The organism is Enterococcus pseudoavium NBRC 100491 (genome assembly GCF_001544295.1).
GTDB lineage: Bacteria > Bacillota > Bacilli > Lactobacillales > Enterococcaceae > Enterococcus_A > Enterococcus_A pseudoavium.
This window is the reverse complement of record NZ_BCQF01000003.1, coordinates 57,518-115,188: the sequence shown is the minus strand read 5'-3', so window position 1 is coordinate 115,188 and position 57,671 is coordinate 57,518. Positions and strand designations below refer to the sequence as shown.

Genomic DNA, 57,671 nt, shown 5'->3' with positions numbered 1-57,671 from the left:
GTTACAATCTATACTAGCCATTTTGTGGGCTAAATCAACTACTAGAGGGCCATAGCCAGAGATAAAATAACGTTAACGAAAAAAACTCTGACTTATTCGAAAATTTTTAGGAAAATTCTTTGAAATTTTCTTTCTCTGGTGGTAACATACGATAGTATTTTGAGGAGCATCGCTAAGCAACCACGGCTGAAGCGAGTCGTTGAGAAGAGAGGTGAATTGGATTGAATGAAGAATCTTGGGTTTTCCATATTGGTCCCATATGGTTTGATGGTACGGTAACAACAATGATTATTTTGTCTTGTATAATCGTCTTTTTCCTTGTTTTTGCATTTACACGCAACCTATCATTGAAACCCAAAGGAAAGCAAAACGCAATGGAGTGGGTTATTGACTTTACTACTAACATTGTTGGCGACAACATGCCGCGTAAGGAAGTCAGAAATTTTAGTTTGTTCTCATTTACATTGTTTTTATTCATTTTTGTAGCGAACCAAATTGGACTGATTACAAAAATCGTAAGCGGTAATGATGTGACTTATTGGAAAAGTCCAACCGCAGACCCCTTTGTAACAATGGGATTGGCATTGCTCGTATTAGTCCTAGCTAATTATCTAGGAACTGAAAAATTAGGTTTTGGCGGGTACGTCAAAAACTCTTTCTTCACCCCGACCGGATTATTTCCAATCAAATTGATGGAAGAGTTCACCAACGTTATTACTTTGGGGTTACGGCTTTACGGGAATATTTATGCCGGTGAAGTATTGCTTTCGCTGATCGCAAGTATGGTGACAAGTAATGGCTGGTGGACATTGCCATTCGCTGTTCCGCTTGAAATGATTTGGATCGCATTCTCACTATTTATCGGTAGTATCCAAGCATTTGTTTTCACTACTCTATCTATGGTTTATATCAGCCATAAAATTGAGGTAGAATAAAAAATTTAACACACTTTTAGGAGGAAATTTATTATGAACTTTATCGGTGCAGGAATCGCAATCATGGGAGCCGCAATTGGTGCTGGCTATGGTAACGGACAAGTAATCTCAAAAGCAATTGAATCAATGGCGCGTCAACCAGAAATGTCAGGACAAATTCGTTCAACAATGTTTATCGGTGTTGGTTTGATCGAAGCTGTGCCAATTCTTGGTGTAGTATTAGGTATGTTGATGGTTTTCCAATAAAAATCAGGACTTTTTTGTTGAGTCTTATCCCAGTGATAAGCACTGAAACCATTTAATGGTTCGGAAATGAAGAGGACGAACAGAAAGGAAGACCGAGTATGCTGAATCTAGTTATTGCTGAGGCTGTCAATACAACGCTCGGTAATTTACTTGTCGTTACGTTATCATTCGTGATACTAATGGCACTGTTAAAAAAATTCGCGTGGGGTGCCGTACAAGACATCCTGAAAAAACGTGAAGATAAGATCGCCAATGATCTAGATTCTGCCGAACAATCTCGGATTAAAGCAGCTGAGTTGGAAAAAGAACGTGAGACTCAGTTAGCAAGTTCCCGTAGTGATGCGGCAGATATCATTAAAAATGCGAAGGAAAGCGGCGAGTTAAGTCGCCAAAATATCATCAAAGACACAAAAGAAGAAGTTTCTCGTCTAAAAGATCGCGCCAATGCAGAGATCAAAGACGAACGCGAAAATGCGTTGACTTCTGTCAAGGATGATGTAGCGACACTTTCCCTCCAAATCGCAGAAAAAATCTTGAGCAAAGAGCTTTCGCAAGATGCTCATCAAGATTTGATTAACGACTATATGACTAAACTAGGTAACACGAAGCATGAAGCTTGATAAATACACAGTTGGTAAACGATATGGCAAAGCGTTGTTTGAATTGGCGATCGAAAACAATGCGGCTGAAGATGTTTATCAAGAGTTGTTGAAAATTCGGGAAATTTGTAAAGAAATTCCTGATTTAGGAAATATTCTAACCGATGTTCGTTTAGCAAGTGCTGAAAAGCAAGCCATCATGGATGCTTTTATCGGTGGCTTTGAGGGCATGGTTAAGAATTTTCTACTAGTTGTTTTTGAATACAATCGTAGCGATGATCTACCATTCATGATTGATGAATTCGAACGTCGCTATGATGAATTAAATAAAATCGCACACGGCACAGTTACAACAGCTGTACCGCTCTCTGAAGAAAAGAAACACGAGCTTGAAGCAAAAGTCGCTGATGTTTTTGGCTACCAGAAGGCCACGTTAACCCCGATAGTTGATCAATCAATTCTCGGCGGTGTCATTGTTGAAGCCGATCATCAAGTGATCGACGGCAGCCTCGCCAGCCAATTAAATGGTCTACGAGCAGCACTTAGTAAAAAGTAGAGAAGAAGAGGTGAAATGAATGGCCATCAAAGCAGAAGAAATCAGTGCTTTAATTAAAGAACAGATTCAAAATTATGATAACAAACTGTCGGTTGAAGAAATCGGAACAGTTACTTACGTTGGGGACGGGATTGCCCGTGCTCACGGTTTAGAAAATGCAATGAGTGGAGAACTTTTAGAGTTTTCAAACGGCTCTTACGGTATGGCACAAAACTTGGAAAGCAATGATGTCGGTATCATCGTTCTGGGTGAATTTGAGTCCATTCGTGAAGGAGATAAAGTCAAACGTACCGGTAAAATCATGGAAGTGCCAGTCGGTGAAAACATGATCGGTCGTGTTGTAAATCCACTGGGTCAACCTATTGATGGTATGGGACCAATCGAAACAACGAATACGCGTCCAGTTGAAGCTATGGCTCCTGGCGTTATGCAACGTAAATCAGTCTCAGAACCAATGCAAACTGGCTTAAAAGCGATTGATGCATTAGTTCCAATTGGCCGCGGTCAACGGGAATTAGTTATCGGTGACCGTAAAACAGGTAAAACATCGATTGCGATTGATACAATCATCAACCAAAAAGGTCAAGATATGATCTGTATTTATGTTGCTATTGGGCAAAAAGAATCAACCGTTCGTTCGCAAGTGGAAACACTGCGTAAATACGGTGCAATGGATTACACGATTATCGTAACAGCCGGTGCTTCTCAACCCGCACCATTATTGTACATTGCTCCTTACGCTGGAACAGCGATGGGTGAAGAATTTATGTACAATGGCAAACACGTTTTAGTTATTTTTGATGATTTATCAAAACAAGCGGTTGCTTATCGTGAACTTTCATTACTATTACGTCGTCCGCCAGGTCGTGAAGCGTACCCAGGGGATGTCTTTTATTTGCACTCACGTCTATTGGAACGTGCAGCTAAACTTTCGGATGAATTAGGCGGCGGTTCATTAACGGCCTTACCATTTGTTGAAACGCAAGCCGGCGATATTTCTGCCTATATTCCAACCAATGTAATCTCAATTACAGATGGACAAATCTTCTTAGAAAGTGATTTGTTCTATGCTGGAATTCGTCCAGCCGTTGATGCGGGTCTATCTGTATCACGGGTTGGTGGTTCTGCACAAATCAAGGCAATGAAAAAAGTTGCCGGGACCTTACGTTTGGACCTTGCCAGCTATCGTGAGTTAGAAGCCTTCACTCAGTTTGGTTCCGATTTAGATGCAGCAACCCAAGCAAAATTAAATCGTGGCCGTCGGACAGTCGAAGTATTGAAACAAAAATTGCATGATCCACTACCAGTTGAAAAACAAGTAGTCATTCTTTATGCTTTGACTCATGGTGTACTAGACAGTATTCCTGTAAATAGCATTTTGGATTTTGAAGCCCAATTATTCGAATATTTGGAAAACAACCACGCTGATTTATTTGCGACGATTCGTGATACGAAGGATCTTCCTGATACAGATAAATTAGATGCAGGTATCCAAGAATTTAAAGATATTTTTGACGCTTCTTTAGCTAACCAAGAAAAAGCATAATCGAGGTGAAAAAAAATCATGGCATCCTTAAATGAAATCAAAACACGGATTGCATCGACGAAAAAGACAAGTCAAATCACCAACGCTATGCAAATGGTATCCGCAGCTAAATTAACAAAGTCGGAAGCATATTCAGCTAAGTTTCAAATTTATGCTTCTAAAGTTCGGGAAGTATTGACCCATTTAACGGCAAGTGAATTAACTGAATTAGCTAATTCAGGTCGTGAATTAGGCGGAATCAACTATCACAGTATGTTGTTGAATCGTCCGGTTAAAAAAACTGGGTATATTGTGATTACTTCAGATGGTGGTTTGGTGGGCGGTTATAACAGCTCGATTTTAAAACAAACGATGACGATGCTTGAAGATGATCATGATTCTGCTGATGAATATGTTTTATTAGCCATTGGTGGAACCGGAGCGGATTTTTTCAAAGCTCGCGGCGTTAAATTGGCTTATGAATTACGCAATTTATCGGATCAACCAAGCTTTGATGAAGTTCGAAAAATCGTTTCAATGACGACCAGCATGTATGAAAATCAAGTCTTCGATGAACTATACGTATGTTATAACCATCACGTCAATTCATTATCTAGTCAATTTCGAGTAGAAAAAATGCTGCCGATCTCTGATTTAGATCCAAGTGAAGCACAGACTTATCGTGAAGAATATTTGTTTGAACCTTCAAAAGAAGCCATTTTAGATCAATTATTGCCGCAGTATGCAGAAAGCTTGATTTACGGCGCAATTGTGGACGCTAAAACAGCGGAACATGCGGCTGGAATGACGGCTATGAAGACGGCAACAGATAATGCCAGTGCGATTATTGGAGATTTAACGATTTCATATAACCGGGCCCGTCAAGCGGCGATCACCCAAGAGATTACTGAAATTGTCGGCGGGGCTTCCGCATTAGAATAATTTCGAGATTGGAGGAAAAAACATGAGTTCAGGCAAGATTGTTCAAGTTATTGGTCCCGTTGTCGACGTGGAATTTTCTTTAGATCAATCCTTACCAGACATCAACAATGCGTTGATTGTTTATAAAAAAGATAAAACAAAAGTTGTGCTTGAAGCTACTTTGGAACTTGGTGATGGTGTTATCCGCACAATCGCTATGGAATCTACAGATGGATTGCAACGGGGGATGGAAGTTGTCGATACCGGCAAACCAATCTCTGTTCCTGTAGGTAAAGAAACATTAGGTCGTGTGTTTAACGTATTAGGTGAAACGATCGACAAAGAAGCACCTTTTCCAGAAGATGTAGAAAAGAGCGGTATTCACAAAAAGGCCCCCGCTTTTGAAGACCTTAGCACCAGTAATGAGATTTTAGAAACTGGGATCAAGGTTATCGACTTATTAGCCCCTTACTTAAAAGGTGGTAAAGTTGGACTATTCGGTGGTGCCGGTGTTGGTAAAACCGTCTTAATTCAAGAACTGATTCATAATATCGCCCAAGAACACGGTGGGATTTCTGTCTTTACCGGGGTTGGGGAACGGACTCGTGAAGGGAACGACCTTTATTATGAAATGAAAGAATCCGGCGTTATTGAAAAAACAGCGATGGTCTTCGGACAAATGAATGAGCCACCAGGTGCGCGGATGCGCGTTGCCTTGACTGGTTTGACATTAGCTGAATATTTCCGTGATGAAGAAGGTCAAGATGTGTTGCTATTTATCGATAACATTTTCCGCTTCACACAAGCCGGATCAGAAGTTTCGGCGCTATTAGGTCGGATGCCATCTGCCGTTGGTTATCAACCAACCTTGGCAACAGAAATGGGTCAATTACAAGAACGAATCACTTCAACGAAAAAAGGCTCAATTACATCGATTCAAGCAATCTATGTTCCAGCTGATGACTATACTGACCCAGCGCCAGCGACAGCTTTCGCCCATTTGGATGCAACGACTAACTTGGAACGTAAATTAACGGAACAAGGGATTTATCCAGCCGTTGACCCACTGGCTTCATCGTCAAGTGCTTTGGCTCCTGAAATCGTTGGTGAAGAACATTACCGAGTGGCAACAGAAGTTCAACGTGTTTTACAACGTTACCGTGAATTGCAAGATATCATCGCGATTTTAGGGATGGATGAATTGTCCGATCAAGAAAAAGTGATCGTATCACGTGCTCGTCGGATTCAATTCTTCTTGTCACAAAACTTTAACGTGGCTGAACAGTTTACTGGTCTACCAGGTTCATATGTGCCTATTGAAAAAACAGTTGAAGGCTTTAAAGAAATCCTTGAAGGAAAATACGATGACCTTCCTGAAGAAGCATTCCGTAGTGTAGGTCCAATCGAAGACGTAGTAGAAAAAGCGAAAACTTTAGGCTACTAGAAAGAGGTGCCCGATGGAACAAGAAAAAAACAAAGTTCTGCAAGTGAACGTTGTTACTCCAGATGGTAACGTCTATGATCATAATGCAACCATCGTCGTGGCTAAAACCGTTGCTGGTGAACTTGGGATTTTACCTAATCATGCGCCAATCATTGCACCTCTTGCAATCGATGAAGTTCGTATCCGTCGAACAGATGCTGATACGCATGTTGACTGGATTGCAGTCAACGGTGGGATCATAGAAGTTCGGGATAATGTATTGACGATCATCGCTGATACAGCCGAACGGGAACGCGATATCGACGTCTCTCGTGCTGAAAGAGCTAAACAACGTGCGGAAGCGTGGATAGTAGAAGCACGTGAAAAGCAAGACAGCGACCAATTAAGCCGGGCCGAAGTTGCATTGCACCGTGCCATGAATCGAATTAAAGTTTCAAAACATCGTTAAAAATTAAAAAAGAGGTGTGACAAATTTTGTCACACCTCTTTTTCTGTATTATTACAGGAGTAGCTTTTCCCAATAGAGTCCATGAAGCTGATTACTTTTGTTAAGAATCAAAGAAAGTTCACTATCTTGTTCAATTTTTTTATTTGTTGTGATAATAAAGAACTAAGCGATGTTTTTAAATGATACATTTAATTTCAACATTTCGTTTCTCTTTTTGTTTTTTTTGATGAAAAATGGCTAATAAAATTTTAAAAGAACTTTTTATAAAAAATAACTACTGTCAGATGAGTAAAAAAGTAAGATTAAGTTTTTTAAAAGATTTTGTACAGTTCTTTGGTGAGACAAAATGTTCTTCTTTATACTGAACTATGCTATAATCGTACTGTTGATTTTTGTGAGAGGAAATGAATTATGCAAGTATTTGGAATTGACGCAATCGTTAGAATAGTCTCACATTTTTCCTTTATCTATATGGCTTTTTGGGCCTTGCGGTCATTGCGAATAGAGAATCTATTCAAAGCCTTAAAGGAAACACAGGTTCGAATTGCAATTTTAATGGTGGCAATCGCCATCGGTTTTACTTGCAGTACATTTTTTTTAGAAATCATTCTTTTGTGTAAGAATATATTTTTGACATTTAACTAAGGTACATATACGAGGAAATCGATTAGCTTTTTTGGAGGGAATACAATGGAAGAGATCATCGTTCGTGGTGGCAAACAACTAAACGGAACCGTACATATTGAAGGCGCAAAAAATGCCGTTTTACCTATTTTAGCAGCAACTTTATTGGCAGAGGAAGGGACATCGACATTGACTAATGTTCCAATTTTGTCTGATGTTTTTACTATGAATCAAGTGATTCGTCATTTGAATACAGATGTTGCGTTCAATGAAGAGACGAAAGAAATTACAGTGAATGCGACGCGTCAATTAAACGTGGAAGCACCTTATGAATACGTAAGCAAAATGCGTGCATCAATCGTGGTCATGGGTCCTTTATTAGCCCGTAACGGTCATGCCAAAGTGGCAATGCCAGGTGGCTGTGCGATTGGTAAACGTCCAATTGATTTACATCTGAAAGGATTCCAAGCGCTGGGTGCGAAGATTATTCAGAAAAATGGGTACATTGAAGCCATCGCTGATGAATTGATCGGTGATACGATCTATTTGGACTTCCCAAGTGTTGGGGCGACTCAAAATATTATGATGGCAGCAGTCAAAGCAAAAGGGACAACTGTTATCGAAAACGTTGCTCGGGAGCCGGAAATCGTTGATTTAGCGAATTTCTTAAATAAAATGGGTGCCAGCATTTATGGTGCAGGGACAGAAACGATGCGAATCGAAGGTGTAGAACATCTGCACGCGGTTTCACATCCAATCGTTCAAGACCGGATTGAAGCCGGCACATTTATGGTTGCTGCTGCAATGACTGAAGGCAATGTTTTGATTGAAGGGGCAATCCCTGAACATAATCGTCCATTGATTTCTAAGTTGACTGAAATGGGTGTGAAATTCACTGAAGAAAATGATGGCCTACGCGTTATCGGACCTAAAACGTTAAAAGCGACGGATATTAAAACGATGCCGCATCCTGGGTTCCCAACAGATATGCAAGCGCAAATGACAGCCATTCAATTGGTTGCTGAAGGGGTCAGTACAACTACCGAAACAGTTTTTGAAAATCGTTTCCAACATTTAGAAGAAATGCGCAGAATGAATGCGCAAGTCAAAATCGATAATAATGTTGCTTTGATTAAAGGCTCTACAGAATTGCAAGGGGCTGAAGTTTACGCAACTGATTTACGTGCCGCTGCTGCGTTAGTTTTAGCGGGCTTACGTGCTGAGGGTATCACGCGTGTCCGTAATTTGAAATATTTAGATCGTGGATACTATCAATTCCATAAAAAACTGCAACAATTAGGGGCAGATGTCGAACGAGTTGGTAGCGAGAGTAAGAAGGCCGCTGACGTAGCAACTGTCTTAGCATAAGAGGTGGATTTATGAGTTCAAGCGAACATATTTTACGTAACCTGATTCGGATCGTGGCTATTTTACTTGCCGGTGTTTTATTATTCATCGTTGGTAGTATGATTGGTTATGGCGCGATGGGTGGCGGCAATCCTTTTAAAGTGCTGATGCCAGATGTTTGGCGTCATATTCTAGAGTTTGTTCATTAATAAATAGAACTGTGCAGAACGATAAGGACTGTGAGAGAAGTGGCAACTTCCAGAAATAAACGGCATCTGCGAAAAAAACTGCTTAAATTTTTTGAGATTTTGGCCTATTTATGAAGAAGCTCCTGCTGGAAGATTGTTTATTCAAAAGAAAGGCTGTGACAAGAATTTTGTCACAGTCTCTTTTTCACTTGGGCGTACTAACTGGCCTCGGCTGAATTTAGAGGTAGGGTTAGCTTCATTTGTTTTACTTGATAGTATTGAAGAGGCAACTGGAAAAAATATCAAACTGAGGTGAGAAAATGGGGGTTATAAGTAAAGGGTTAATCGGCTTGGTTCGGGGCTATCAACGCTGGATCTCACCGTTGTTTCCACCGTCATGTCGTTATTACCCAACTTGTTCGAGTTATATGATTAAAGCGATTCAAGTTCATGGAGCTTTGAAAGGCTTTTTAATGGGAACAGCCCGGATCTTACGTTGTCATCCTTTTGCTAAGGCTGGTTTGGATTATGTGCCAGTAAAATTTTCGTTGCGGAAAAACTTAGTGGATCGAGAGGAGCCTAATTACGGGACAGAAAAATAGAGTTGCGTAATTTTTAGACGATCGAAGAAAAGTCTGTTTTAAATAGTTCAGAAGTGGAAAAAATCAATAGTTGTGAAGTGAGATTGTGGATACAAGATACTCCTGCTAAAAGTTTTTGCGTTTTTGTCGTGTGAAAAGCTAAGTTGGTGAAAAAGCAACGATTGTCTATTTATAAAAATCGTCGGAAATTATTTATATAAACAGTTATTTTAAATCTATCTCTTTAGCAGTTGAACTGTTAAAGAGATTTTTTTTTAGTTATTTGAGTAAGTAGTATAAGGGTTGTAAGCGCTATAAATTGTTTGAGTATTGCTGAATTATTAAAATATTCAGAAAATTTAATTGACAGTGAGAGTTTTTTCCTATATATTCTTTATTATCTTAACAAATTATCATTATTTTATTAGGGGGTAACAGGATGAAAAAAAGAACAGTAGTTGCATTGGCAGCAGGATTGTTTTTATTCGGCGCATGTGGGTCGCCTAAAGCAAATGATAGCAGTAGCGGGGAAGATGCTAAAACGATTAAAATCGGTGGGAACTTCGAGTTATCAGGTGCCGTGGCTGCCTATGGTGAAGCTGAAAATGAAGGCGTAAAATTAGCTGTTGAAGAAATTAATAAAGATGGCGGGATTGACGGCAAGAAAATTGAATACATTTCAAAAGACAATAAATCTGATAACAACGAAGCGGCTTCAGTCGCGGCGAATTTGACAACTAAAGATGGTGTGGTAGCGATCGTTGGACCGGCGACTTCTGGTGCAACTAAGGCAACGCTACCTAATTTAGCTAAAGCAAAAGTTCCAGCTGTAACTCCTTCTGGAACAGACGATGCGATTACAGTTCAAAAAGGTAAAGTACAAGATTATATCTATCGTTCATGTTTCCAAGATAGCTTCCAAGGAATCGTTTTAGCTAAATATGCAGACGATAACTTAAAAGCTGACAAGGCAGTCATTTTGGGGGATAACTCCAGTGATTATGCGAATGGCTTGAAAAAGGCATTTAAAGATACCTATAAAGGAAAAATCGTAGCAGAGGAAAACTTTACTGCTGGCGACAAAGATTTCCAAGCGATGTTGACTAAAATCAAAGACAAAGATTTTAATGTCATCTATATTCCAGGTTATTACACAGAAGCCGGCTTGATTATCAAGCAAGCACGTGAAATGGGGATTGAACAACCAATCATTGGCGCAGATGGATTTGGTGATGAAAAATTAATCGAAACAGCTGGCGCAAGCAATGTTAAGAATGTTTATTATACTGGTCACTTCTCAACGAAAGCACCGGCAACGGACAAAGTTGAGCCATTTGTAAAAGCTTTTGAAGAAAAATACAACAAGCAGCCATCATCATTTAACGCATTGGCTTATGATTCTGTTTATATGATCAAACAAGCGATTGAAGATGAAGGGAAAGCAACGCCGGAAGCAATTAATGAAGGTCTTGCGAACTTAAAAGACTTTGAAGGCGTAACGGGTAAGATCACGATGGACAAAGATCACAATCCAGTGAAATCAGCGGTTGTACTTGGTCTAACAGATGGGAAAGAAACTTCTGCTGAAACCGTCAATCCATAATTAGTCGGGAAAAAGCAGGCAAGGGGGGTGTGCCAAGCGTAGTTGGTACACTCCCTTTTAAGAATCAAGGTCAAAGTTTTGAGGCCACTCTATTTTTTAGAAAAGTGATGTGATAAAGATGGAAGTATTTATTCAGCAAATCGTCAACGGACTTTTCCTTGGAAGTGTCTATGCATTGATGGCACTGGGTTACACAATGGTTTACGGAATTATTAAGTTGATCAACTTCGCTCATGGTGAAATCTACATGATCGGTTCATTTATTGGCTATTTTTTGATCAACCAATTTAATATGGGATTTTTCCCGGCACTTATTTTGTCAATGGCAGGTAGTGCAATTTTGGGTGTTGTGATTGAATTTTTAGCTTATCGACCGTTAAGAAATTCAACTCGAATTGCTGCGTTGATTACAGCAATCGGGGTCTCATATTTATTGCAAAATACGATGATTTATTTTTTCAGTTCGACGACTAGACCTTTTCCACAAGTCATCAAAATGCAGGTCTTTAAAATCGGTTTTCTGAGTGTCTCAAATATCCAGTTATTGATTTTAGGCTTGTCGCTCTTCTTGATGATTACTTTGAATTTAATTGTTCAAAAAACTAAAATGGGAAAAGCGATGCGTGCGGTTAGTGTGGATACCGATGCTGCCCAATTGATGGGGATTGACGTCAATCGGACCATTTCATTTACCTTTGCGTTAGGTTCTGCTTTGGCAGCTGCTGGCGGGATGATGATCGGGCTTTACTATAATTCAATTGATCCAATGATGGGTTATATTCCTGGTTTGAAATCATTTATCGCTGCCGTCTTAGGTGGAATCGGGATTATCCCTGGAGCGGCGATTGGTGGATTTGTGATTGGTCTGATTGAAACGATTACGACGGCTTTAGGTTTTTCAGATTTTAAAGATGCCGTAGTCTATGCAGTACTAATCTTAATTTTATTAGTCCGACCGGCTGGGATTTTAGGCAAGCATGTAAAAGAGAAAGTGTAGGTGGATCAAATGAAAAAGAATTTAACATACAATTTGATTTGGCTAGCTTTGATCGTGATTGGCTACGCAGTGCTATACGTGGCTTATTCAGCTGGAATGGTCAACTTGTTTTTAGATAATATTTTAGTTCAAATCGGTATTAATGTGATTTTAGCGGTCGGTTTGAATTTGATTATTGGTTTTTCTGGTCAATTTTCATTGGGCCATGCGGGTTTCATGGCAATTGGCGCCTATGCAGCTGCATTGATTTCTATGAATACGCCAACGTATGGCGGCTTTTTCTTAGGGATGGCGGTTGGTGTGATTATCGCCGGACTTGTGGCGGTAGCCGTTGGGATTCCAACGTTACGTTTGAGTGGCGACTACTTAGCAATTGCAACCTTAGGGGTGGCCGAGATCATTCGGATCTTGTTGATTAACTTTAAAGAAATTACCAATGGTCCTTCTGGCTTGTTTGGGATTGAGCCTTTCGTTGACTGGCAAATGGTTTATGGCTTTATGGCGATCACCACCTTGTTTATTGTAAATTACATTCGTTCAGGAGCTGGGCGTGCGACAATGGCAATTCGTGAAGATGAGATTGCCGCCGAAGCAATGGGCGTCAATACGACCAAATATAAAGTCATGGCCTTTGCTTTTGGTGCGATGACCGCAAGTATCGCCGGTTCATTGTACGCGGGGTATTTACAATCGATTGCACCAAAAGATTTTGCCTTTACTAAATCAGTGGATATCTTGATCTTAGTGGTATTAGGCGGAATCGGTAGTGTGACGGGAACATTTATCGCAGCCATCCTATTGGGAATCATCAATATGTACCTTCAAGATTTTGGAACGCTCCGGATGATTATTTACGCGTTAGCATTGATTATTTTGATGATCTTCAAACCTGGTGGCTTACTGGGAACAAAAGAATTGTCTGTGAAGAAAATTGTTGATAAGTTTAAAAAAGGAGATGACCAGAATGCCTCTGTTGGAAATTAAAGATTTAACGAAAAACTTTGGCGGTTTGGCGGCGGTCTCCAATGTCAATATCGCATTAGAAGAGAATCAATTAGTTGGTTTGATCGGACCGAATGGAGCGGGGAAAACCACACTCTTTAATCTGATTACCGGCGTTTATGAACCAAGTGAAGGTGACGTTTTATTAGAAGTTGATGGTCAAATGCATCGTTTAAACGGTCAAAAGCCGTATGCTATCGCCGATTTAGGACTGAGCCGAACTTTCCAAAATATTCGGCTATTTAAAGATTTAACCGTTTTGGATAATGTATTGATCGCGATGAACAGTAAAAACAAAGAAGGTTTTTTCTCAAGTGTTCTGCGGTTGCCTTCTTTCTATGAGAAAGAAGATACGTTGAAAAAAGAAGCGTTAAAATTATTAACGATTTTTGATCTGCAAGACAAAGCGGGGAATTTAGCGCGAAACTTGCCGTATGGTGAACAACGTCGTCTAGAGATTGTGCGGGCATTAGCAACGAAGCCCAAAATCCTTTTCTTAGATGAACCAGCTGCCGGGATGAACCCACAAGAGACGGCGGCTTTAACATTATTGATTCGGAAAATCCAAGAAGAGTTTCAAATCACGATTTTGTTGATTGAACACGATATGAGCTTGGTAATGGATGTTTGTGAACGAATTTATGTATTGGAATATGGACGGGTGTTGGCAGAAGGCGATCCAGAAGAAATAAAAAATAATCCTGAAGTAATCAAAGCCTATCTTGGAGGTGAGCTATAATGCTGAAAATTGAAAATCTTTCGGTTCATTACGGCATGATCCAAGCGGTCAGAGAGGTTAGTTTTGAAGTCAATCAAGGAGAGATTGTTTCTCTGATTGGTGCGAATGGGGCGGGAAAAACCACGATTCTACGGACGATTTCTGGTTTGAATCATCCCTCAAAAGGTACGATTACTTTTGAAGGGAAGCCGATTCAAAAGAAAGCTCCACGAAAAATCGTTGCTCAAGGAATCTCACAAGTTCCTGAAGGTCGCCATGTCTTTCCTGGCTTGACTGTCTTAGAAAATTTAGAGATGGGAGCGTATTTGCGTAAAGATGGAGATATACAGCAAGATTATGAGCGGATTTACGAAAAATTCCCAATCTTAAAAGAACGTTTGAATCAAGATGCTTCGACCTTGTCGGGTGGTGAACAGCAGATGTTGGCAATGGGCCGGGCCTTAATGTCAAAACCTCGTTTATTGCTATTAGATGAGCCATCAATGGGGCTTGCGCCGATTTTTATTCAAGAGATCTTTAATATCATTCAAGAAATTCAAAAACAAGGAACGACCGTCTTATTGATTGAACAAAATGCCAAGATGGCGTTATCGATCGCTGACCGCGGTTATGTGCTGGAGACCGGCAAAGTGGTTCTATCAGGAACGGGTCAAGAATTGCTAGAAAGTGAAGAAGTGAAGAAAGCTTATCTAGGAGGATAAAAAATGAGCATAAAAGATTTTATGACAGAAGAATTAGTAACAGTGGCACCAAACACTAAAATATTTGATGCCGTTGATTTGATGAAAAAATATGATATCCATCGCTTGCCAGTTATTGATAATGAAAAATTGGTCGGATTGATTACCGAAGGAACGATCCAAGAAGCATTGCCTTCAAAGGCGACCAGCTTAAGTGTTCATGAAGTCAATTATCTATTGAATAAAACCGTTGTTGCTGATGTAATGATTCCAACGGTCAAAACAATTGCACCCGATGCTGAATTAGAAGACGGGATCTACTTGATGCGTCAGAATAAGATCAACGTTCTACCGGTGCTGGACGATGGAAAATTGGTAGGGATTATTACGAACAACGACATTTTCGATGCCTTTTTAAAATTGACCGGTTACCATGAAGGTGGCACGCGGATACAACTGAAGATTTTAGAAGATAAAAAAGGTGTCTTAGCGCGCGTAGCCAAGATTTTAGCCGATCATGATTTCAGCATCTTAACGGTGATCGTGGATCATAAGAAACAGGCGACCGTCTTAGAGATTCAGTTAGCTAGTAAAGAAACAGAACAAATCAAACAACTATTGATTGAAAATGGGTATGAGATTTTACGAGCAGTAACGACACAACCTTAAATATATTGGACAGCTGAGTAATCAGTTGTCCTTTTCTTTTAGGGTATGATAAACTAATCAAGACGGAGGGAAGTATATGTCTAAAAAGAACAAAGATATCCAAGTTCAGGTAAGCGAAACAGAGCGTCTGATTGACGGGGAAAAACAAACAGTCACGCAATTGGTGATTGGAAAAAAAATCATCGGTGAAGTCATTCCTGAAAATAAAAATTTTCAAGCCTATAATGATGGGCATTTATTAGGGAATTATAAGACGCTAGATGATGGAATTGAAGCATTAATTCGCAACTGGAATTTACATGAATAATTTTTGAAAAAAATACTTGCATTTTTTTTGAAGATTAGGTATTATAACTGAGTCGGGTTTTTAAATAATAAAAACCTAGCTGGAGGAGTAGCGAAGTGGCTAAACGCGACGGACTGTAAATCCGTTCCTTAGGGTTCAGTGGTTCGAATCCACTCTCCTCCACCATTGGGGTATAGCCAAGCGGTAAGGCAAGGGACTTTGACTCCCTCATGCGTTGGTTCGAATCCAGCTACCCCAGTTGTTAAGTGAGTTGCAGAGGCAACTCACTTTTTTTGTGTCTTTAGATAACAAAACGGTAGAAAGAAAAAGCCAATTAAATGTCATACAGGCAGTCTATTGAAAATTCAATTGATAGTTGCTGTAGCGTCATTGGTTTTTCTGCTGCAAGTTTTAAAGTTTTTGATAGTTTAAAAAATGTATTCAGGAAAGACATCGAGCCGCTCACCGAATCCAGCTCTTTAAAAAATCATTCGAGATAAGTTTTCTTGCTTGAAGCGATCTGAAATATAGGCTACATTTAGTAAGAAGCGTTTTTCGAAGAAAGGAGCATTACTATGAATAAAGTTGAAGAAATCAAAGAAATGCTGGCTGATGCTGTCACAAAAGCTTACAGTACACTTAAAGACAATTCATTAGAAGTAACCAAAGAAAAAGGTCAAGCACCGCAAGTCCGCACGGTCCGACCAACCCGTCATACCATCAAATGGAAAGCTAAAAATCATTAAAAAAGAAACGCTCAGAAAAATCTGGGCGTTTCTTTTTATGTTTAAAACATTTGAGTGAGCAATTCACTTAATGATCAATTTCGATTCCTAAAATAGTCAGATGGCCATTACCGACTAATTTGACGACTAGTTTAGAAAGACTATCTGCACTCATCTCTGTATCGCTGGTGATCCACCAATGCAAGGTTCCCACAAAAATCGAGGTCATATACTCAATAATGAAATCAAGCGGAACTTCGATATCGTTTTCGGTGATTTTCAACCGATTAAAAATGTGGGCATATTTCTGATCGAGAATTTCGGCAATTTTTTTTCGTAAAATTTCATTGCCAGAGGAATCCATAATCGTAAGAAAAAATTTTCGATTGGCTTGGATTTGTTCGTAAATATTTTTCAAGACCATTTCAATTTTGCGAACTTTTAACCGATTGCCTTGGACGATTTGATCTGGGTCGAGAACGGCCGCAAAGGCATCGATGGCTTGTTTAAAAATAAAATCATAGAGATCCTGCTTGTCTTTGAAGTGAGCATAGAAGGTTGCACGATTGATCATGGCTTCATCGGCGATTTCTTGAATGGTGATGTTGTCGTAGCCTTTAACCTCCACTAAATGAATAAAGGCTTCCATGATCATTTTATTGGTACGTTTTACTCGGAGATCGATTTTTTTTACCATGATAAAATCCTTTCATTTTTACAACAAATAGCAATGAAATGTTGCTTATCGCACGAATGAAATCTTTTTGGGGATTGCATAACCTGCAAAATGTTTTTAGAATGTACGTGAGTAGTATAACAAACACTTTGTAAGTTAATCAACATGTGTTGTTAAAAATGGAAGGTAGGAATAAGTATGACATTACGAGCGGGGATTGATGTTGGCTCTACAACCGTCAAGTTGGTCATTTTGAATGAACAAAATGAAAGTCTATTTGCGAAGTACGAACGTCATTTTTCAGATGTGAAAACTGCCACAGAACGTGTCTTGCGCGAAGCAGAAGCAGTCATCGGTCAACAAGCAATGACCATGAGTATCACCGGTTCCGGTGGGATGGGTCTAGCGGATGTTTTGGCAATTCCTTTTGTTCAAGAGGTCATCGCCTGTACACGGACAGTCGAAGAAATAATTCCTGAAACAGATGTAGCGATTGAATTGGGCGGTGAAGACGCGAAAATCACATTTTTTGAAGGTTCTTTGGAGCAACGCATGAACGGTAGTTGTGCTGGTGGTACGGGCGCTTTTATTGATCAGATGGCGGCTTTGTTAAAAACGGATGCCAATGGTGTGAACGAACTAGCTAAAAATTATAAAACGCTCTATCCAATTGCTTCACGTTGCGGGGTCTTTGCGAAGACTGATGTCCAACCCTTGATCAATGAAGGAGCAGCAAAAGAAGATATTGCGGCGAGTATTTTTCAAGCCGTAGTGAATCAAACGATTGCCGGGCTAGCAGCTGGACGAAAAATCAAAGGGAATATTGCTTTTTTAGGCGGTCCATTATTTTTCATGTCAGAATTGCGTCAGCGGTTTATTGAAACTTTAGATATTGCACCGGAAAACGTTATTTTCCCGGAAAATCCACAGCTTTTTGTGGCGATGGGAGCGGCCTTTTATTCAGAAGAAGCGGAAACGACCACGTTGCCAGGGTTAATCCAACGTTTAACCACTGCTGAAGATAGCCATTTGTCACCTTCAGATACGTTAGAACCCTTATTTGAAGATGAAGCAGATTTAGCAGATTTCCGCCTGCGTCATAGTCAAGCGCAAGCACCAGAAAAAAATTTGGCTGAACATGAAGGAGTCGCTTTCTTAGGGATCGATGCTGGTTCGACCACCACAAAAGTTGCCTTGATCGATGATAGTGGTAACTTGATGTATTCATTTTATGGCAATAACCAAGGTCAGCCATTGGAAACAACGATGACCGTGTTAAAAGATTTGTATAGTAAATTACCGGAAAATGTTTTTATCGGGAAAGCGGCGGTCACCGGTTACGGAGAACAGCTGATTAAAAATGCTTTGAAAGTTGATATCGGTGAAGTGGAAACGATGGCCCACTATAAAGCGGCCAATCATTTCCAACCAGGCGTCGATTTCATCTTAGATATCGGTGGTCAAGATATGAAGGCCATGACCATTAAAGACGGCGCCTTATCTTCAATTCAATTGAATGAAGCTTGTTCTTCAGGCTGCGGTTCTTTTATCGAAACGTTTGCTAAATCATTGAATTATAAAGTTGAAGATTTTGCTCAAGCTGCGCTGAAATCAAAGGCACCGGTTGATCTAGGCTCGCGTTGTACCGTTTTTATGAACTCGAAAGTAAAACAGGTCCAAAAAGAAGGCGCCTCAGTGGGAGATATTTCTGCCGGATTGTCTTATTCTGTCATCAAAAATGCTATTTATAAGGTAATCAAAGTTCGGCGGCCAGAAGAGTTAGGCGCTAAAATCGTCTGTCAAGGTGGAACTTTTTATAATGAAGCTGTTTTGCGGGCCTTTGAATTGGTGATTGGGCGCGAAGTGGTTCGACCGTCCATCGCAGGCTTGATGGGGGCCTTTGGAGCGGCCTTAATCGCTTTAGAAAATTATGAAGTTGGGGAAACAACGACTACACTTTCTTTAGCAGAGATCGATAGTTTTACGGCTGAAAAAGAGTTTACGCACTGTGGATTATGTGAAAATAATTGTATGCTAACGGTAACTTTGTTCTCCGATGGCCGCCAATTTATTACGGGAAATCGTTGTGAACGCGGTGCCCGGATCAAAGTGAAAAAAGAAGATAAAAAAGTTAATTTAGTCGATTATAAATATCGTCGTTTGTTTAAATATCGTCCATTGCGGAAAAAAGACGCCACTCGTGGTGAAATTGGCATTCCACGGGTCTTGAATATGTATGAGAATTATCCTTTATGGCATACTTTTTTCAGTGATCTTGGTTTCCGTGTGAAATTATCACCACGTTCAAACAAAGAATTGTACGAACAAGGAATGGAAACCATTCCTAGTGATACGGCCTGTTATCCTGCTAAAATCGCCCACGGTCATATCCAGGCGTTGATCGATAGCGGCGTACCAATGATTTTTTATCCGGGAGTGGTCTTTGAACGGGAAGAAGCAAAAGAAGCAGATAATCATTTCAACTGCCCAATCGTTCAAAGTTATCCCGATGTAATTCGCAATAATGTCGATGATATTCGTGAAGGCAAAGTTGATTATCGCAATCCTTACTTGAACTTAGCCAATGAAGCCTCTGTCGCTAAAGTGTTAGGGCGCTGTTTCCAAGATTTGGGGATCAGCCAAGAGGAGATTGACAGTGCTTTGCATCACGCGTATGAAGAATTAGCGGTTTTCAAAGAAGATGTTCGTCAAAAAGGGGAAGAGACCTTATTGATGCTCAATCAAAAAGGCGAGCGTGGTGTCGTACTTTCGGGGCGTCCGTATCATTTGGATCCAGAGATTAATCACGGCATCGCGGAAGTCATTACGCAAGAAGGTTTCCACGTTTTGACGGAAGATAGTGTCTCTCATTTAAGTGATGTCGGCAATTTGCGGGTCGTGAATCAATGGGTGTATCATTCTCGGTTATACGCCGCTGCTCGCGTGGTTGCCAAATCAAAAAATCTTGAATTGGTTCAATTGAATTCATTTGGTTGCGGCTTAGATGCCGTTACGACTGATCAAGTGGAAGAAATTATGGATCAATATGGCAAAATCTACACGGTCTTGAAAATTGATGAAGGTTCTAACCTAGGCGCTATCCGGATTCGTTTACGTTCGTTAAAAGCGGCCGTAAGCGAGCGAGACAAAACAAACTTTAAACCAGTCAAACGTTTTGAAGAACCGGAAAAAATCGTCTTTACAAAAGAAATGCGTAAAAAACACACGCTTTTATTACCAATGCTCAGCCCAATCCATCAATCTGGCTTGTTTGATATCGCGTTGGAAGCCTCGGGCTACAATGTCGTTTGCTTGCCAGCGATGGATCGTGAAGCGGTCAATGTCGGACTGAAATACGTCAATAATGATTCTTGTTACCCAGCGATTATTTCGATTGGACAATTAGTAGAGGCTTTACAAAGTGGTGAATATGATTTAAACAATACTAGTGTGATGATGAGTCAAACCGGCGGCGGCTGTCGGGCAACGAACTATATTCCATTGTTACGTAAAGCCCTAAATGATGCTGGCTTTCCTCAAGTTCCGGTGGTTTCTGTTTCACTTGGTAACAAAGGTGTAGAAAGCAATCCAGGCTTCAAATACACCTTACCGATGCTAAAACGAATCGTGGTCGCGATTCTTTATGGTGATTTGTTTGAACGTGTGGTTTATCGGACCCGTCCTTATGAATTGGAAAAAGGTCAAATCGATGCGTTGCACGAAGAATGGCTGAAAAAAGTCGAGAGCAATGTCCGAAACGGCTCTTTGACGCTTTTCAATAAAAATATGAAAAAAATCATCAAAGATTTTGATACAGTGCCAATTTCCAATGAGGTTAAGCCAAAAGTCGGCGTTGTTGGGGAGATTTTAGTGAAATATTCACCTACAGCTAACAATGATATCGTCCGTTTACTTGAAGCAGAAGGTGCAGAAGCGGTAGTGCCAGACTTGATTGGTTTTATGAACTATTCTTTATACAACCAAATTTGGAAGTATGACAATCTGGGCATGCCGAAGAAAAATAAAAACTTAGCCGAAATGGCCATCAAATTGATCGAAGTCGTGGAAAAACCAATGGACAAAGCATTACGGGCTTCTGAACGCTTTACGGGCATCCATTCGATCTATCAGCTGGCTGAGGATGCCAGCAAGATTCTTTCCATCGGTAACCACACAGGTGAAGGCTGGTTCTTAACGGGGGAAATGATTGATTTATTGAAGACTGGTGTGAATAACATTGTTTGTATGCAGCCATTCGGGTGTTTGCCAAACCACGTGGTCGGAAAAGGCGTCATCAAAGAATTACGTCACCAATTCCCTAAATCAAACATTGCGGCGATCGATTATGATCCGGGTGTTTCGATTGTAAACCAATTGAATCGCATCCGTTTGATGATGGCGACAGCCAATAAGCAATTAAAAACAGAAGTGAAAAACTAATCGTAAGAGTAGACCAATTAATCTGGGTCTACTCTTTTTGTTTTAAAAAAAAGATTCAGCAACGCGAGTACAAATTGATTTTGGTTGTGCATTAGGTATATACCAGTTATAATAAGATTAGAAAATTGAACGGGGGGGGAAGGAACGTGGCTAATCAAGTGCCGGTTTATATTCAAATACATGATCAATTGAAACATGAAATTGAAAATGGCGTATGGAAGGTTGGGGATCGTTTGCCTTCTGAACGAGAATTATCACTAAAATTCGGTGTAAGCCGAATGACTTTGCGCCAAGCGATTCAAACGTTGTCCGATGAAGGGATTTTGGAACGAAAAATCGGTTCGGGAACCTACGTGGCAAGTCATAAAGTCCAAGAAAAAATGAGTGGGACAACTAGTTTCACGGATATTATGGAATCGTTGAATAAAATTCCTTCTAGTAAAACAATTTCTTTCTTCCGGTCACGGGCTAGTTCCAGTGAGGCTGAAAAATTAGATTTGGAACAAGGCGAACAAGTTTTGCGGATGGAGCGGATTCGCTATGCCGATGATGTTCCGATTTGTTTTGAAGTCGCTAGTATTCCGGCAAAATTGGTGGAGGGCTTCAGTAAAGAAGAAATCACGGATTCTTTCTATCATACGTTGCAGGAAAAAGGCCTCGAAATTGGTCGGGCCAACCAGACAGTTTCAGCGACAGTAGCCTCGGAACAAATTGCAGATTATTTAGCGATGAAACGCGGCGATGCGATCTTGCGTTTACGCCAAGTCTCCTATTTAGCTGATGGCCGTCCCTTTGAGTATGTCCGGACGCAATACGTTGGCAGTCGTTTTGAATTTTATTTAGAAAAATAATCCAAGCAGCTAAGCTTCTTGGATTATTTCTTCATGATAGGTGACCTCACCGGTCGTGAAACGTGCCTGGCCACTTAATAAATCGGTGACTTGGGCTTCAAAAAGATCTGTTTTGTCTTCATCGATCATACAGGTTACGATTACTTGGTCAGTAAAGTGGGTTTCTTTCACAGCAATTTGTCTAGCGGTAAGGAAATTCTCCAACTTTCCCCAATTAGGGTAATCGAGTTGGACCAAAATTTCTTGTTGCAGTCGGCCCTCAACGACGCCCACTGCCTGAATCGCTTGGGCAACCGCACCGGAATAGGCCCGAATCAGTCCGCCGGCCCCTAACTTTGTTCCACCAAAGTAGCGAGTGACAACGGCGCAGACATTGATTAAATCATTTTTTTTCAAGACCTCTAGCATTGGGACGCCGGCCGTTCCACTAGGTTCGCCATCGTCAGAGGAGCGTTGGATTTCGCTGCGTTCGCCTAGTACGAAGGCGCTGCAGTTATGGTTTGCTTTCCAATGTTCTTTTTTGATTTGCTGGATAAAATTTTTAGCTTCTTCTTCGGATTCGATCCGTTTTAAAAAGCAGATGAAACGAGATTTTTTGATTTCAATCTCATGTTGATCGTCTTCTTTGATCGTTCGATAGGTTTGCAGCATCATTTTGCCTCGCTTTTGTTTTTTTCTATCTCTCAGTATAGGAGAAAAGCAGGGCAAGTTTCAACCAAAGGCTGTTTGGATAATAGATTTTGTTTAAAAGTGGAGGGATAAGGATGACACGCATCAAAAAATACGATGGGATTACCCATTACTTGAAGAGTAACAACGGTTCGCAAGTAACGTTGACTTTCACCCAATTTGATGAGTTACTATTCCCTCGCAGCGGCTTACCGCAAACGGCAAGAAAAGATCCAGACTGGTGGGCCAACGACTATCGTCATCCTGAAAAAGGTGCTTATGGTTGGTTAAATGCAAACTATGAAGTGGTCCAAGTCAATCTTAAAAAGGAATACGTGGTGTTTAATAAATTAGTGAAATCAAATTGGCTAATGTAAATAATAAAAGTAAAAAGGGAGTATGACTAGATTTTGGTCATGCGCCTTTTTTGTTGGGCAGAACTAAATGACACCTGGAAAAAATACGTATCTTGTTAAAAAGGAGGCGCACTTATGGAAACAATCGGGCAACAATTATCCGTCAGTGAATGGCAAACTTTTTATCCGACCGTTGATTTAGCTAATGCCTGTAAAAAACCAGCGTTGCAAAAGGTTTCGCAGGGCTATTTTTGTGAGCGTTGTGAAAGTTTGTCGCAAGTAAAGGTTCCAGCAGGATTTTTCTATTGTCCCCACTGTTTGAGTTTGGGTCGGATGACCAGTCAAACATTTTTGTATTACTTTCCTGCTAAAAAAATAGCTCCCAGATCAGTAAAATTGGTTTGGCAAGGTATTTTGTCTCCAGCGCAAGAAAAAATTGCTCAAAAATTAGTTGCCGATCAGGCAATTGGCCGTACGTTCTTACTCTGGGCGGTGACGGGAGCCGGCAAGACCGAAATGTTGTTTTTACTACTCAAGAAATTTTTGGAAGAAGGTAAGCGGATTGCTATTACCGCTCCCAGAGTCGATGTCTGTAATGAACTATATTTGCGTTTCACACAGGCCTTTCCCCAAGAAGCGATCAGTCTTTTTCATGGACAAGAGAAAAAAGAAGCCGGCGATGTTTTTGTGATTTGTACGGTCCATCAGCTTTTACGCTACCAAAACTATTTTGATTTGGTGATCGTTGATGAAGTGGATGCTTTTCCATATGCGCAGGATCCTTTATTGATTCGGGCTGTTGGTAAAGCCGGACAAGCAACGGGCCAACGGGTTTATTTAAGTGCGACACCTAGTCCCCAATTGAAAAAAAGCGTCGACCGTTTGTATCATTTACCGGCTCGTTATCATCGCCGACCGCTGCCAGTTCCGCAACTTTTATTTGATTGGCGGTTGAAGCAACGACTGTTAAAGGCTGAACTGAGCAAAAAAGCAGTCGTGAAACTAGTAGAACTACTGGATAAGAATAATCTGCTCCTTTTTTGTCCTAGTATTCCACTTCTAGAGAAGCTCAGTTGCTACCTCCAAAAAAATTTCCCGAGTGTCAAATGACGACTGTCTTTGCCGCTGATCAGGAACGTTTGGTTAAAGTTGAAAATATGCGCGCAGGAAAATATCAGTTGTTGCTAACAACAACAATTTTAGAACGTGGGGTTACCTTTGAAAATGTTTCGGTGGTTGTATTGCAGGCCTCCCATCGGATCTTTACGCAAGCAGCTTTGGTACAAATCGCCGGTCGAGCTGACCGGAAAGGAGAATACACGCAAGCAGAAGTTATCTTTATTACGAGTGAAGTGACTAGCGCAATCAAAGCAGCGATCAAGGAAATCGAAGAAAATAATCGTCAAGCACGTGCAGGGGGATTGATCGATGCATTGTAGCTGTTGTCAAAAAGAATGGGTTGGAAATCTAACTTTACGAGAATTATTTTGCTCCACCAAGCAACGTTGTCAGCAATGTGAAAAATTATTTACTAAAATTGATTCCGCGACGGCGTGTCCTGGTTGTGGCCGCGGCCAGGTTGCTGAACTTTGTCAAGATTGTCAAAGTTGGCAGAAAGAACTAGGCTTTGTTTTAGCCAATCACTCGTTGTTTCAGTATGATGAAGGGTTTCGGCAGTGGATTAAAGCCTATAAGTTTAAAGGGGATTACCGAATTCGCGGGGCTTTTGTCCCTGAGCTTAAGCAAGCCTTACAAAGTTATCGCGACTATTTAATCTGCCCCTTACCATTATCTGAAGTCCGTTTTAGCCAGCGAGGGTTCAATCAAGTTTGCGGTTGTTTGGCGGAAACGAAAATCCCTTATCGCTTATTATTGAAACGGCAAGAGCGACCGCCCCAAGCAGAAAAATCACGTGCAGAACGTTTAAAAATGGAACAGCCTTTCGAACTGATTGAGTCAAATCAAAAAATTAGAAATCAAAAAGTTTTATTAGTGGACGATGTTTACACGACGGGACGGACGCTCTTTCATGGTGCCGAATTACTTTATAAAAATGGAGTAAAAACAGTGAAAAGCTTGACTTTTGCCCGTTAAAATGCATTTTTTTTGATTATGAAATTGATAGCGATTTACTTTGCAAAAGGATTAGATTTCGATATAATAGAGGTAAGAAGAAGAGGTAAGAGTGGTCCTTCCTCCTATCTTCAGTTGGCAAGACGAAAGGGGCAATACGTATGTTCAAATATAATGTTCGTGGAGAAAATATCGAAGTTACTGAAGCTATCCGCAATTACGTTGAAAAAAAAGTAGGGAAGTTAGAACGCTACTTCACTGATGTTCCGGATGCAACTGCTTATGTCAATTTGAAAGTTTATACTGAAAAAACGGCAAAAGTTGAAGTAACGATTCCATTACCTTACTTAGTTCTTCGGGCAGAAGAAACTTCACCAGATTTATATGCAAGTATTGATTTGGTTGTGGATAAATTAGAACGTCAGATCCGCAAGTTTAAAACAAAAATTAATCGTAAAGCTCGTGAAACCGGTGTGCCTGAACGGGAAGTCGAAGTGTTAGTGAACGCAGAGGATTCAGAAGAATCTGAATTAGAAATCGTTCGGACAAAACGCTTATCATTGAAACCAATGGGCAGTGAAGAAGCCGTTTTACAAATGAATATGCTTGGACATAATTTCTTTATCTTTGAAGATGCTGAAACAAACGGAACAAGTATTGTTTATCGTCGTAAAGATGGCAAATATGGTTTAATTGAAACTGACTAAAAAAAGTTAGAACCTTCCAGTTGAGGCTGGAAGGTTTTTTTATTTCATTAAAAATGAAGTTTTAGAATTTGTTTGTCTTTTTTCAGGAAAAGTATTTGAAATCCTTAGGAAAGAAACACCAAAAAAAATTAATCATTGTATAAGTCGCGGTTTATTCGCGATGATAAGTTTCTTTTCTTAAAGACTAATGCTAAAATATACTAGCGGGTTTCTATCGAAAAATAGAAAATGAATAGAAATAAAGGAGTAAGATAAACGAATGGCAAACTTTCTGAGACGAATGATTGAAAATGATAAAAAAGAATTGAAACGATTAAGCGGGATTGCTGATAAGGTCGAAGAATTTTCTAGCGACATGGAAAAATTGTCAGACGAGCAATTACGAGGAAAAACGGAAGAATTCCGTGGACGTTATCAAGCGGGTGAAACGTTAGATGAGTTACTACCGGAAGCTTTTGCAGTAGTACGCGAAGCAGCTAAGCGGGTCTTAGGGCTGTACCCTTACCACGTTCAATTAATGGGAGGGATCGTCTTACATGACGGCAATATCCCTGAAATGAAAACAGGTGAAGGGAAAACCTTAACAGCTACGATGCCAGTTTATTTGAATGCATTGAGCGGAGAAGGAGTTCACGTCGTTACAGTCAATGAATACTTGGCGACACGGGACTCAACTGAAATGGGTGAGCTGTATAATTTCTTAGGGCTAAGTGTCGGCTTAAACATCAACTCAAAAACGGCTGATGAAAAACGTGACGCTTATAACTGTGATATCACATATAGTACGAATAATGAACTAGGTTTTGACTATTTACGAGATAATATGGTGGTTTACCAAAGCCAAATGGTTCAACGTCCTTTAAATTATGCGATCGTCGATGAAGTGGATTCCATTTTGATCGATGAAGCCCGGACACCATTGATCATTTCCGGTGCTGCTGAAAAATCGACCGCTCTATACACGCGGACGGATAACTTTGTGAAACGTTTGAAAGAAGAAGAAGACTTTAAAATCGACATCCAATCTAAAACGATTGGGTTAACTGAACAAGGGATTGAAAAAGCGGAAGCAAACTTTGGCTTGGAAAACTTGTATGACTTAGACAACACCGCGTTGACTCACCATTTGGATCAGGCATTGCGGGCGAACTTTATTATGATTCGGGATATTGATTATGTGGTACAAGAAGGCAAAGTCTTGATCGTTGACCAATTTACTGGACGGATCATGGATGGTCGTCGTTATTCGGATGGTCTGCACCAAGCGATTGAAGCTAAAGAAGGCGTTGAGATCGAAGACGAAACGAAGACAATGGCTACTATCACTTTCCAAAACTATTTCCGGATGTATAAAAAATTAGCCGGGATGACTGGGACGGCCAAAACGGAAGAGGAAGAATTCCGTGAAATTTACAATATTGAAGTTATTCAAATTCCAACCAATCGTCCAATCGTTCGGGAGGATCATGCGGATTTACTATATCCAACATTAGAGAGCAAATTCAAAGCGGTCGTGCAAGATATCAAGGAACGTCACCGCAAGGGTCAACCAATCCTAGTCGGAACGGTTGCAGTTGAAACGTCTGAATTACTTTCCAATATGCTGGATCAGGAAAAAGTTCCTCATGAAGTCTTGAACGCCAAAAATCACTTTAAAGAAGCTGAAATCATCATGAATGCTGGTCAAAAAGGTTCTGTTACGATCGCTACCAACATGGCTGGTCGGGGAACGGATATCAAGTTAGGACTTGGCGTCATCGAATTAGGCGGTTTAGCAGTAATTGGTACTGAACGACATGAATCACGCCGGATCGATAATCAGTTGCGGGGACGTTCTGGTCGTCAAGGAGATCCAGGGGTTTCTCAATTTTATCTCTCATTAGAAGATGATTTGATGAAACGTTTTGGTTCTGAACGGATTAAAGCTTTCTTGGATCGCATGAATGTGGAAGATGAAGATGCGGTCATTCAAAGTAAAATGTTGACTCGTCAAGTAGAATCAGCTCAAAAACGGGTCGAAGGAAATAACTACGATACGCGTAAAAACGTCTTGCAATATGATGACGTGATGCGGGAACAACGGGAAGTTATTTACAAACAGCGTCAAGATGTCATCATGGGGGAAAAAGATTTAACGCCGAACTTATTAAATATGGTACGCCGGACGATTTCTCGGGTTGTAGATTCTCATACACAATTAGAACAAGAAAATTGGAATCTGGCTGCTTTGGCTGATTTTGCCGGAGCAACACTGGTCCATGAGGATTCTGTTTCAGCCGCTGATTTTGAAGGCAAAACGCCAGAAGAGATGAAAGATTATCTATATGATCGTGCGAAAGCGGTCTTTGATACGAAAGTGTCACAATTACAAAGTCCAGAACAATTACTGGAATTTGAAAAAGTAGTCATCTTGCGTGTCGTGGATACGAAATGGACGGATCATATCGATGCAATGGATCAATTACGTCAATCGGTTGGGTTACGGGCTTATGGACAAAATAATCCATTGGTTGAATATCAAACAGAAGGCTACAAGATGTTTGAAGATATGGTTGGTGCGATTGAGTTTGAAGTCACACGTCTCTTCATGAAAGCAGAGATTCGACAAAATGTTCAACGGGAACAAGTTGCGCAAAATCAACAAGAGCATCCCGTAGAGGCCGATGGCGATCCTAAAAATTTAACACATACGAAGCAAAAACCGGTTCATGTGGAAAAAGTTGGACGGAATGATCCATGTCCATGCGGCAGCGGAAAAAAATATAAAAACTGCCACGGCAAAGGACTGTAATTTATTACGAAAAGACTTTTGGGACGAGACATAGCTGCTATGTCTCGTCCTTTGACAGTTTTGCTTTTGTTAGTGAAGCTTTAGTGGATAGCCGGATGATTATCCAAAGAAAGAAGGAATCGATTTGGAAAACGCAGAAATACGAAATTTGTTAGACATGATGCAAGAGCAAGTGACGAGCTTCAGGGGGTCTCTTTGACCTCGAACAGTTAGAGGAAGATATTGCTGAAGCGGAAAATCAAATGAGCGCTCCTGGATTTTGGGATGATTCAGAAAAAGCACAGGCTTTAATTAATCGGAATAACGCTGCTAAGGAAACCTATGATCAATTTCAAGCAATTGCGAATGAAACCGAGGAATTAAATGTCATGTGGGAGATGCAGCAGGAAGAATTTGATTCGGAGCTACAGAAAGAGCTGGAAGAAGGTCTCGTTCAGCTACAAGAAAAAGTTTCAGGCTTTGAATTGTCACTCTTGTTGGATGAGCCTTATGATAAAAATAATGCGATCTTGGAACTTCATCCTGGCGCGGGCGGAACGGAATCACAAGACTGGGGTTCGATGCTTTTACGAATGTATACCCGTTGGGCCGAGCAGCATGGTTTTTCCGTTGAAACGATTGATTATCAAGCAGGGGATGAAGCGGGGATTAAGAGTGTCACCTTGATGATTAAGGGGACGAATGCTTATGGTTATTTGAAGTCAGAAAAAGGCGTCCATCGTTTAGTCCGCATTTCGCCTTTTGATTCTGCTAGTCGTCGTCACACTTCTTTTTGTTCGGTGGAAGTTATGCCGGAGCTAGACGAAAATATTGAAATCGAGATCAATCCCGATGATTTAAAGGTGGATGTGTATCGGGCCAGTGGTGCTGGCGGACAGCACATCAATAAGACGTCTTCAGCCGTCCGCATCACTCATTTACCTACCGGGACCGTAGTAGCTAGTCAAGCACAGCGTTCCCAATTTCATAACCGCGAAACGGCGATGCAAATGTTGAAGGCGAAGCTTTATCAATTAGAGATTGAAAAGAAAGAGCAAGAAGCGGCTGCTTTGCGAGGAGAACAAAAAGAAATTGGCTGGGGTTCTCAAATTCGTTCCTACGTTTTTCATCCTTACTCGATGGTTAAAGATCACCGAACCGAATACGAAACAGGAAATGTCCAAGCAGTTATGGATGGCGATTTGGATCCTTTCATTGATGCTTACTTAAAATGGCGGTTAGCCCAAAACGCTTAAAAGTAAAAATGAAATCAAATTGTAAAGTAATGAAAGCCAGTTGCAATGTTGACGTGCTATAATAGCAAAGAATTTAAGAGGATTTGGAGAGATAAGCATGATTGAAATGCAGGATGTAACAAAAAAGTATCCTAATAAGACAACTGCTGTTCGTGGGATTTCGGTCCGGATCGATCAAGGTGAGTTTGTCTATGTCGTTGGTCCCTCTGGTAGCGGAAAATCGACTTTTATCAAGTTAATGTATCGTGAAGAAAAAGCCACTTCTGGAACAAAATTAGAAGTTGCCGGTCATAATTTATTAAAAATCAAAAATAAAGAAGTTCCTTATTTGCGCCGAGATGTCGGCGTGGTTTTCCAGGACTTCAAATTATTGCCACGAAAAACCGTCTATGAAAATGTTGCCTATGCGATGCAAGTTATCGGTCGTAAGCCACGAGAAATTAAAAAACGTGTGATGGAAGTTTTGGATCTTGTTGGATTGAAGCATAAAGTCCGTGTCTTTCCAAGTGAACTATCGGGTGGGGAACAACAACGGGTTTCGATTGCTCGAGCGATCGTAAATACACCGAAAGTTTTGATTGCCGATGAACCGACAGGAAATCTGGATCCAGATACCTCTTGGGAAATCATGCATTTATTAGAACGAATCAATAATCAAGGAACAACGATCGTAATGGCAACCCACAACAAAACGATTGTAGATACGATGCGTCATCGTTTGATCGCGATTGAAAATGGTTTGATCGTTCGGGATGAAGCGGAAGGAGAATATGAGTTTGATGATTAGAAATTTCTTCCGACACTTATTGGAAAGTATCAAAAGTGTCAAACGTAATGGTTGGATGACTTTGGCTTCAGTCAGCGCCGTGACAATCACATTGACGATGGCAGGGATTTTCCTTGCTGTGATCATGAATGCAACGAAGTTAGCTCAGGATGTGGAAGGTAACGTAGAGGTAACGGTCTTTGTTGATATCGGTACAAAAGATAAAGAATTAAAAGAACTCAAAACAGAACTACAAGACATTAACCATGTCGATAAAGTGACCTTTTCTAGTAAAGAAGCCCAACTAAAAAAATTACAAAAACAAATGGGTGATGCTTGGGATCTTTTTGAAGGCGACAGCAATCCGCTTTATGATGTGTATGTTGTAAAAGCAACAGATTCTCAATATATTCGACCAATAACGCGCGAGGCTAGTCAACTGCACAACGTCTTCCGAGCAAACTATGGTGGGAATTCGGCCGATCGCATCATTCAAATGGCGAAAGTAGTGCGGACTTGGGGCTTAGCAGCTGCCGCATTGTTAGTTTTCGTGGCGATCTTCTTGATTTCAAATACTATTCGTATTACGATTCTTTCTCGAAAAACTGAGATTCAAATCATGCGTCTGGTCGGGGCTAAAAATGGTTACATTCGTTGGCCGTTCTTCCTTGAAGGTGGTTGGATTGGTTTGATCGGTTCAATCGTGCCGATTCTAATTCTAACGTATGGTTACTCACAAGTGTATGGCTTGGCAGCTCCTTATTTGCTGCAATCCAATTTGGCATTGCTCCGCCCAAGTCAGATTGTCTGGATTTTAGACATTATAATGGCCGTCGGTGGTTACTTAATTGGTTCGATCGGATCAGTTATTTCAATGCGTCGCTTCTTGAAAGTTTAACCAATCAAAACTTCTTCGGATTTTTCCGAAGAAGTTTTTTGCTATTTTATGGATGGATAATTAGAGCGATACGTAAATTCTGAAATATCTGAAAAAGCGATCAGACAAAGCTTGTCTTTTCACTGAAAAGGATATAGAATAGCGTTAATTATAGTATGTGCTACCGAACAAGGGAGCCAATTTCGTTAGGTCATTGAAGAAATTGGACTCCCTTTTTTTTTGTGTTTTTTACACTTGAGAATTTATGAGTTGGTGGTAATTATCTTTAAGGAGGAAAAATTATGGCATGGGTATCATTAATTGTAGCAGGTATTTTTGAGATGTTTTGGGCAACGATGATGAAATTAAGTGAAGGATTCAGTAAATTAAACTATTCTCTTCTAACAATCATCGGCATGATCGCTAGCTTCTATTTTTTAGCTAAGTCTTTGCATTCGCTTCCGCTGAGTCTAGCATACCCGATCTGGACAGGGATTGGAGCAGTTGGCTCAATTTTGATTGGGGTTTTTCTATTCAAGGACCAATTGTCTATTGTAACTAGCTTTTTTGTGCTTCTGTTGGTTATCGGTATTATCGGAATCAAAGTTACGAGCGGACATTAAGCACAAAGTAAACTATTGACGGCGCAAGAATTGCTGTGGACCAGAAAAAATCTTATCAAAGCGTTCGCTGAAAAGGCTCTTATTCAGGTGGTGCTGCGTTTAGAAAAAAGGATAAATGATTAAAGCAGATTGTTTACAATCTGCTTTCGCTCGGCTATCCTTTAGTAGAAGGAGTTGGCAATATGTCTTTTGTGACAGAACATATGGGGTTAGTTTTTTTAGTTATTAATACAATTTTATCTTTTATCATTGTTTTCCGTGAGCGCAAGGACACGGTTAATACTTGGGCTTGGCTGTTGGTACTGACCTTTATACCGGTTCTCGGTTTTATTTTGTATATTTTCTTTGGAAAGGGAATTTCTAAAGAACGGATCTTTGATTTAAAGATGCAGACAAAAATCGGGATGAATGTGGAGGTTCAACAGCAACAACGAGCGTTAACAAGAGGGCTTTTTCCGAAACCAACCACGAACCAAGTGGATCCTCGGCAATTGATTTATATGCTGACGATGTTTGAAAGTTCGTTGTATACCACAAATAATGATGTCACACTTTATACGGATGGGCGTGAGAAATTTGATGCACTGATCGCAGATATCAATCAAGCCCGCTTTCACATTCATATGGAATATTATATTTATCGTGGGGATGATTTGGGCTTTGAAGTTCGTGATGCCCTGGTGGCGGCAGCCGCTAGGGGAGTGAAAGTTCGTCTGTTGTTAGACGCATGGGGCTCCACGCAAGTCAAGCGGCGTTTTTTTGCGCCTTTGCTTGAAGCGGGTGGTGAGGTTGATTTTTTCTTTCCGCTCTTTTTACCATATGTAAATCCGCGCATGAACTATCGCAATCACCGGAAAATTGTCGTCATTGATGGCATGGTAGGCTATACCGGCGGCTTCAATGTTGGTGATGAGTATCTTGGCTTAGTGAAAAAATTCGGCTATTGGCGGGACAATCATCTGCGTATTCACGGAGATGCTGTGTATACGTTACAAAATCGTTTTTTAATGGATTGGAATTCCCAACAAAAACATGAGTTGGTTTATCAGCCAGATTATTTTCCAGAAATCGAATCTGACGGCAAGTTGGCGCTGCAAATCGTGAGTAGCGGTCCCGACAGTGAACATGAGCAAATCAAACTAACGTATTTAAAAATGATCAATCTGGCCAAAAAAGAAATTCTCATTCAAACGCCGTATTACATTCCCGATGCTCCAATTCATGAGGCTTTGAAACTGGCGTTGCTATCAGGTGTCAAAGTCCGGATGCAGATTCCGAACAAACCTGATCATATTTTGGTTTACTGGGCGACATATTCCTTTGCGGCAGAATTATTAGAATACGGAGCGATCATTGAAACGTATGAAAATGGTTTTATTCATGCCAAAACGATGATAATCGATGGCGGAATTGCGTCTGTCGGGTCTGCTAATATCGATGTACGTTCTTTCAAATTAGATTTCGAAGTAAATACACTGATTTATGATGCGAATTTTGCCGGAGAACTGCGAGTAGCATTTGATAAAGACTCACTGAAATCCGAACTTTTAACGCAAGAAAAGTATGCTCAACGGGGAACCATCATTAAGTTTAAAGAAGGAATCGCCCGCTTGATCTCACCCCTCTTATAAAAATTATTTGCGCTTTGATGGCTTGATAGTATAAAATGAACTAGCTCCTTGAAGGAGTCGCAAAGAGAGCAGCTGGGGAATAGTGTCTGTTTGATCTATTAATTAAGACAGGAACTCAGCACTCATAAAAGCTATATGGTTAGTTTAAAAAACGAATAAGGAGACTTTTCATGAAGAAATGGTTACTTCCCCTAGTCGGCACACTTTTGCTTTTGTCGGGTTGTTCAAAATGGATTGATCGAGGTGAATCGATCACAGCAGTTGGCTCATCGGCGTTACAACCTTTAGTTGAAACGGTAGCTGAAGAATACCAAAGCAAAAATCCTGGTCGCTTTATTAACGTCCAAGGTGGTGGGAGCGGGACAGGTTTGAGTCAAGTTCAATCTGGCGCGGTCGAGATTGGGAATTCTGATTTATTTGCCGAAGAAAAAAATGGGATTGATGCCAAAAAATTGGTTGATCATAAAGTTGCAGTTGTTGGGATTACCCCCATTGTAAATAAGGGTGTCGGAGTAAAAAATATTTCCTTAGAAAATCTACGTAAGATTTTTCTTGGGGAAATCAAGAATTGGCAAGAAGTCGGCGGTAAAGATCAAGAAATCGTCATTTTGAATCGAGCTTCCGGTAGCGGGACGCGTTCAACTTTTGAACAGTGGGTCATGGACGGAAAGACTGCGGTTCGAGCACAAGAACAAGATTCAAGCGGGATGGTCCGGCAAATCGTTGCGGATACACCAGGAGCGATTAGTTACACAGCCTTTTCTTATGTCACAAAAGATGTTCAAACACTAAACATTGATAATGTGGAACCAACAGATGAAAATGTTACCACAAATCATTGGAAGATTTGGGCCTATGAGCATATGTATACAAAAGGTGAGCCCAACAAGTTAGTCAAAGAATTTTTGGATTATACGCTTTCAGCAGAGGTTCAAGGGAAAATTGTTTCTCAACTTGGTTATATCCCGATTTCAGAAATGAAAGTGGAACGCGATTGGCAAGGAAATCAAATTAAATAGCAGATTTATAGGAAAGATCCTGACTGAATATAGTTAGGATCTTTTTTTATTGTAAGTGTTAAACGAATCGCTGAGCAGGATAACAGCTTTTTATGAAGAAGCTCGGTATACTTTTAGCATAAGTAGGCTTCTATTTTTTCATTTCATTTAATGAAACGCTTTTTAAATAGCAGATAATGGAAACGTTGTCTTTCTTTGCTTGTGTCAACGATTTGCAACTGTCCGTTGACAAAAAACAACCACCGCTTGGTAGTAGGTAACTCGTTTTTTCGGTATTTTTAACTTAGAAAGTAGTAAATCAAAACGAGAGGTGAGTATGATGATACTAGCAGATAAAATTATTCAAGAGCGGAAGCGGAATGGTTGGACACAAGAGGAATTGGCGGAGTTAATGAATGTTTCTCGCCAAGCGGTTTCGAAGTGGGAAAGTGCACAGTCAATCCCTGATATCGAAAAAGTGATTCGATTATCAGAACTTTTTGGCGTCAGTACCGATTATTTATTTAAAGATGAGTTGGAAGATGCCGAATATATTGCAGCAGGCGATTTGGAAAATACGCGCAAAGTGACTTTGGCAGAAGCTCAAGATTTTTTGATTGTTAAGGAAAAGACCGCTAAATTAATTGCTATTGGTGTATTTTTGTGTATTTTGTCCCCGATTGGTTTGATATTGTTAGGCGCTGGGGCTGATCAGAAAGTATTTGGGATATCAGAAGCAATGGCAGTTGGACTGGGATTATTATTACTGGTTCTCTTCGTTACACCAGCGGTAGCGCTTTTCATCTATAGCGGAGCGAAAACAGCTGATTTCACCTATTTGAATGATGAAGTATTTGAGACTGAGTACGGTGTAACCGGCATGGTCAAAGAACGGCAAAAAAAATATCATGATCGCTATGTTCGCTACAATATTCTTGCTACTTGTCTGGTCATTTTGAGTACGGTCCCGTTATTTCTTAGTTTTTTACTTACAAGTGATGTCGTTAAGGTTATGGCAGTATGTCTCTTACTAGTAATTGTGGCTTCTTCTATGCTACTTTTTATTATTAACGGGATTCGCTGGGAAAGTATGTTGAAGCTATTGCAAGAAGGTGATTATAGCAAACAAGCGAAAGAACGTTCACCTGCATTAGAAGCGATTGCAACTGTTTACTGGTTGATTTTGACAGCAGCCTATGTGGGCTATAGTTTAGTGACCGGAAATTGGCAGATCAGTTGGATTATTTGGCCGATTGGTGGTCTGCTGTATGGAGCGATTGCTGCGGTAGTCAATTTATTGGTGAAAAAATAGCATTAGTAACAATAGTTGGTGTTTAGTAAAAATAGCTGTAGAATGATTTTTTTGCTACAGCTATTTTTTATTCAGGTGATTAGAGAAAGTCTTTTTAGAATTTACACATTCTTTACAATTGTCATTGAAGCGTTACAAGAGGTTAAAAGGAAATTGATTTTCGACAGGTAAAATGATGTTGTTGGTTTGTAAAAAAATCAAGTGGATTAGTTTGAAGGAATCAGGAGGAGTCAGCCTTGGAGAATGAAGATGTAAAAAAAGCGCTCACGACGAAATCAAAACGTGCGAAAATTGAGCAACGCGGACGCTTTGTTAGTTTTATTTGTATCGCGCTAATCGTGTTTGTGGTAGGAGCAATTTTCTATTTTGTAGCAAGTAAAGGGTTATCAACCTTTTTTGTAGATAAGATTAATGTATTCGACTTTTTATTCGGTACAGTCTGGAATCCAAGTGCGACAGGACCGGATGGGAAACCACTAGTAGGGGCACTACCAATGATTTTAGGTTCATTTATGGTAACCTTTCTATCAGCAATTGTGGCAACCCCATTTGCGATTGGAGCAGCCGTCTTTATGACGGAGATTTCTCCCACCAAAGGGCAGAAATTTTTACAACCGGTCATTGAATTACTTGTGGGAATTCCTTCAGTTGTTTACGGGTTTATCGGTTTAACGGTAATCGTCCCTTTTATCCGATCAATTTTTGGTGGTACGGGTTTTGGGATTCTTTCCGGGACGTTTGTTCTATTCGTTATGATTTTACCGACAGTTACTACGATGACTGTGGATACTTTAAAATCGGTTCCTCGTCATTATCGGGAAGCTTCCTTAGCTTTAGGTGGAACACGCTGGCAAACGATTTATAAAGTTGTTTTACGGGCAGCAGTTCCGGGAATTTTAACAGCAGTTGTTTTCGGAATGGCTCGCGCATTTGGTGAAGCTTTAGCAATTCAAATGGTGATTGGTAATGCGGCCTTGATGCCAACTAGTTTGACCACACCAGCATCAACTTTAACTTCTATTTTGACAATGGGGATTGGAAATACGATTATGGGCACGGTAGAAAATAATGTCTTATGGTCATTAGCCCTCATCTTGTTGGTTATGTCTTTAGTTTTCAATATTTTAATTCGTTATATCGGTAAGAAAGGGGAGATCAGCAATGGATAAAGCAAAACGCGCGGATAAAATCGCGACAGGTGTACTTTACACGGTTTCTGGTTTGATTGTTGCGATCTTAGCCTTTCTATTACTCTATATTTTGGTTCGCGGGTTACCCCATGTTTCTTGGGAATTTTTAACAGCTCCTTCAAAAGCCTATCAAGAAGGCGGTGGGATTGGGATTCAATTATTTAACTCGGTTTATCTACTCCTAATTACGATGATTATCAGTTTGCCGATCTCTTTAGGAGCAGGAATTTATTTATCAGAATATGCCAAGAAAAATTGGGTGACGAATGTCATTCGGACCTCAATCGAAATTTTAAGTTCCTTACCTTCCGTTGTTGTCGGTTTGTTTGGTTTCTTAATTTTTGTTATTCAGTTTGGTTACGGCTTCTCGATTCTTTCAGGGGCATTAGCCTTAACGTTGTTCAACTTACCGTTACTGACCAGAAATATCGAAGAATCACTGAGAGCGATTCATTATACTCAGCGTGAGGCAGGACTAGCATTAGGCCTTTCACGTTGGGAAACTGTTACAAAAATCGTCGTTCCCGATGCATTGCCGGGAATTTTGACGGGGGTCATTTTGAGTTCTGGGCGTATTTTCGGTGAAGCAGCGGCTTTGATTTATACCGCTGGACAAAGTGCACCCGCATTGGATTTTACCAATTTAAATCCCTTGAGTGTCTCAAGTCCGTTAAGTATTTTCCGTCAGGCTGAAACATTGGCCGTTCACATTTGGAAAATCAACACGGAAGGGACAATGCCAGATGGTACGGCAGTTTCGGCCGGTGCTTCGGCAGTACTGATCTTAGCCGTATTACTCTTTAACTTTGGGGCGCGAGCAATCGGTAAACGTCTGCATAAAAGAATGACTTCCGCTTAAGCATTGAAAAATTCAACATCAGTATAAACAAGGAGCAATTCGATGAAAGAATATAATTGGGATGAACGCAACCTGATCCGGATGCCTGGTGAAATTGCGTTACATACAGAAGATCTACATGTTTATTATGGCGATAATGAAGCTATTAAGGGTGTTGACCTTGAGTTTGAAAAAAATAAAATCACTGCTTTAATTGGACCTTCGGGTTGTGGGAAATCGACCTATCTTCGTTCGTTAAATCGGATGAATGATGGAATTGCTAGTGCCCGCGTGACAGGAAAGATTGTCTATAAAGAAGTGGATGTGAATGCTTCTAATATTGACGTTTATGAAATGCGGAAACGGATTGGGATGGTTTTTCAACGGCCTAATCCTTTTAGTAAATCAATTCGTGAGAACATCACCTTTGCTTTGAAACAACATGGGCTGCATGACAAGCATCAATTAGAAGAAATTGTCGAAACAAGTTTGAAACAAGCGGCTTTATGGGATCAGGTGAAAGACAATCTAGATAAGAGTGCCTTGGCACTTTCTGGTGGACAACAGCAGCGTCTATGTATCGCTCGGGCAATTGCAATGAAGCCAGATATTCTGTTATTAGATGAACCGGCTAGTGCTCTGGATCCAATCTCAACGGGGACGGTTGAAGAAACCTTGGTTCAATTGAAAGAAAATTACACAATTATTATTGTAACGCATAACATGCAGCAAGCAGCTCGAATTAGTGACTATACGGCCTTCTTCTATTTAGGCAACGTCATTGAGTACGATGAAACTGCTAAAATCTTCACTCGGCCAAAAATCCAAGCTACTGAAGACTATGTTTCGGGTCACTTTGGTTAAGAGTTGGCTTGAAAATGGAACTAATTTTTCGAAAAGAAAAATTAATTCCTAATGATGAAAAAGGATGCCAGTTCCACTACTTAACAGTTAGCGCTAGTTGAGAACGCGAATAGAGAAAAGAGTTGTTTTTTGAAGTAAAAGCTAGTGGAATGGTATACGGCTTGAAAATAGAACTAATTTTTCGAAAAGAAAAATTAATTCCTAATGATGAAAAAGGAGAAAATCGAATGTCGAAGATTATTACTTCTAAAGACCTTCATTTATATTATGGTAAAAAAGAGGCCCTAAAAGGCATCGATATGGAAATCGAAAAAGGTGAGATTACTGCGATGATCGGGCCATCAGGTTGCGGGAAATCGACCTATCTACGTTCGTTGAATCGGATGAATGATTTGATTCCAGGTGTAACAATTACCGGCAGTGTGATGTATAAGGGAAAAGATATCTACAGCCCTAAGACTGATACGGTGGAATTACGTAAAGAAATCGGCATGGTCTTTCAACAACCCAATCCATTTCCATTTTCGATTTACGAAAATGTCATTTATGGGTTAAAATTAAAGGGTGAAAAGGATAAGAACAAACTGGATCAAGTAGTGGAAGAAAGTTTAAAAGCTGCTTCAGTTTGGAATGACGTAAAGGATAAATTACATGAGAGTGCGTTGTCTTTATCTGGTGGACAGCAGCAACGAGTTTGTATTGCGCGCGTGTTAGCTGTCAATCCTGAAGTCATTTTAATGGATGAGCCGACGAGTGCATTGGATCCTGTTTCGACCGGTAAAATTGAGAATATGTTGTTGGAATTGAAGGAAAATTATACAATCATTATCGTAACTCACAATATGTCACAAGCGTCACGAATTTCCGATCGCACCGCCTTTTTCTTGCAGGGAGAGTTGATTGAATTCGAGAAAACGAAGAAAATTTTCTTGGATCCGGCTAGACAAGAAACCGAAGATTATATTTCAGGAAAATTTGGCTAGAGAGGGCTTCACTAGCAAATGAACAAGTTTATGTTACGCATAAAGGGGCAGAGAATCAAGCTTAATAAGGAGGGCAAAGATGTTACGTACACAATTTGAAGAAGAATTATTAAATTTGCACAACCAATTTTATGAAATGGGTATGATGGTTTCAAGCGCCGTCCACAAATCGGTGCGATCGTATATTGACCATGATAAAAAGTTGGCTCAAGAAGTTATTGATCACGACACCGAAATCAATGACATGGAAGTTCGCTTAGAAAAGAAAAGTTTTGAAATGATTGCTTTGCAGCAGCCGGTTACGACTGATTTACGAACAATTATTACAATCATGAAAGCTAGTTCTGATTTGGAACGGATGGGGGATCATGCCGTTTCGGTTGCTAAGTCAACGATTCGCTTAAAAGGCTTACCACGAATTTTAGAAGTTGAGAAAGAAATCAATGAAATGTCTAACTATGTGAAAAAGATGGTCGACAATGTCTTGATCGCTTACGTAAAAACAGATGAAAAAGATGCTCGGATGATCGCTAAGATGGATGAACGTGTCAACGATTATTTTCAAAAAATCTACGACATGACTACGAATATGATGGAAAAAGAGTCTGCTACAATTATTAGCGGAACCGATTATTTGCATGTCGCTGGTTACTTAGAGCGTGTGGGTGATTATGTTACCAATATTTGTGAATGGATCGTATACTTAGCTACCGGAAAAATTACCGAGTTGAATAGCAACCACAATGAGACTTTTTAGTAAATTATAGGAGGTGTGACAAAAACTTGTCATACCTCCGTTTTTTTTGAATAAATGGTATTCCAAAAGGAGCTTCTTATTTCTAAAGCTGACAACTTTTTTAGTTAAGGGAATCTAAATAATTGGCGTTTTTACTTTACGAACAAAGAAATAGTTAGTAAACTAACCACATGAAAAGGAAGTGTTTTTTTGGAAAATACTGGGTACTTAATCATGAACAGTTCTAAAAAATTAACTTATCAATTAAATACGGCTCTGCGTGAAGGGGAGTTGACTGCACCACAATGGGCCGTGATTCAGCAAATCAGGCGCTTTGAGCGAACCAATCAAACAATCACGGCAAATCAATTAACCAAGCTGCTGGAGATGGATAAACCCACGATTTCAGCAATGATAAAACGTTTGGAACAAAAAAAATTTATTAGTAGAATTCAGAGTCCCTCAGATAGTCGGGCCTATTATTTAAGACTGACCGTTCAAGGAAAACAGGCTTATGAATTTGGTAAAGCAATCAGTGACGAGGTGTTGTCATCCTTTCTTGCACCCTTATCAGAAGACGAACAGCAACGATTAAATCAACTATTAGAGCAATTAGATCAGGAGTGATATCATGGAAAAATTTTTAATTATTGGCGGAACGGGTAATATCGGTTTTCCGTTAATTGAACGCTTGGCTCAAGAAGATATAGAAATCATTGCCGGTGTGCGTCACCCGGAACAGGCCCATGAGACCTTCCGTCCATTTAAAAATGTGGAAGTAAAGGCCTTTGATTTTTTAGAACCGACTACGTTTAATGCTGCATTGCAGGATGTTGATCGCGTCTTTTTTGTGCGACCACCCCAATTAGCAACGCCTAAAAAGGATATGTTTCCCTTTTTAGAAAAATTGAAAGCTAAGGGAATTAAGCAAGTCGTCTTTGTTTCTTTGATTGGTGTAGAAAAGAATCCGATGACACCTCATCATAAAATTGAGGAGAAAATAATTGAACTTGAACTTCCCCATACCTTTATTCGCCCGAGTTTCTTCATGCAAAATTTGAGTACGACGCATTTGGAAGATATCCAAAAGCAGCAAGATCTCTTTGTGCCAGCCGGCAATTCAAAAACTAGTTTTATTGATACACGGGATATCGCTGCTGTAGGAGCTGAATGTTTATTGAATCGTCAGTATCTCGATCAAGCACTTGAGATTACTGGTCAAGTTGCTCTAACTTACAAAGAAGCCGCTGCGATTATGACGAGCGTTTTGCAAGAACTGATTACTTATAGCCGACCTAGTTTATTGAAATTTCGTAAAACGATGTTACAACGAGGGATCAAGAAAGATTATGTAAATGTGATGGTAATGCTTTATTTGATCACTCAGCTAGGTAATGCTAAAAAAGTAACAACTACGATTTATGAGGTGCTTGGGCGTGAGCCAATTTCTTTTGAAACCTTTGTTAAGGACTATCAAACTTTATTTTTAGCTAAATAAAAAAATATTAATCCCTTCATTAATCAGAAAGAGATAGCTGTTTTAGGAAGTCGGATAAAAAGATGGGTCTTTAGTCCTATGACAAATACTCAAAAACATTGCATAATATGAATGTAAACAAAAGTAATGTATTTGCTTTTTGAAGGAGGCAATTTCTATGAATGAAAGACAACGAATTTTAGAGTTAGTTAAAAAAGGAATTCTATCGACTGAAGAAGGTTTAGATTTATTAGAAAGTATGGCCAAGGCAAAAGACGAAGCGCAGATCAAACAAGCTGCTGATAAAGTCGATTCTTACCACCGTGACCAAGCGACCAATTTAGTGAATGACTGGGAAAAGGACACAGAAGAAGTGAAAAGCTCTGAAGAACAGGACTTGGAAGATCTTGAAGCTTACTTCGATGATTTAGCAACGGAAGCCAACCAAATTTCTGCTCATATTGATGAAATTAATCAGAAGAAGCAGGACTTAAAAGCCGCTCTTCATGAAAAAGAAGAAGTCTTGATGGAATTAGATACAAAAGAAGAACTAGATACCTTATCAGAAGAAGATGATGCAATCCGTAAAGCAGTGGAAGCTGAAATCGATGAGTTAAAGGATCAAATCGATGAGCTAGAAAATCAAGCAGCTGAGGAAGAAGAACAATTAAAAAATGTTCAAGATGATCAAAATGATCGACGCCAAGCACGCAATCGCGCACGTTTTGATATCCCAGATGATTTGAAAGACCAAGCATCGGAAACTTTTACGCAAGTTAGTGAAAAATTAGGTGAAGCGGGCGTTCAATTAGGCCGTTTAATGAAAAAAACTTGGAAAACTGTTTCAGATACAGTTGAAGAAAATGTAGACTGGAAAGATTTTAATGTTAAAGTTCCAGGTTTGGTAACGTCTAAGTTTGAGCATCAATTTTTATACACCGATGTTGAGCCGACGTTGCTTGATATCAAGCTGGCGAATGGGAAAGTTACTTTAAAATCCTGGGATGATTCAGCGATCAAAGTGGATGCGAAAATCAAGCTTTATGGTAAAATGAATGAAGCGACGCCTCTACAATCTTTATTGGAACGTAGCCAGATTGAAGTGAATGATGAGCATATCTCATTCCAAATCCCAAATAAACGGGTACAAGCAGATTTAGTCTTTTATTTGCCAAAACGGACCTATGATCATGTGGCAGTCAAACTCTTAAATGGTGATTTGACGGTTGACGAAATGGATGCAAAAGATGTTTATGCCAAGACAACCAATGGCAATATCAATTTTAAACATATTAATGCGACGATGCTTGAGATCCAAGGCGTTAATGGCAATATTGAGATTCGCGAAGGCGAGATTTTAGATTCCATTATCGAAACAGTTAATGGCAGTATCGCAACTAAAGCGGCAATCCGAAATTATGGGATCTCTTTAGTTAATGGTGATGTAAAATTAACAGCAGGTCACGATAGCTTACAAAAAATCAAAGCCAGCTCCGTCAATGGGAATGTGAAAGTTTCGCTAGGAAAAACGATTGGCCTAGAAGGGTTAGCTAAAACCAGCCTAGGAAGTATTAATGATCGTTTATCAGATTACGAAGTTGTCAGAGAGAAAAAAGAAAAAACTAATCGTTTACTACAATTTCGTCGTGTAGCCGATGAAATGGCTCAAATCGATGTTTCGACAACAACCGGAAGCATTTTCTTGAAAGATTTTGACAATTAAGAAATAATAAGGAAGGAAGATTCATATGCAAAAGAGATTACAAAAATCACGATCTAATGTGGTACTGACCGGTACCTTAGCTGGGATTGCCGAATATTTCGGCATCGACCCAACAATCGTGCGTGTGATTTATGTTTTCTTAAGTTTCGGCTTAATCGGCGCACCGGTCATATTATATATCTTGTTAGCATTAGTGATTCCTGCTGGAGCAAAAAGTAGCGATTCATATGGACATAACAATCCGTACTATGGTAACAACAATTATAAGAATTATGAAAATAAAACAGCCCGCCAACGCAAGAAAGCGGACAAAATCGACGATGATGACTGGAGCGACTTTTAATGACGTACCTACAGCGCTTAATAGCTAATGCATTGATTTTTATTTCACTTTCGGTGCTCTTTCCTTCTTACGTTTATGTGGAGAGTCTAACGATGGCTATTGCTGCAAGCTTTGTTCTATCAATATTAAACATGTTAGTGAAACCAATTTTGACGTTGCTTTCACTCCCGTTAAATATTTTAACTTTAGGACTGTTCAGTTTTGTAATTAGCGCTGGTATGTTGCAATTGACTTCCAACTTATTAGGAAATTTTCGCTTTGGCTTCTCCAGCTTTGCTGTTTCGGTTTTAGTGGCAATTGTTATGGCGTTGATCAATGTGATCGTTTCAGAACATAATATCGATAAATACGCGGATAGGTAATTAACTTACCTATCCGTTTTTGCTAGTCTAACTTTTTCCAGTTATTTAAAATTGGGGGAATTAAAAAAATTTTCCTATTATAATTGCAGAATAGTTGGATCGTAGGCTTGTACGAATCAATCTTTTTTTATTTTTGAAAAAATTATTACCTAGGAACGAATTAGCTGTCAGTTCACTTCATTTTATAGGAAAGTGGAAAAAAAAAGTCTGATAAATTGTAATTGAATGACATCCACCCCACTGACTTTATAAATTATTTGTAAAGCCTTTTTTTATTATGGTTGAAAGAAGTATCCACCTAGTCACTCCATGGATAAAATGATAAAATAGAGCGGAAGTGTAGAAAAGAGGGATTATATGGCTGAAACAGTAACAGTAAAAGAATTAGTCGATAAACTTTCATTAGAAGTAGTAACAGGCGATCAAGCAAGTCTGGAGCGGGTCATCACTACCGGCGATATTTCTCGTCCGGGTTTAGAATTGACTGGCTATTTTAATTACTATTCTCATGATCGTTTGCAGCTATTTGGAAATAAAGAAATCGCCTTTGCGGAACGAATGATGCCAGAAGAGCGGTTAATGGTTTTACGAAAAATGTGCAGTGATGATACTCCTGCTTTTATCATTTCACGCGGGTTGGCTCCGTCAAAAGAAATGATTCAAGCGGCTAGTGAGCGTGATATTCCAGTTTTGAGTTCGCCAATTTCAACATCGCGTTTATTAGGTGAAATCTCAAGCTTTCTAAATGGCAGTTTAGCGCCTCGGACCAGCGTTCACGGTGTTCTAGTAGACGTGTATGGTTTGGGTGTCTTGATTCAAGGAGACAGCGGGATCGGTAAGAGTGAAACTGCGTTGGAATTAGTTAAACGCGGGCATCGTTTGATTGCTGATGATCGAGTGGATGTGTATCAACAGGATGAATTGACTTTAGTGGGTGAACCACCGAAAATTTTACAACATTTAATTGAAATCCGCGGTATTGGAATTATCGATGTGATGAATTTATTTGGGGCGAGCGCTGTTCGTGGTTCGATGCCAGTTCAATTAGTGGTCTATTTGGAAAGCTGGTCGAAGGATAAAAAATATGATCGTCTAGGCAGCGGAAATACCGAAGTAGAAATCGCGGAAGTGAAAATTCCACAAGTTAAGATCCCCGTGAAGACCGGGCGAAATGTCGCGATCATCATTGAAGTTGCGGCAATGAATTTCCGAGCTCGGACGATGGGTTACGATGCGACGAAGACCTTTGAAGATCGCTTAACTCAATTAATCGAAGAAAATTCCGATCAATAAGATGGTAGCTCAAGTAAATCGTGTAGCCTTTGAATTGTTTGGTCTTCAAATTTATTGGTACGCGCTCATCATTGTTTCAGGAATTGCCATCGCTTTGTGGTTATCGAATCGTGAGGCTTCGCGAGTGGGTTTAAAAGAAGACGATATGACGAACTTTCTATTGTGGGCATTACCAATTGCGATCATCGGAGCTCGATTGTATTATATTTTGTTCGATCTAGAACCTTATTTAGCCGACCCAATCCAAATTTTCAATACGCGTAATGGGGGATTAGCAATTTATGGTGGCTTAATCGCAGCAGTCATCGTTTTGATCATCTATACCCGCCGTCACTTTATTGATCCTTGGCTATTTTTAGATGTCGTGGCACCAAGCGTGATGTTGGCACAGGCTATGGGACGCTGGGGAAACTTTATGAATCACGAAGCATACGGTGGCGAAACAACACGGCATTTTTTAGCAAGCTTACATCTACCACAATTTATCATTAACAATATGTATATTGACGGGGCTTTTCGTCAACCGACCTTTTTATATGAATCAATGTGGAATTTGATAGGTTTTCTATTGATTATCTTTTTACGGAAAAAGCTCACAGTTAAACGTGGCGAAATCTTTTTAGGGTATGTAATCTGGTACAGTTTTGGCCGGTTCTTTATTGAAGGGATGCGGACAGACAGTCTTTACTTATTTGGCGGAATCCGCGTTTCACAATTATTGTCTGCCTTGTTATTTGTTGCAGGGGTTGTCCTACTGTATTATCGCCGTAAAAAATTACCAAATGTGAAGCCCTATGAACGGGATAAAGGGACTAATCAAGCTTTAATCTAGCACGGAAGAATTTACTATCTATGCTATGATAATCAAAGAAGTATTTGAAAAACTAGGAGGAAATCACTGTGAAGCAAAAAGTTGCAGTTTTAGGCCCAGGCTCTTGGGGAACGGCACTTGCACAAGTTTTAGCTGAAAATGGGCATGAAGTAACGCTCTGGGGAAATCATGAGGCCCAAATTGACGAGATTAATACGTACCATACGAATCGTCATTATTTGCCAGATTTAAAAATTCCTGAAAGCATTAAAGGAGAAAAAAATCTAAAAAATGCTGTGAAAGATGCGGATGCTGTTTTATTTGTAGTTCCAACCAAAGCAGTCCGGTCGGTGGCTCAGGAATTTGCGCAAGTAGCTGAAAATAAACCAGTGATCATCCATGCAAGTAAAGGTTTAGAGCAAGGAAGTCATAAACGAATTTCAGAAATTTTAATAGAAGAAATTCCAGCAGAACTTCGACAAGGCGTGGCGGTTCTATCTGGACCAAGTCATGCGGAAGAAGTTGCTGTCCATGACATTACAACAATTACCGCAGCTGCCGAAGATCAAAACTTAGCGGAATACGTACAAAAATTATTTATGAATGATTATTTGCGAATTTATACCAATCCAGATGTCATCGGTGTTGAAATGGGCGCTGCTTTAAAAAATATTATTGCATTAGGTGCCGGTGCTTTAGCGGGACTTGAGTATGGTGACGATGCCAAAGCGGCGATTATGACCCGCGGCTTAGCTGAAATCAGTCGTTTAGGTGTGAAGATGGGTGCTAACCCTTTAACGTTTATTGGATTGAGTGGAGTCGGTGACTTGATCGTAACGTGTACGTCGATTCATTCGCGGAATTGGCGAGCTGGAAATCTGTTAGGCAAAGGACATAAATTAGCTGAAGTCCTAGACAATATGGGGATGATTGTAGAAGGCGTCTCCACGACTAAAGCAGCGAAAGAGTTAGCTGATAGTCTGAATGTCAGTATGCCAATCACAGAGACGATCTATGATGTTTTATACAATGATAAAGATGTACGGCAGGCCTGCAATGATTTAATGACCCGCGAAGGTACATTTGAAAATGAATTTACATTAGATTAGAAAGTGTGGGAAAAGATACATGCGAGTGAAAAAAGCAGTTATTCCAGCCGCAGGGTTGGGAACCAGATTTTTACCAGCCACGAAAGCGATGGCGAAAGAAATGTTACCAATCGTTGACAAGCCGACGATTCAATTTATCGTTGAAGAAGCTTTGAAATCGGGAATCGAAGATATTTTGATTGTCACCGGAAAAGCGAAACGGCCGATTGAAGATCACTTTGATTCAAATATCGAGTTGGAAATGAACTTGCAAGAAAAAGGTAAAACCGATCTGTTGAAATTGGTGGAAGAAACAACAGATGTAAATCTACATTTTATCCGTCAATCTCATCCTAAAGGGTTGGGTCATGCGGTTTTACAAGCACGGGCTTTTGTTGGAAATGAACCATTTGTTGTTATGTTGGGCGATGACTTGATGGAAGATCGCGTTCCTTTGACTAAACAATTAATGAATGATTATGATAAAACCCATGCTTCAACGATCGCAGTAATGCGTGTGCCGGAAGAAGATACTTCAAAATATGGGATCATCAATCCAGGCGAAGAAGTTTCTAAAGGCTTGTTTAATGTCAAGAACTTTGTAGAAAAGCCTAAACCAGAAGAAGCACCAAGTAATTTGGCAATCATTGGCCGCTACTTGTTAACTCCTGAGATTTTTGATGTTTTAGCAACCCAAAAACCGGGAGCAGGCAATGAGATTCAGTTAACAGATGCGATTGATACTTTGAATCGGACACAGCGCGTCTTTGCTCAAGAATTTACGGGAAAACGTTACGATGTCGGTGATAAATTTGGATTTATGACGACCAGTATTGAATATGGGTTGAAGCATCCAGAAATTAAAGACAAATTACATGATTATATCATTGCTTTAGGAAAAGAATTAAGCAGTGAGGATGCAGCTAAAACGAAGAAACAATAATTTAAGAACTAACAATAGTAGCTAATCACTTAGTTGTGGGAAGAGTGTGACGGAAATTCCGTCACACTCTTTTTTATATAATCAGTTATTTTAAAAGTGATAATAAGAGCTTCTTTTATTCTAAAATGTTGAAATGATTTATAGAATTGTTCAAGTGTTTTGTTATATAATATTTCTTGAAAAGACTGATTTTAAAAGGAGACTCAATGAAAACTTCTCGATTAAATAAAGAAACTGTCATCGAATGTGCGATGGATTTAGTTTGCGAATCGGGCATCACCGGGTTACGTTTAAATAAAATTGCCGATCGTTTGGCTGTCAAATCCCCTTCTTTATATACTCATACTGGAAATATCACAGAGCTGCGGCAAGCCGTCATCCAACGAGCAATGGAAGACTTTCGTGAACAATTAGTAGATTCTTTAATGGGACGGGCGGAACTCTGCGCTTTTATCGAATTAGGAAAAACTTGGGCCACTTATGCCAAGGAACAGCACGTTTTTTATTCAGTATTTTACGAAAAAGAATATTCAGTTTCTTATGAGAAAAGTATTTCAATTTTTCTCAGATCAGCATTTGAACGAATCTTCTTAGACTGTGATTTAAATGAAAAGGAAATTCTCCAAGTTGAACGTGTGCTGACGAATTATTTCCGTGGTCAGGCCGATCATTTTACTGAGGGAACAATTGACGAAGAGGAATTAATTAGTGATTTAGAGATCATCTATAGCGGTATCTTGCAAAAATTTGCCAAAATTACTCAATAAGACAGAGAATTACTCGTTGCTTTGTTACAATCGGCCCTTTCTCTTTCATAAATTTCTACGGGAATGGTATAATTTGAATTAGCATAGTCAGTGAAAAATGAGAGGAGCGATTGAATGAGCTTAGGTGGCATTGCGGCAATTATTGCGGCACTTGCATTTGTCGTGTTGGTTATCTTTTTAGTGCGTGTGTTGAGCCAGGTCTCTAAAACAGTTGAGAAAGTCGAGACAACCGTGACGGAAGCCAATACGACGATTGATGTTCTTACCAAAGATGTGGATTTACTTATGCAGCAAGTAGAGGGATTGTTGGTTAAAAGCAACCATTTACTGAATGATATTAACGGAAAAGTCGAGACAATCGATCCACTGTTCACCGCGGTGGCAGATCTAAGTCAAAGTGTTTCTGACTTGAATAACACAAGTCGAAATTTAGCGGGGAAAGTTGGCGGTGTCGGAAAAACGGCAACAAAAGCCAGTGTTGCGGGAAAAGTTGGCGCAACAACAATGAAATTCTTTAAAGACCGTAAGACAACTACGAAAGCGGAGGGATAGGAATGGCAAAACGAGGAAAATTCTTAACAGGAGCCTTGATCGGTGGAACTGCTGCCGCGGCAATAGCTTTATTATTAGCACCGAAGTCTGGTAAAGAGTTACGCGAAGATTTAGCAAAGAAAACAGATGATTGGTTAGATTTAGCATCAGATTATACCGATGAGTTCGTAACTAAGACGAGTGAAATGGGTTCGATTGTAAAGGACAAAGCTGCTGATTTAAGCGAACAAGCCAATGACCTGGCTGCGAATATGAAGGATAAAGTTAGTGATTCTGTAGACGATATGGATGACATTGCATCCGATACATTAGAAGATTTGAAACGGCAAAGTTCTGATTTGTCAGATCGTTTCCGGAAAGCAGCAAGTGATGTACAAGACGTTGCAGAGGATGCTTCTGATGATATCGTCATCACTGTTAAAGAAGCTAAAGCTGACGCTAAGGAGACTGCAGCTGAAGGTGCTGAGGCTTTGGCTGAAAAAACAAAAGAACTTAAACAAGAAGAACCTGATTTTTCCGAGGTTAAGGAAGAACTAAAAGAAGAAGTCGAAAAGAATAATCCAGCATAATAGTAAACATAAACAAACCGCCATTCAATCTGAATGGCGGCTTTTTTTATAAGATAATCAAATCTTTTGAAGTTTTAGTAAATGGGACACAACCATTTTTTGTTACATAAATACAGTCTTCAATTCGGACACCGACATCGTTTGGTAAATAAATTCCTGGCTCGATTGAGAAGCACATCCCTTCTTTAACAACAAGGTCATTTCCACCAACGATTTGTGGAAATTCATGGATCGTTGTACCAATTCCATGACCTAAGCGATGATTGAAATATTCACCATAGTCATGGCTTTCAATCACATCACGGGCAATCTTGTCTAACTCTCCACAAGTAATCCCTGGTTTTACTGCTTCTTGAGCTTTTAATTGTGCTTCTAGAACAATATTGTAAATATCTTTTTGGTGATCGGTTGGCTGGCCACAAGCGACTGTTCTGGTTGCATCGCTGCAGTAACCGTTAACGATTGTTCCAAGGTCGAATAAAACTAATTCATTTTCTTTACAAGTGTTTTTTCCGGGAGTTCCATGGGGGCTGGCAGCATTTGGTCCAGCTAGGACTTCAGTTGGGAAAGACATTTGCTTAATCCCTTTTTTCTTCAATTCGTATTCAATCTCTGCGACGATCTCTTCTTCAGAAACACCAGGTTTGACATGTCTGAACCCAATTTCAAAAGCTAAATCAGCTGTTGAGCCAGCTTCAATCAAGCGTTGACATTCGTCTTCAGTTTTATATAGTTGCAATTCTTGAACAAGTGGAGTCAAATCAGCCGAAAAATCGGCAGTTGAAAAGGCTTCACTTAAACGTAAATAACGATCTAAGACTAATTGATTTTTTTCTAGGGCGATCTTTTTAGGGGAACCATAACGCTTTTTAATTTCATCCACAATTAGTGCAAAAGGATCTTGACTATCCAAGTAGCCCACCACATCGTATTCGAAGCTGCTGGCTTTGGCATCTTCCACCTCTAAGCCTGGAGTAAAAAGAAATGGATCTTTTTCAAGTGGAATAAACAAAGCTAAAACACGTTCCATGGGATTGCTATCAAAGCCGGAAAAATAGCCAATATGACTGGCATCAGAAATATAAGCCAAATCTACATTGTTTTTCTCCATCCATTTGCGTAATTCTGAAACTTTTTCTTGGTTCATTAGACATCCTTCTTTCCTTTAACAGTAGGTTCATTGTAACACTAATAAAATTTATTGAAAAACGATTGTTGTAAAACGCTTACAAAAAAATGAGAGAAAAAGGGTAAAACGGTTGCAATCAATGAAACAACGTGCTATTATCTTTTAGAAATGTAAATGATATTTTCTGAAAACAATTTAAAAGGAGCATCTATCCATGGAAAAACAAACAATTACGATTTACGATGTTGCCCGCGAAGCAAATGTTTCAATGGCCACCGTTTCTCGTGTAGTCAATGGCAACCCAAATGTAAAACCCACAACACGTAAAAAGGTGTTAGAAGTGATTGAACGCTTAGATTATCGACCTAACGCAGTTGCCCGTGGTCTGGCAAGTAAAAAGACAACTACGGTCGGCGTGATTATTCCAGATGTAAGCAACATGTTTTTTGCTTCATTGGCGCGTGGGATTGACGATATTGCTACTATGTATAAATACAATATTATTTTAGCCAATTCTGACGGCGAAGCTCAAAAAGAAGTCAATGTATTGAACAACTTATTAGCTAAACAAGTGGATGGTGTCATTTTTATGGGTCACCGCATCACTGATGAGATTCGGGCAGAATTTTCACGTTCAAAAACACCGATCGTTTTAGCGGGTTCAATCGATCCAGATGAACAAGTCGGCAGTGTTAATATTGATTACTCAGCAGCAACAAAAGAATCCATCGATTTGTTGGCAAAACATGGCAATCAAAAAATTGCTTTCATCAGCGGCGCCTTGATTGATGCAATCAATGGACAAGCACGGATGGGTGGCTATAAAGAAGCTTTGAAAGAAAATGGTCTTGAATATAATGAAGGCTTGATCTTTGAAGCACCTTATAACTTTAAAGAAGGCTTGGCATTGACTGACCGTATTTTAAATAGCGGCGCAACAGCAGCTTATGTAACTGATGATGAATTAGCGATTGGTTTATTAGATGGCTTAATCGATAAAGGAATCAAAGTTCCTGAAGACTTCGAAATTATCACCAGCAATGATTCATTGCTAACCGAAGTAGCACGTCCGCGTCTAAGCAGTGTGACACAACCATTGTATGATATCGGTGCTGTGGCAATGCGTCTATTGACAAAAATGATGAACAAAGAAGAAATCGAACAAAAAACAATCGAATTGCCTCATGGTATTTACGAAAAAGGTTCAACCAAAGCATAGTCTACTAAAAAGAGACCGAAATCATTTTTATGATTTCGGTCTCTTTTTTGCGAAGCTAGTTGCTAAAAAATTACATGGTAGAAGGATGGCGGCGGGCAAAATCAAAGAAGCGAAATTTATCGACTTGATGACGACTTTCCGTGTATTGAAATTGACGGGCATCATTAGTAAAAACGCGACTTTTGACCGAAACGATATTGATATCGTGCTGGTTTAGATCAAGGAGCTCACGGTCTTCATCCGTCAAAGCATCGATCGTAATTTCTTTTTCAGCAAAAGCGATCGTTAGCCCTAACTGATTTTCGAAATAACGATAGATGGAATCCTTGGCAATTTCAGTATCAATTTCTGGAATGATCGCAGTTAAAAGGAGATCTTTATCGAGGATAACTTTTTTTTGTTCGATTGCTCGTGTTCGAATCAATTCCCAACATAACGAACCAGCTTCAAAACCAGTTATCTGGGCAGCTTTTTCATCAATCACAATTTTTTTTAGACTGATGACTGCGGTACTACTTTCATAACCATAAGAATTTTGTAATTCTTTGTAACTGGTTAGACCAGAAACAGGGAAACGCAATTGTTCGCGTTTTAAAACTAGTGATCCTTTACCTTGAATTTTTTGAATGTAGCCGTTCGCCATTAAAAGGGCTAAAGCCTTACGAATCGTATCCCGTGAAACGTGATAGCTTTGCCGTAAACTATTTTCACTAGGTAAATAAGAACCGGCCTCATAAATTCCCTTTAGAATCCCTCGTTCAATCGCTTGATAGATCACTTCATAATTTTTCATTTGAACCTCCTTTTAAAATAAGTAAGTTTTTTCGGTAAAAATTGTCTACCTCCTTGAAAGCTTTGAGCTTGAAGGTAGATTTTAACCTGGCTTCTTAAGTCAGTGTATTCTAAAAAAGAGTTAAATAAAGTTCGCGTATTAACTTGTCCGGATAGGTATATTAATTATACAAAGGAAAAATTTAAAAGTAAAACAGGTTCCACGCATTAACCTGTTTTAAAATGAGTAAATTCTTATTTTAAAGTAAACTTGTTGGGTTTCTTACCAACCTGTCGGTTACTATTAGACTGATTTTTCAAGGCTAAAATTTTTAAGAGATCGATTACATTAGAGTTTTCTAATTTTCAGGCGTGGACTCGAAATGTAAGCGATTTACAAAGTGTTTAAAACTCGGTATAGTAAAACTAGTAAATATACTTGTCCAGACAAGTTAAAACGGAGGGAAAAAAGATGGGGAAATATGAAAAGGATACGAAGGACCTGCTGACGGCGATCGGTGGTAAGAGTAATATCTCTGCTGTTACGCACTGTGCCACTCGGATGCGCTTTGTTTTGAATGATCCGAAAAAAGCCGATGAAGCAAAAATTGAAGATATTCCTAGTGTTAAGGGAATGTTTACTAATGCAGGTCAGTTTCAAGTAATTATCGGAAATGACGTTGCAGTCTTTTACAATGAATTTGTGAATGTTTCAGGAGTCGAAGGGGTTACAAAAGAAGCCGCTAAATCAGCGGCGAAACAAAATCAAAATCCAGTCCAACGCGCCATTACTGTTTTAGCAGAAATTTTTACACCATTGTTACCAGCAATTATTGTCGGCGGTTTGATTTTAGGATTTCGAAATATTTTGGAAGCCGTGCCCATGGGCTGGCTGAACGGTCAAACGATTGTAGAGGCTTCAACTTTTTGGAGTGGTGTGAACGGATTTTTATGGTTGCCAGGGGAAGCAATCTTCCATTTCTTACCAGTCGGGATTACTTGGAGTATTGCCCGGAAGATGGGAGCAACCGAAATTCTAGGAATTGTACTGGGGATTACCTTAGTTTCTCCGCAATTATTGAATGCTTATGCTGTAAATGGTACAACGGCTGCAGAAATTGCTAAAAACTGGACATGGGATTTCGGTTTTTTCACAGTTGATAAAATCGGTTATCAAGCCCAAGTTATTCCAGCCATGCTAGCGGGTTTTCTACTTGTATATTTGGAACGCTTCTTCCGGAAACATATTCCCGAAGCTGTCTCAATGATTTTTGTGCCATTTTTCTCTTTGCTGCCGACGATTTTAGCGGCCCACCTCGTTTTAGGGCCGATCGGTTGGAAAATCGGGACAATGATTTCAGCAGTAGTAAATGCGGGATTAACTTCAAGCTTCAGTTGGTTATTCGGCGGGATTTTTGGGGCACTTTATTCACCGCTAGTGATTACTGGATTGCATCATACGACTTTAGCGATTGATACTCAGCTGATTGCTGATTTTGGTTCAACGAATTTATGGCCGATGATTTGTTTATCAAATATCGCTCAAGGTGCGGCTGTTCTAGCCATTGTTTTTGCTCATCGCGGCAACAAAAAAGAAGAACAAGTTTCGATCCCATCGGTTATTTCAGCTTGGCTAGGGGTGACTGAACCGGCGATGTTTGGGATCAATCTAAAATATACCTATCCTTTTATTGCCGCAATGATTGGTAGTGGTATCGCCGGACTATTTGTGACACTATTCAAGGTTCGTGCGTTATCGATTGGGGTTGGTGGGCTGCCTGGAATCTTAGCAATCCGTCCACAAGATTATTTAATCTTTGCCATCGCCATGTTGATTGCGATTGCAGTACCGTTTATTTTGACACTGACTTTCCGTCGCATCGGGCTATTTAACAAACTTGATCGTATGGAAGCGGAAAATGTTCCGACTTTAGGCAGTGAAAACAATAAAAAAACGGGAGCGGTTGTTGAGCTTTTTGCTCCGATTGCAGGTATGGTGCATCCTTTAAGTAGTGCGAAAGATCCTGTATTCTCAGAAGGTATGATGGGTCAAGGAGTAGTGATTGACCCTAGTGAAGGAAGATTAGTCGCGCCATTTGATGGTCAAATTAGTCTGCTGTTTCCGACAAAACATGCGATTGGCTTAGTCAGTACGGAAGGAACGGAAGTTTTGATTCATATTGGTATTGATACAGTTCAATTAGATGGAAAATATTTTACTAGCCATATAACACAAGGGGATAGTGTGAAAAAAGGTCAGCTATTGATGGAATTTGATCTAGCTGCAATTAAAGCAGCTGGCTATGAGGTACAAACCCCGATCATTGTGACAAATTCGACGGATTTTCAAGTGGATCCATTAATTGAAGAAGCAGTGGTCACACACGATGAGAAGATCCTATTAGCAACAGAATTATAAAAGTTGGAGGCTGAACATGAGTTTTAAAGAGAAAGTAATCTATCAAATTTATCCCAAATCTTTTTTGGATACCAATCAAGATGGAGTTGGTGATTTAGCGGGAATTAAGCAGAAACTCCCGTATCTAAAACGTTTAGGTATTGATATGATTTGGCTTAGTCCAATTTATGTCAGTCCGCAAAGAGATAACGGCTATGATGTCGCAGATTATACTGCTATCAATCCTCTGTTTGGTACGATGGATGATTTTGATGAATTGATCACAGCCGCTAAGGAATTAGGAATGGAAATTATGCTAGATATGGTTTTTAATCATGTATCGACGGAGCATGAGTGGTTCCAAAAAGCATTAGCTGGGGAGCAAAAATATCAAGATTATTTCATTCTGAGAGATGAACCGACGGATTGGGTTTCAAAATTTGGTGGCAATGCTTGGGCACCTTTTGGTGATTCTGGGAAATATTATTTACACCTATTTGATGTGACTCAAGCCGATTTAAATTGGCGTAATCCAGCCGTGAGGGAAGAGCTATTTAAGGTCTTGCGTTTTTGGTTGGCGAAGGGTGTCAAAGGCTTTCGTTTTGATGTGATAAATTTAATTGGCAAAGATGAAATATTAGCCGATTGTGCTGAGAATGACGGCAAACCGGCGTATACAGATCGACCGATCAACCATGAATTCATTCAAATGATGAACAAAGCAACGTATGGCGCTGATCCAGAAGTGGTTACGGTTGGTGAGATGAGTTTTACAACGGTGGAGAATTGTATTTTGTATACGCGACCAGATCGAGAAGAATTGGATATGACCTTTAATTTTCATCATTTGAAAGTCGATTATGAAGATGGAAAAAAATGGACTCAAATGCCCTTTGATTTTGATAAGTTAAAAGAATTGTTTCATACTTGGGGAACGCAGATGAGTGCAGAACAAGGTTGGAATGCCCTTTTCTGGAATAATCACGATCAGCCGCGAGCATTAAATCGATTTGTCGATGTGGATAACTATCGGGTTGCCGGTGCGAAGATGTTGGCCTCAGCAATCCATTTAAATCGCGGGACGCCGTATATTTATATGGGAGAAGAGATCGGGATGCTTGATCCGGATTTTGAGTCAATGGAGCAATATGTCGACGTGGAAAGTTTGAATGCCTATCAAGCGTTATTAGCCGAAGGGAAAACGGAGCAAGAAGCTTTTGAGATTGTTAAAACAAAATCGCGAGACAATTCTCGGATACCGATTCAGTGGGACAGTGGTGAATTTAGCGGATTTTCAAAGGTTACACCCTGGCTATCACTAGGAAAGTCTGCTAAGGAAATCAATGTCGCAAAAGAGTTGCAGGAGGGATCGATCTTTAGTTATTATCAAAAATTGATCCGTTTAAGAAAAGAATATCCTATAATTGCACAAGGAAGTTACGAAGCCTTTTTAGCAGAAGATCCCCAAATTTATGGCTATATTCGTCGTTTAGAA

At 39.9% G+C, this 57,671-nt stretch carries 59 protein-coding genes and 2 tRNA genes (1 of these 61 cut by a window edge); 57 read left to right on the top strand and 4 right to left on the bottom strand.

Going from position 1 to position 57,671, the window contains the following annotated elements:
* The first annotated feature begins 221 nt into the window (after positions 1–221).
* The 22 genes from atpB to EP1_RS13485 all read left to right on the top strand — a co-directional run bounded on the left by atpB (position 222) and on the right by EP1_RS13485 (position 16,136).
* Positions 222–935: a F0F1 ATP synthase subunit A gene (gene atpB, locus EP1_RS02650; protein WP_067623027.1), complete on the top strand. Its 714-nt coding sequence runs from the start codon at positions 222–224 to the stop codon at positions 933–935.
* Positions 936–968: 33 nt separating this feature from the next.
* Positions 969–1,181 (top strand): ATP synthase F0 subunit C, encoded by a 213-nt coding sequence (gene atpE, locus EP1_RS02645; RefSeq protein WP_010743272.1) that lies wholly within the window; start codon positions 969–971, stop codon positions 1,179–1,181.
* A 98-nt stretch (positions 1,182–1,279) separates the two neighbouring features.
* Complete coding sequence (gene atpF / locus EP1_RS02640) at positions 1,280–1,801, top strand: F0F1 ATP synthase subunit B (protein ID WP_067623024.1); 522 nt, start codon at positions 1,280–1,282, stop codon at positions 1,799–1,801.
* Positions 1,791–2,336, top strand: coding sequence for an ATP synthase F1 subunit delta (gene atpH, locus EP1_RS02635; protein WP_067623021.1), 546 nt, complete (start codon positions 1,791–1,793; stop codon positions 2,334–2,336). The genes atpF and atpH overlap by 11 nt, the downstream gene beginning before the upstream one ends.
* 19 nt (positions 2,337–2,355) lie before the next feature.
* Positions 2,356–3,882, top strand: coding sequence for a F0F1 ATP synthase subunit alpha (gene atpA / locus EP1_RS02630; RefSeq protein WP_067623017.1), 1,527 nt, complete (start codon positions 2,356–2,358; stop codon positions 3,880–3,882).
* Positions 3,883–3,897: 15 nt separating this feature from the next.
* Complete coding sequence (locus tag EP1_RS02625; RefSeq protein ID WP_067623013.1) at positions 3,898–4,803, top strand: F0F1 ATP synthase subunit gamma; 906 nt, start codon at positions 3,898–3,900, stop codon at positions 4,801–4,803.
* Positions 4,804–4,825: 22 nt separating this feature from the next.
* A complete protein-coding gene (atpD, locus tag EP1_RS02620; RefSeq protein WP_067623010.1) occupies positions 4,826–6,226 on the top strand; it encodes a F0F1 ATP synthase subunit beta in 1,401 nt (466 codons plus the stop codon).
* Between the two features lie 13 nt (positions 6,227–6,239).
* Positions 6,240–6,674, top strand: coding sequence for a F0F1 ATP synthase subunit epsilon (locus EP1_RS02615; protein WP_067623007.1), 435 nt, complete (start codon positions 6,240–6,242; stop codon positions 6,672–6,674).
* Positions 6,675–7,085: 411 nt separating this feature from the next.
* Entirely contained in the window at positions 7,086–7,319 is a 234-nt protein-coding gene (locus EP1_RS02610; protein WP_067623004.1) for a DUF1146 family protein, read from the top strand.
* Positions 7,320–7,364: 45 nt separating this feature from the next.
* Entirely contained in the window at positions 7,365–8,666 is a 1,302-nt protein-coding gene (murA, locus tag EP1_RS02605) for a UDP-N-acetylglucosamine 1-carboxyvinyltransferase (protein ID WP_067622999.1), read from the top strand.
* 11 nt (positions 8,667–8,677) lie between these two features.
* Complete coding sequence (locus tag EP1_RS13265) at positions 8,678–8,854, top strand: DNA-directed RNA polymerase subunit beta (protein WP_083507476.1); 177 nt, start codon at positions 8,678–8,680, stop codon at positions 8,852–8,854.
* A gap of 308 nt (positions 8,855–9,162) precedes the next feature.
* On the top strand, positions 9,163–9,435 hold the full coding sequence (gene yidD, locus EP1_RS02600) for a membrane protein insertion efficiency factor YidD (protein WP_174519733.1): 273 nt from the start codon (positions 9,163–9,165) through the stop codon (positions 9,433–9,435).
* 418 nt (positions 9,436–9,853) lie between these two features.
* Complete coding sequence (locus tag EP1_RS02595; RefSeq protein WP_067622991.1) at positions 9,854–11,017, top strand: ABC transporter substrate-binding protein; 1,164 nt, start codon at positions 9,854–9,856, stop codon at positions 11,015–11,017.
* Between the two features lie 118 nt (positions 11,018–11,135).
* On the top strand, positions 11,136–12,014 hold the full coding sequence (locus EP1_RS02590; protein WP_067622988.1) for a branched-chain amino acid ABC transporter permease: 879 nt from the start codon (positions 11,136–11,138) through the stop codon (positions 12,012–12,014).
* 9 nt (positions 12,015–12,023) lie between these two features.
* Entirely contained in the window at positions 12,024–12,998 is a 975-nt protein-coding gene (locus EP1_RS02585; RefSeq protein WP_067623187.1) for a branched-chain amino acid ABC transporter permease, read from the top strand.
* A complete protein-coding gene (locus EP1_RS02580; RefSeq protein WP_067622985.1) occupies positions 12,979–13,755 on the top strand; it encodes an ABC transporter ATP-binding protein in 777 nt (258 codons plus the stop codon). Before EP1_RS02585 ends, EP1_RS02580 begins: the two co-directional genes overlap by 20 nt.
* The gene (locus EP1_RS02575; protein ID WP_067622981.1) at positions 13,755–14,456 is read left to right on the top strand and encodes an ABC transporter ATP-binding protein; all 702 of its coding nucleotides are present in this window, start codon (positions 13,755–13,757) and stop codon (positions 14,454–14,456) included. The genes EP1_RS02580 and EP1_RS02575 overlap by 1 nt, the downstream gene beginning before the upstream one ends.
* A 3-nt stretch (positions 14,457–14,459) precedes the next feature.
* Positions 14,460–15,104, top strand: coding sequence for a CBS and ACT domain-containing protein (locus tag EP1_RS02570; RefSeq protein WP_067622978.1), 645 nt, complete (start codon positions 14,460–14,462; stop codon positions 15,102–15,104).
* A 76-nt stretch (positions 15,105–15,180) separates the two neighbouring features.
* Positions 15,181–15,411 carry a DUF2969 domain-containing protein gene (locus EP1_RS02565; protein WP_067622974.1) on the top strand — a complete coding sequence of 77 codons (231 nt, stop codon included), beginning with the start codon at positions 15,181–15,183 and terminating at the stop codon, positions 15,409–15,411.
* A gap of 81 nt (positions 15,412–15,492) precedes the next feature.
* Positions 15,493–15,576: transfer RNA gene (locus EP1_RS02560), tRNA-Tyr, on the top strand.
* 1 nt (position 15,577) lies between these two features.
* Positions 15,578–15,649: transfer RNA gene (locus EP1_RS02555), tRNA-Gln, on the top strand.
* A 316-nt stretch (positions 15,650–15,965) separates the two neighbouring features.
* On the top strand, positions 15,966–16,136 hold the full coding sequence (locus EP1_RS13485) for a hypothetical protein (protein ID WP_167540737.1): 171 nt from the start codon (positions 15,966–15,968) through the stop codon (positions 16,134–16,136).
* Between the two features lie 67 nt (positions 16,137–16,203).
* Here the strand turns inward: EP1_RS13485 and EP1_RS02550 are convergent, their stop codons facing one another.
* Entirely contained in the window at positions 16,204–16,812 is a 609-nt protein-coding gene (locus EP1_RS02550; RefSeq protein ID WP_067622971.1) for a TetR/AcrR family transcriptional regulator, read from the bottom strand.
* Between the two features lie 177 nt (positions 16,813–16,989).
* Here EP1_RS02550 and EP1_RS02545 point away from each other — a divergent pair, with 177 nt between their 5' ends.
* Both EP1_RS02545 and EP1_RS02540 read left to right on the top strand, forming a co-directional pair.
* Positions 16,990–21,231 (top strand): 2-hydroxyacyl-CoA dehydratase, encoded by a 4,242-nt coding sequence (locus EP1_RS02545; protein WP_067622967.1) that lies wholly within the window; start codon positions 16,990–16,992, stop codon positions 21,229–21,231.
* Positions 21,232–21,377: 146 nt separating this feature from the next.
* Positions 21,378–22,082: a GntR family transcriptional regulator gene (locus tag EP1_RS02540; protein ID WP_067622963.1), complete on the top strand. Its 705-nt coding sequence runs from the start codon at positions 21,378–21,380 to the stop codon at positions 22,080–22,082.
* Positions 22,083–22,091: 9 nt separating this feature from the next.
* On the opposite strand, the gene EP1_RS02535 is transcribed toward EP1_RS02540, so the two are convergent.
* Complete coding sequence (locus EP1_RS02535) at positions 22,092–22,733, bottom strand: YigZ family protein (RefSeq protein WP_067622959.1); 642 nt, start codon at positions 22,731–22,733, stop codon at positions 22,092–22,094.
* A 113-nt stretch (positions 22,734–22,846) separates the two neighbouring features.
* Between EP1_RS02535 and EP1_RS02530 the strand changes: the two genes are divergently transcribed.
* The 30 genes from EP1_RS02530 to EP1_RS02390 all read left to right on the top strand — a co-directional run bounded on the left by EP1_RS02530 (position 22,847) and on the right by EP1_RS02390 (position 50,659).
* Positions 22,847–23,128 carry a DUF7662 domain-containing protein gene (locus EP1_RS02530; protein WP_067622956.1) on the top strand — a complete coding sequence of 94 codons (282 nt, stop codon included), beginning with the start codon at positions 22,847–22,849 and terminating at the stop codon, positions 23,126–23,128.
* A 114-nt stretch (positions 23,129–23,242) separates the two neighbouring features.
* Positions 23,243–24,217: a DEAD/DEAH box helicase family protein gene (locus EP1_RS02525; protein WP_245630579.1), complete on the top strand. Its 975-nt coding sequence runs from the start codon at positions 23,243–23,245 to the stop codon at positions 24,215–24,217.
* Positions 24,214–24,546, top strand: a complete 333-nt coding sequence (locus tag EP1_RS13650; RefSeq protein ID WP_245630578.1) for a helicase-related protein — start codon at positions 24,214–24,216, stop codon at positions 24,544–24,546. The genes EP1_RS02525 and EP1_RS13650 overlap by 4 nt, the downstream gene beginning before the upstream one ends.
* The gene (locus EP1_RS02520) at positions 24,536–25,201 is read left to right on the top strand and encodes a ComF family protein (RefSeq protein WP_067622951.1); all 666 of its coding nucleotides are present in this window, start codon (positions 24,536–24,538) and stop codon (positions 25,199–25,201) included. The genes EP1_RS13650 and EP1_RS02520 overlap by 11 nt, the downstream gene beginning before the upstream one ends.
* Before the next feature lie 140 nt (positions 25,202–25,341).
* Entirely contained in the window at positions 25,342–25,887 is a 546-nt protein-coding gene (hpf, locus tag EP1_RS02515) for a ribosome hibernation-promoting factor, HPF/YfiA family (protein WP_067622946.1), read from the top strand.
* 259 nt (positions 25,888–26,146) lie between these two features.
* Complete coding sequence (gene secA / locus EP1_RS02510) at positions 26,147–28,678, top strand: preprotein translocase subunit SecA (RefSeq protein WP_067622943.1); 2,532 nt, start codon at positions 26,147–26,149, stop codon at positions 28,676–28,678.
* Positions 28,679–28,802: 124 nt separating this feature from the next.
* Positions 28,803–29,913, top strand: a protein-coding gene (gene prfB / locus EP1_RS02505) for a peptide chain release factor 2 (RefSeq protein WP_157065569.1) whose coding sequence is annotated in 2 segments (ribosomal slippage) — positions 28,803–28,874 and positions 28,876–29,913 — 1,110 coding nt in all. Because the reading frame shifts where the segments join, the coding sequence is not laid out codon by codon here.
* 97 nt (positions 29,914–30,010) lie between these two features.
* Complete coding sequence (gene ftsE / locus EP1_RS02500) at positions 30,011–30,700, top strand: cell division ATP-binding protein FtsE (RefSeq protein WP_067622936.1); 690 nt, start codon at positions 30,011–30,013, stop codon at positions 30,698–30,700.
* Positions 30,693–31,577: a permease-like cell division protein FtsX gene (gene ftsX, locus EP1_RS02495; RefSeq protein WP_067623185.1), complete on the top strand. Its 885-nt coding sequence runs from the start codon at positions 30,693–30,695 to the stop codon at positions 31,575–31,577. The genes ftsE and ftsX overlap by 8 nt, the downstream gene beginning before the upstream one ends.
* Before the next feature lie 281 nt (positions 31,578–31,858).
* Positions 31,859–32,179 carry a DMT family transporter gene (locus EP1_RS02490; RefSeq protein ID WP_067622933.1) on the top strand — a complete coding sequence of 107 codons (321 nt, stop codon included), beginning with the start codon at positions 31,859–31,861 and terminating at the stop codon, positions 32,177–32,179.
* 182 nt (positions 32,180–32,361) lie between these two features.
* Positions 32,362–33,810, top strand: coding sequence for a cardiolipin synthase (cls, locus tag EP1_RS02485; RefSeq protein WP_067622930.1), 1,449 nt, complete (start codon positions 32,362–32,364; stop codon positions 33,808–33,810).
* 170 nt (positions 33,811–33,980) lie between these two features.
* The gene (locus EP1_RS02480; protein ID WP_067622926.1) at positions 33,981–34,829 is read left to right on the top strand and encodes a phosphate ABC transporter substrate-binding protein PstS; all 849 of its coding nucleotides are present in this window, start codon (positions 33,981–33,983) and stop codon (positions 34,827–34,829) included.
* A 316-nt stretch (positions 34,830–35,145) separates the two neighbouring features.
* Complete coding sequence (locus EP1_RS02475) at positions 35,146–36,120, top strand: helix-turn-helix domain-containing protein (RefSeq protein ID WP_245630577.1); 975 nt, start codon at positions 35,146–35,148, stop codon at positions 36,118–36,120.
* A 236-nt stretch (positions 36,121–36,356) separates the two neighbouring features.
* The gene (pstC, locus tag EP1_RS02470; RefSeq protein WP_067622923.1) at positions 36,357–37,289 is read left to right on the top strand and encodes a phosphate ABC transporter permease subunit PstC; all 933 of its coding nucleotides are present in this window, start codon (positions 36,357–36,359) and stop codon (positions 37,287–37,289) included.
* Positions 37,282–38,169, top strand: a complete 888-nt coding sequence (gene pstA, locus EP1_RS02465) for a phosphate ABC transporter permease PstA (protein WP_067622920.1) — start codon at positions 37,282–37,284, stop codon at positions 38,167–38,169. Before pstC ends, pstA begins: the two co-directional genes overlap by 8 nt.
* A 42-nt stretch (positions 38,170–38,211) precedes the next feature.
* The gene (pstB, locus tag EP1_RS02460) at positions 38,212–39,012 is read left to right on the top strand and encodes a phosphate ABC transporter ATP-binding protein PstB (RefSeq protein WP_067622916.1); all 801 of its coding nucleotides are present in this window, start codon (positions 38,212–38,214) and stop codon (positions 39,010–39,012) included.
* Between the two features lie 227 nt (positions 39,013–39,239).
* A complete protein-coding gene (gene pstB, locus EP1_RS02455; RefSeq protein WP_067623182.1) occupies positions 39,240–39,995 on the top strand; it encodes a phosphate ABC transporter ATP-binding protein PstB in 756 nt (251 codons plus the stop codon).
* A gap of 79 nt (positions 39,996–40,074) precedes the next feature.
* Positions 40,075–40,752, top strand: coding sequence for a phosphate signaling complex protein PhoU (phoU, locus tag EP1_RS02450; RefSeq protein ID WP_067622913.1), 678 nt, complete (start codon positions 40,075–40,077; stop codon positions 40,750–40,752).
* 189 nt (positions 40,753–40,941) lie between these two features.
* Positions 40,942–41,358 carry a MarR family winged helix-turn-helix transcriptional regulator gene (locus tag EP1_RS02445; RefSeq protein WP_067622906.1) on the top strand — a complete coding sequence of 139 codons (417 nt, stop codon included), beginning with the start codon at positions 40,942–40,944 and terminating at the stop codon, positions 41,356–41,358.
* Between the two features lie 4 nt (positions 41,359–41,362).
* Entirely contained in the window at positions 41,363–42,229 is an 867-nt protein-coding gene (locus tag EP1_RS02440) for an NmrA family NAD(P)-binding protein (protein ID WP_067622904.1), read from the top strand.
* A gap of 157 nt (positions 42,230–42,386) precedes the next feature.
* Positions 42,387–43,931 carry a daptomycin-sensing surface protein LiaX gene (liaX, locus tag EP1_RS02435; RefSeq protein ID WP_067622902.1) on the top strand — a complete coding sequence of 515 codons (1,545 nt, stop codon included), beginning with the start codon at positions 42,387–42,389 and terminating at the stop codon, positions 43,929–43,931.
* Between the two features lie 25 nt (positions 43,932–43,956).
* Entirely contained in the window at positions 43,957–44,274 is a 318-nt protein-coding gene (locus EP1_RS02430) for a PspC domain-containing protein (protein WP_067622899.1), read from the top strand.
* Positions 44,274–44,636 (top strand): phage holin family protein, encoded by a 363-nt coding sequence (locus EP1_RS02425; RefSeq protein ID WP_067622895.1) that lies wholly within the window; start codon positions 44,274–44,276, stop codon positions 44,634–44,636. Before EP1_RS02430 ends, EP1_RS02425 begins: the two co-directional genes overlap by 1 nt.
* A 357-nt stretch (positions 44,637–44,993) precedes the next feature.
* Positions 44,994–45,929: an HPr(Ser) kinase/phosphatase gene (hprK, locus tag EP1_RS02420; RefSeq protein WP_067622892.1), complete on the top strand. Its 936-nt coding sequence runs from the start codon at positions 44,994–44,996 to the stop codon at positions 45,927–45,929.
* Position 45,930: 1 nt separating this feature from the next.
* Positions 45,931–46,761: a prolipoprotein diacylglyceryl transferase gene (gene lgt / locus EP1_RS02415; RefSeq protein WP_067622889.1), complete on the top strand. Its 831-nt coding sequence runs from the start codon at positions 45,931–45,933 to the stop codon at positions 46,759–46,761.
* 68 nt (positions 46,762–46,829) lie between these two features.
* On the top strand, positions 46,830–47,849 hold the full coding sequence (locus EP1_RS02410) for an NAD(P)H-dependent glycerol-3-phosphate dehydrogenase (RefSeq protein WP_067622885.1): 1,020 nt from the start codon (positions 46,830–46,832) through the stop codon (positions 47,847–47,849).
* 19 nt (positions 47,850–47,868) lie between these two features.
* The gene (gene galU / locus EP1_RS02405; protein ID WP_067622883.1) at positions 47,869–48,771 is read left to right on the top strand and encodes a UTP--glucose-1-phosphate uridylyltransferase GalU; all 903 of its coding nucleotides are present in this window, start codon (positions 47,869–47,871) and stop codon (positions 48,769–48,771) included.
* A 206-nt stretch (positions 48,772–48,977) separates the two neighbouring features.
* Positions 48,978–49,538 (top strand): TetR/AcrR family transcriptional regulator, encoded by a 561-nt coding sequence (locus EP1_RS02400; protein ID WP_067622879.1) that lies wholly within the window; start codon positions 48,978–48,980, stop codon positions 49,536–49,538.
* 114 nt (positions 49,539–49,652) lie between these two features.
* On the top strand, positions 49,653–50,090 hold the full coding sequence (locus EP1_RS02395) for a DUF948 domain-containing protein (protein WP_067622876.1): 438 nt from the start codon (positions 49,653–49,655) through the stop codon (positions 50,088–50,090).
* Positions 50,091–50,092: 2 nt separating this feature from the next.
* Positions 50,093–50,659 carry a YtxH domain-containing protein gene (locus EP1_RS02390; RefSeq protein WP_067622872.1) on the top strand — a complete coding sequence of 189 codons (567 nt, stop codon included), beginning with the start codon at positions 50,093–50,095 and terminating at the stop codon, positions 50,657–50,659.
* Between the two features lie 46 nt (positions 50,660–50,705).
* On the opposite strand, the gene EP1_RS02385 is transcribed toward EP1_RS02390, so the two are convergent.
* Positions 50,706–51,806 carry a M24 family metallopeptidase gene (locus EP1_RS02385; protein ID WP_067622869.1) on the bottom strand — a complete coding sequence of 367 codons (1,101 nt, stop codon included), beginning with the start codon at positions 51,804–51,806 and terminating at the stop codon, positions 50,706–50,708.
* A 196-nt stretch (positions 51,807–52,002) separates the two neighbouring features.
* On the opposite strand from EP1_RS02385, the gene ccpA reads away from it, so the two are divergent.
* Positions 52,003–53,007: a catabolite control protein A gene (gene ccpA, locus EP1_RS02380; RefSeq protein ID WP_067622866.1), complete on the top strand. Its 1,005-nt coding sequence runs from the start codon at positions 52,003–52,005 to the stop codon at positions 53,005–53,007.
* Between the two features lie 70 nt (positions 53,008–53,077).
* Here ccpA and treR read toward each other — a convergent pair whose 3' ends face one another.
* The gene (treR, locus tag EP1_RS02375; protein ID WP_067622862.1) at positions 53,078–53,800 is read right to left on the bottom strand and encodes a trehalose operon repressor; all 723 of its coding nucleotides are present in this window, start codon (positions 53,798–53,800) and stop codon (positions 53,078–53,080) included.
* A 450-nt stretch (positions 53,801–54,250) separates the two neighbouring features.
* Here treR and treP point away from each other — a divergent pair, with 450 nt between their 5' ends.
* Together treP and treC are read left to right on the top strand one after the other, a co-directional pair.
* Positions 54,251–56,197 (top strand): PTS system trehalose-specific EIIBC component, encoded by a 1,947-nt coding sequence (gene treP / locus EP1_RS02370; protein ID WP_067622859.1) that lies wholly within the window; start codon positions 54,251–54,253, stop codon positions 56,195–56,197.
* Between the two features lie 16 nt (positions 56,198–56,213).
* Positions 56,214–57,671: the 5' portion of an alpha,alpha-phosphotrehalase gene (treC, locus tag EP1_RS02365; RefSeq protein ID WP_067622856.1), read on the top strand. 165 nt of this gene lie beyond the right edge of the window; only the first 1,458 of its 1,623 coding nucleotides appear in the window; the start codon lies at positions 56,214–56,216; the stop codon falls past the right edge of the window.

Bases quoted from the DNA above. Each gene is read 5' to 3' on its own strand.
- atpE (WP_010743272.1), top strand. From the start codon at position 969: ATGAACTTTATCGGTGCAGGAATCGCAATCATGGGAGCCGCAATTGGT.
- atpF (WP_067623024.1), top strand. From the start codon at position 1,280: ATGCTGAATCTAGTTATTGCTGAGGCTGTCAATACAACGCTCGGTAAT.
- atpH (WP_067623021.1), top strand. From the start codon at position 1,791: ATGAAGCTTGATAAATACACAGTTGGTAAACGATATGGCAAAGCGTTG.
- atpA (WP_067623017.1), top strand. From the start codon at position 2,356: ATGGCCATCAAAGCAGAAGAAATCAGTGCTTTAATTAAAGAACAGATT.
- atpD (WP_067623010.1), top strand. From the start codon at position 4,826: ATGAGTTCAGGCAAGATTGTTCAAGTTATTGGTCCCGTTGTCGACGTG.
- EP1_RS02615 (WP_067623007.1), top strand. From the start codon at position 6,240: ATGGAACAAGAAAAAAACAAAGTTCTGCAAGTGAACGTTGTTACTCCA.
- EP1_RS02610 (WP_067623004.1), top strand. From the start codon at position 7,086: ATGCAAGTATTTGGAATTGACGCAATCGTTAGAATAGTCTCACATTTT.
- murA (WP_067622999.1), top strand. From the start codon at position 7,365: ATGGAAGAGATCATCGTTCGTGGTGGCAAACAACTAAACGGAACCGTA.
- EP1_RS13265 (WP_083507476.1), top strand. From the start codon at position 8,678: ATGAGTTCAAGCGAACATATTTTACGTAACCTGATTCGGATCGTGGCT.
- EP1_RS02595 (WP_067622991.1), top strand. From the start codon at position 9,854: ATGAAAAAAAGAACAGTAGTTGCATTGGCAGCAGGATTGTTTTTATTC.
- EP1_RS02590 (WP_067622988.1), top strand. From the start codon at position 11,136: ATGGAAGTATTTATTCAGCAAATCGTCAACGGACTTTTCCTTGGAAGT.
- EP1_RS02585 (WP_067623187.1), top strand. From the start codon at position 12,024: ATGAAAAAGAATTTAACATACAATTTGATTTGGCTAGCTTTGATCGTG.
- EP1_RS02580 (WP_067622985.1), top strand. From the start codon at position 12,979: ATGCCTCTGTTGGAAATTAAAGATTTAACGAAAAACTTTGGCGGTTTG.
- EP1_RS02575 (WP_067622981.1), top strand. From the start codon at position 13,755: ATGCTGAAAATTGAAAATCTTTCGGTTCATTACGGCATGATCCAAGCG.
- EP1_RS02570 (WP_067622978.1), top strand. From the start codon at position 14,460: ATGAGCATAAAAGATTTTATGACAGAAGAATTAGTAACAGTGGCACCA.
- EP1_RS02565 (WP_067622974.1), top strand. From the start codon at position 15,181: ATGTCTAAAAAGAACAAAGATATCCAAGTTCAGGTAAGCGAAACAGAG.
- EP1_RS13485 (WP_167540737.1), top strand. From the start codon at position 15,966: ATGAATAAAGTTGAAGAAATCAAAGAAATGCTGGCTGATGCTGTCACA.
- EP1_RS02550 (WP_067622971.1), bottom strand. From the start codon at position 16,812: ATGGTAAAAAAAATCGATCTCCGAGTAAAACGTACCAATAAAATGATC.
- EP1_RS02545 (WP_067622967.1), top strand. From the start codon at position 16,990: ATGACATTACGAGCGGGGATTGATGTTGGCTCTACAACCGTCAAGTTG.
- EP1_RS02535 (WP_067622959.1), bottom strand. From the start codon at position 22,733: ATGCTGCAAACCTATCGAACGATCAAAGAAGACGATCAACATGAGATT.
- EP1_RS02530 (WP_067622956.1), top strand. From the start codon at position 22,847: ATGACACGCATCAAAAAATACGATGGGATTACCCATTACTTGAAGAGT.
- EP1_RS02525 (WP_245630579.1), top strand. From the start codon at position 23,243: ATGGAAACAATCGGGCAACAATTATCCGTCAGTGAATGGCAAACTTTT.
- EP1_RS13650 (WP_245630578.1), top strand. From the start codon at position 24,214: ATGACGACTGTCTTTGCCGCTGATCAGGAACGTTTGGTTAAAGTTGAA.
- EP1_RS02520 (WP_067622951.1), top strand. From the start codon at position 24,536: ATGCATTGTAGCTGTTGTCAAAAAGAATGGGTTGGAAATCTAACTTTA.
- hpf (WP_067622946.1), top strand. From the start codon at position 25,342: ATGTTCAAATATAATGTTCGTGGAGAAAATATCGAAGTTACTGAAGCT.
- secA (WP_067622943.1), top strand. From the start codon at position 26,147: ATGGCAAACTTTCTGAGACGAATGATTGAAAATGATAAAAAAGAATTG.
- ftsE (WP_067622936.1), top strand. From the start codon at position 30,011: ATGATTGAAATGCAGGATGTAACAAAAAAGTATCCTAATAAGACAACT.
- ftsX (WP_067623185.1), top strand. From the start codon at position 30,693: ATGATTAGAAATTTCTTCCGACACTTATTGGAAAGTATCAAAAGTGTC.
- EP1_RS02490 (WP_067622933.1), top strand. From the start codon at position 31,859: ATGGCATGGGTATCATTAATTGTAGCAGGTATTTTTGAGATGTTTTGG.
- cls (WP_067622930.1), top strand. From the start codon at position 32,362: ATGTCTTTTGTGACAGAACATATGGGGTTAGTTTTTTTAGTTATTAAT.
- EP1_RS02480 (WP_067622926.1), top strand. From the start codon at position 33,981: ATGAAGAAATGGTTACTTCCCCTAGTCGGCACACTTTTGCTTTTGTCG.
- EP1_RS02475 (WP_245630577.1), top strand. From the start codon at position 35,146: ATGATGATACTAGCAGATAAAATTATTCAAGAGCGGAAGCGGAATGGT.
- pstA (WP_067622920.1), top strand. From the start codon at position 37,282: ATGGATAAAGCAAAACGCGCGGATAAAATCGCGACAGGTGTACTTTAC.
- pstB (WP_067622916.1), top strand. From the start codon at position 38,212: ATGAAAGAATATAATTGGGATGAACGCAACCTGATCCGGATGCCTGGT.
- pstB (WP_067623182.1), top strand. From the start codon at position 39,240: ATGTCGAAGATTATTACTTCTAAAGACCTTCATTTATATTATGGTAAA.
- phoU (WP_067622913.1), top strand. From the start codon at position 40,075: ATGTTACGTACACAATTTGAAGAAGAATTATTAAATTTGCACAACCAA.
- EP1_RS02440 (WP_067622904.1), top strand. From the start codon at position 41,363: ATGGAAAAATTTTTAATTATTGGCGGAACGGGTAATATCGGTTTTCCG.
- liaX (WP_067622902.1), top strand. From the start codon at position 42,387: ATGAATGAAAGACAACGAATTTTAGAGTTAGTTAAAAAAGGAATTCTA.
- EP1_RS02430 (WP_067622899.1), top strand. From the start codon at position 43,957: ATGCAAAAGAGATTACAAAAATCACGATCTAATGTGGTACTGACCGGT.
- EP1_RS02425 (WP_067622895.1), top strand. From the start codon at position 44,274: ATGACGTACCTACAGCGCTTAATAGCTAATGCATTGATTTTTATTTCA.
- hprK (WP_067622892.1), top strand. From the start codon at position 44,994: ATGGCTGAAACAGTAACAGTAAAAGAATTAGTCGATAAACTTTCATTA.
- lgt (WP_067622889.1), top strand. From the start codon at position 45,931: ATGGTAGCTCAAGTAAATCGTGTAGCCTTTGAATTGTTTGGTCTTCAA.
- galU (WP_067622883.1), top strand. From the start codon at position 47,869: ATGCGAGTGAAAAAAGCAGTTATTCCAGCCGCAGGGTTGGGAACCAGA.
- EP1_RS02400 (WP_067622879.1), top strand. From the start codon at position 48,978: ATGAAAACTTCTCGATTAAATAAAGAAACTGTCATCGAATGTGCGATG.
- EP1_RS02395 (WP_067622876.1), top strand. From the start codon at position 49,653: ATGAGCTTAGGTGGCATTGCGGCAATTATTGCGGCACTTGCATTTGTC.
- EP1_RS02390 (WP_067622872.1), top strand. From the start codon at position 50,093: ATGGCAAAACGAGGAAAATTCTTAACAGGAGCCTTGATCGGTGGAACT.
- EP1_RS02385 (WP_067622869.1), bottom strand. From the start codon at position 51,806: ATGAACCAAGAAAAAGTTTCAGAATTACGCAAATGGATGGAGAAAAAC.
- ccpA (WP_067622866.1), top strand. From the start codon at position 52,003: ATGGAAAAACAAACAATTACGATTTACGATGTTGCCCGCGAAGCAAAT.
- treR (WP_067622862.1), bottom strand. From the start codon at position 53,800: ATGAAAAATTATGAAGTGATCTATCAAGCGATTGAACGAGGGATTCTA.
- treP (WP_067622859.1), top strand. From the start codon at position 54,251: ATGGGGAAATATGAAAAGGATACGAAGGACCTGCTGACGGCGATCGGT.